Raw genomic sequence first — 55,829 nt, 5'->3', positions numbered from 1 at the left:
CCAGCCACCCCGAACTGCTGCGCACATTCTGGGATACCTACCTGCAGCCCCGTCGCGAACTCACGCACGCGGCCCTGCGCCGCGCGATCGAACTCGGTGGCCTGCCGCCCGGCACCGACCCCGAACTACTGCTGGACACCGTGGTCGGCACGGCCCTGTTCCCGAGCCTGCTGTACCCCGACCCGCCGAGCGAGGAATCCGTTCGCGAGCGCGTGTACGCGGTACTCCGCCAACTCGGCATCGAGCCTCCGGCGTGAGTACCCGGAGTGCCGGAGGCCGATCGCTCCCGGTCGGGGAATCGGCTGCCTGATCAGAGAGGCGTCAGTCCGAGTCGGCTCCGGGCTTCGGCGTAGAGATCCGTCGGCAACGGTCCGCGAGCGGCGATCGCGATGTTGTCGCGCAGGTGCTCGAGATTGCCGGTTCCGACGATCGTGCTGGCCACGTCGGGATGACTGATGGTGAAGCGCAGGACGAATTCGTGGCGGCTCATACCGTCGAGCAGCTCATCGAAATGGGCGGTCGCCCAACGATCCTGGGCCGAGGCGCCGGACGAGCTCAACGGTTCCACCGTGAAGTTCCGCTCCGCCGACGCCGTACCGCGCGCGGTGCCGCCGCGGATGATCACACCGGCCTCCGCCTGCGCCGCGCGTGTGATCAACGCGTCGTGGTCGGGTTGCAGCGCCGAATAGGGGATCTGGAACTCGTCGAACACGTCCATCTCGATGTGCTCGGGCAGGTGGGGCAGTGTGCCGGACATGCCGATGAAGCGCACCTTGCCCTCGTCCCGCAGCGACTGCAGGGTCTCGATGGTCTCCGCGGCCGCCATCTCGCTGCGCGAGGGCGACAGATGCACCTGAAGCGGAAACGCGATGCGTCGCGTGACGGGGTCATCCTGGAGACGACGTTGGATGTGCTGGCCGAAACCGGTTACGAGCGAATGACCACCGATATGGTGGCCGCCCGCGCCGGCGCCAGTAAAGCGACGATCTACCGGCGGTGGCCGTCGAAGGCCGACCTCGTCGTCGATGCGGTGGAGAGCCTGCGTGCCGAACCGGCCACCGTCGCGGCCGACACCGGAACTCTCGCCGGGGATCTGGACTCACTCCTGGACGCGTCCGGCAATCCTTCCGCAGCGAGAAAGTCCAAGGTCATGATGGGTCTGCTGTCGCTGATGTCACACGACGCAGACCTGTCGGGCGCCGTCCGACGCCGCATCGTGGGTCCCCGCACCGAAGCGATCCGAACCGCCGTCGAACGAGAACAGGCGCGCGGCGGAATCCGCCCGGACCGCGACGCCGGCCTGCTCGCCTCGGTGGTCGCGGCCATGCTCGCCTACCGCTCGATCGTCACCGGCGAGCCTGTCGACCGCCAGTTCCTGACAACCCTCGTGGACGGCGTGCTCACCGACCGGTAACCAGTAGTTACCAACACCTGCTCACACCTGGCGGGCGAGGCCGACGGCTATCTGGACGCGGGATTGCAGATCGAGTTTGTTCAGGATGCTGGACACGTGCGTCTGCACGGTCCGCCTGGACAGGAACATCCGAGTGGCGATTTCGGAGTTGGATCCGCCCTGGGCAACCAGTTCGGCGACCTTCTGCTCGGTGGGGGTGAGTGCTTGCCAGCCGGTCTTCGGCCGTTTGCGGGGGCCGCGCGATCCACGACGGACACCATGTTCGCGCAGTCGCGACTCGGCTCGCGAGATATCCCATTGGGCGTCCATGCCCGCGTACGAACGCACCGCCGCGTCCAGAGCCGACCGAGCGTCCGCGGTTCGGCCGTGGCGCGCGAGGATCACGGCGAGTTCCTCGCGGGCCTGTCCCTCGTAGAGCGGGCGTCCGGCGCGGTGGAAAGCCTGCGCCGATTGCTCGAGCAGTTCGGGCTGGTCCAGGGACAATCCGCGGCACAGCAACACCGTGCCGCGCCTGCTGAGCGTCGAATAGCGGGCATCGAGCGTCTCGGCCGCGGTCGATATCTCGTCGAGCACCTGTCGGTTGTCCGATGCCACCGCCAAGCGCGCGACATCGGGATAGGCGTAATACACGGTCGAACCGGCCAGCCCCGACGCCAGCTTCCGACATGCCTCGGAGAGGATGTCCAGGGCCTCGGCCGGCTTGCCCCGAGATTCCAGCAACAACGCGTCGACCCAGGAATCGAAGTGCAGATACGTCTGGCTGCCGACCCGGTCGTCCGGTCCCGCCCAGTTGAGACCCGCGTCGAAAGTGCCTCGGTGCACCGCGATCAGCGCGGTCATGCTGTTGGTCACCACACCGTGGCCGAAGATGTCCGGCAAGCCTTGGCGCGCAAGGATTTCGGCGAGCGCATCGTCCCAGCGGCCGCTCAGGAAATACAGCCGCGCTCGCGACACCAGATGCAGTCCACGGTTCTGCAAACCATCGACCACGGCGTGGCCCAGAATCTCCTCGGCTTCGGCAGCCCGGTCGAGTTCGATCAAGGAATGCGCTCGAAGCACGTACGGATCGAGCTGATCCAGGCGATTCCCGGAGCGCTGACATGTTTCGTACGCGGCGGCGACCCGCTCACCGAGTGCGAGAGCCTGGTCCAGGTAGCCCTGGGTGTACCGCAGTCCACCGAGGGTGGTGCAGCCCATGCCGACGGTCAGCGGGTCGTCGAGATCGTCTCCGATCGAAATGGCTCGCGTCGCGGCTTGTTCGCCGACATCGAATTTTTCGGCGAAGAAGTAGAACAGGGCCAGGAACGCGTTGTAGAGGCCCTCTTCCCACTGGGTCAGGCCCGGCTGGGCCAGTACGAGGTTCGCCGTGGCGGCCGCGTCGTCGAGCCGGCCCTGAGCGTAGTAGGCGCGCACCAGCAGCCACTGCAGTGCTTTGTCGTTCGCCGAGCCCGGCGCGGTGGGGGTTCGGCTCGCGAGGATGGCCTTGGCCGTGGTCTCCGCTTCGGCCGCGCGGCCGTTCCACAGCAGAGCCCGGACATGCTGAACCCGAAAGTGCTCGTGGGCCGTTCGGTCCGATCCGGAACCGGCCACCACCCCGGCGAGCAGATTGATGGCCAGTTCGGGGGCCCGAACGGTGAGCGTGTCCGCGGTTTCGGCCAGCCATCGCAGGCTCTGGTCGTCCAGGGGAGCGTCGCCGGCCAACAGATAGTTGGCGATACGTTCGGCCGGGGCGCCCGCTGTGATCAGCACGCGGCCCGCGCGAAGTTGCAGCGAGGTACGGGCCGACGTGGGCAGTTGATCGGCGAATACCTGACGGAGCAGATCATGCCGAAAGACCAGCTCGTCGCCGGATTTGACCAGCATGCCCGCCTCGGTGGCGATGCTGATGGCCTCCCAGATCTCCATGACCGCCAAGTCCAGGACCGTCGACAGCTCCATCGCCTCGACGCTGGTGCCGAGAGCCGCGGCCATCGTCAGTACCTGCTGCGCCGTGCGAGGTAGGAAATCCAGTCTGCGCTCGACGGTTTCGGTCAGCGACTCGGGCAGCGGGAACCGCTCCGGCTGCCCCGCGGGAGCTGTCACCAGCTCGGTGATCTCTCGGCCGACGGTCAGTGCCTCTGCCTGCTGTAGGCCTGCCACCAGCTCGACAACATAGAAAGGGTTACCGCCCGCGCCTGCGACCGCAGCGGTCAATGCCGGGCCGGGCGCGGCGCCGAGCCGGTCTTCGATCAGAGCCGCGACCTCGGGTTCGGTCAGCGGTTTGAGCTGCAGCTCCGTGGCGCCCCAGGCGTAGAACTGCTTCAGCAGGGCGGCCAGGCTTTCCCCGCGCGGCAAGGGCCGCATCGCCAGGACGATCATCAACGGGAGTTCGGTGACCGTCTCGCCGAGTCTCTCCAGTGCGGCCAGGCTGGACGGGTCGGCCCAGTTGGCATCGTCCAGTATCAATATCACCGGACTCGTGGTGCACCATTGATCCACCAGGGCCAGCAGCGCCTCGACGACGGCGAAGTGTCGGCTGAACGCACCGTCACCGGGCAGATCGACGCCGCGCAGCAACGAATGAAGTTGTGTCGCAGAAGGATCGAGCGTGCTCTGGCCGATACCCAGGCACCAGCCGAGCGCGGCGTAGGGCACCTCCTGCTCGATTTCCGCGGCTGTGCCCCGGAGCAGCCGTGCCCCGTGCGAGGACGCCGATCGGCTCACCGCATTCAGCAGCGAGGTCTTGCCGATTCCCGGCTCGCCGCTGATGATCACGATCCCGCCGTGCCCCGCCGCGGCTTGCTCGGCAATTGCGGAGATCCGGGCGAAATCGTCCTGCCTTCCTACCAATCGGTTGCTTCCCGTTCGATCGCGGCCGAGTCCGGCGTCGGGTGCTGCCGGGTGATCGGCGCCTCGCACGACAGGAGAATCGGACGACTCGGACGAAAAGGAACTGCTTGCCACGCCTGCGATCCTGCCACGCGCCCAATCGAAACTCTCTGCAATACGGAAACAGTCGAACCCGCCACGCCGGGCGCCCGGCGCGGCGCTCACCGCGCCGCGTTCCGTCGACGAGATCGGGCCGCCGCGGGATCTCGATCGGGCTGCGGGTCCGTGGCCTGTTCGGTGGCAACTCCGACTGTGGCAGAACAACTTTCGCCGAGTAAGTGCGGCACCCGACGGCCGGGCGCTGTGTGCTCGATGGATCGGCGCGGTAGTCGGCGTCTTCGGTTCGGCGGCGTATGTCCCGCTCGGGCCGCCCCCCCCCGCGCCGCGCCGCAGGCCCCGCTGTCGTGGAAGTCGAGGTATGTCACGGGAATTGCTCGACACGCGGGCGATCGCGGCCGGGGTCACCGGCACATGGGGTTGCAATTTCAACTCGGACCGGCGCAATTCCGGTCACGCGGTGACGGCCTGGTGATAAAATTCAGGTCTCCGATAGGTGACCCGGGATGCGTAGCGTCGGCGAATCCGGTTCGCTGCCTGCGGATCTCGTGGCGCCACTGTGGTGGACGCAGCCGAGACCCCGATATGGAACCGAAACACGTTCGCTACCAGTTCATTCAGGCGACCTCGGGACGAGCGGATTGTCGGACCACCCGAGTAACTTGGCGGTTATCAGCGCCCGATCGAAAGTCTCTGGGGCAACGTACTGAAGGGGGCGGAGGGCCGTGTCGAACATCGACGAGCGTATCCGGATGGCTGTGGAATGGCTGCGCGGCAGCCAGATACCCCATCTCAGCGGGGGTGCGGGCTGGGGCTGGATTCCCGATGTGCCACCCAATCCGCAGAACACCGCCGAGGTGGTCTGCGTTCTGCATCGCGCCGGGTGCGAAATCCCGCGTGCCGCAAAGGTCGCCATGTTGGTCCGGGCAACGGTCGTGCAACGGCCGAACGGCGACGAATGGTACTTCCGTACCCCGATCGACGTCGCGTGGCGCATCCGCGCGCTGCGCTGCCTCGAGGTCGAGGAGTCCGATCCCGATCTGGCCGGAGCCGTGCGATCCCTACTGGACCAACAGGATTCCGAAACCGGCGGATGGCGGATATCGGGCTTCCTCGGCCCGGTATCGATCACCGCGACCGCCGCCGCGGTCGAGGCGCTCATCGGTGACGGCGGCGTCGACGGTGAACGGCACCAAGCCATCTCGCGCGGCATCGGCTATCTGGTCTCGGCGATGTATCAGGACCCGCGTTCGCTGCCGATCTACGCGGCGGCGCACATCGCCGCCGTGCTCGCTCGCCCCGAGATCGTCCGGATCGGTGACAAGCGTGCCGAGCGGGCGTGCGCGCTGGCGGTGAAACGGCTGCTGACCGGGCTGCGCCGAGACGAATGCGAGATCGAGACCGAGATCTTTCGCCGTGACGATCTCGTCGACACCTGGCGTCATCTGACCCTGCATCTGGCGGTCGGTGCGGTGATAGCCGCCGACAGCCGCACCATTTTCGATCCCGCGGTGCGTGCGGCGATCGTCGCCCTGCTCGATTTGCAGGAGATGGACGCGCTGGCCATCTATCGGGGCGGCTTCCGCATCTCCGACGAGGGCCCGGTGACCTCCTACGCCACCACGCAGGCGCTGGAAGCCCTGCTGCAGGTGCGCCCGGCGATCAACGAACGAGTGAACCCGGCGAAGGTGTACGACGAGATCTGCCGGGCCGACGGCGCCCATCGCACCGATCCGCAGGCGATCGCCTCGGTGCGCGGCCACCGCATGTTGATGAATTCCACTGCCGGAGAAGCGTTGTTGGTACTCGGCGCGGCGGCCGGTATCACGGTGTTCGCGTTGGCGGTGGGCTTCGACACCGTATACGGCACGATCGTCAGCCGGGCCCTGGTGGTGTGGGGCACGGCGCTGATCGCCTTCGGCACCTACTGCGGGCTGGCCACGCATTTTCCGCGATTACCGAAAAGACGGGTGGCGAGTGCGGTGTTCGCCGCGTTCACCGCCCTCGTACTGCCCGTGGTCACCTATCTGCTGACCTAGCCTATGGCCGGTCCGATCGCTCTGATGATCGCGGTGACCTGCCTGTGGGGTACCTCCAGCGCACTGCTGGCGGCACTGGGGGCCCCGACCACGGCGGGTCTGGTCGCCCTCGGCGGGGCGGTGCCGCTGCTGGTGTCGGCGCGGTTGCGCGGACAGCACCCGTGGGCGACGCTCACCGCCCACCCAGGGTTGTACGTCAAGTTGGGTTTGCTGGAGGCCGCGAATCTGGCGCTGTACGTCTCGGCGCTGCGCATCGGCCCGCTCCCGGTGGTGGTCGCCCTGCACCTGACGGCGCCGGTTCTGATCATCGCCGCGTCGCTGCTTCGCGGACGCCGCGCGCCGACGCTTCCGGTGCTGCTCGAACTGCTCCTGGTCGCGGGCGCGATCTGGCTGGTCACCGGACGTCACTCGGGCAGTACCTCGGCGGGGTCGGCCGTGGCCGGATGTGCGCTGGCGCTCGGCAGCGCGGCGTGCGTGGCGATGCTGGTCAGCGTGATCGCGCGACAGCCGGGGCCGAACCACACGATCACCGCCGCGGCACTGCAACTGCTGCTCGGTGGGATCGCGAGCAGCCCACTGCTCGCGCTCGACCCGCCGTCGCTGCCGGTTGCGGCCGAGCTGGCCGCGGTGGGCGCCACACTCCTCGGACCCGGATTCGCCCTCTACTGGCAGGCACTGCGGTGGCTGGACGCCGCGACGGCCAGCGTCATCGGGCTCAACGAGGCGGTGGTGGCCACACTGGTGGGGGCGGTGTGCACCCGAAGTCTGCCCACCTCCGCAACCGCCGCGGCGGGCGTGCTCATTCTGCTCGCAGTCGGGCTGGAGCAGCGTTCAGCGCCGCGACGGCGTGTGCCGCCCTGACGAAGTCGCTGCAATTCGCGGGATCCTTGTCGCCGCGCGAGTCGTCGACGCCGGAGTTGACATCGACCCAGGACGGTCCCACCGCATCGATGGCCGCGGTGAGGTTGCGCGGGTTGAGGCCCCCGGCCAGCATGACCGGGAATTCCGATTCGGCGAGCAGGTCGACGATGCGTGCGCTGATCGACCAGTCGTGCGTGCGCCCGGTCCCGCCGAGCCGGTCCGCGGACCGCGAATCGAGCACCAGCCCATCGCAATTCGGCGCCGCGCGCACCGCTGCGCCGACCGCTTCGGGCCCGGTGACGTGGACCGCGCGGATCACCCGCCGCCCGGCCGCGTCCCGCTGGACCGCGCGCACGGTGTCGAGCGAGATCAGCCCGTGCAACTGGATGCAGTCCACGTCGATCCGGTCGGCGAGGCGCAGGACGTCGCCCGCATCGGTGAGATGGGTGACCAGTACGCGTTCCATCGACGCGGGCACCAGCCGCGACAATCGCCGCGCCCGCTCGACGTCGAGTTCGTCCTCACTGAAGTGTGTTGTGCCCGAAATGAACCCGGCCGCATCGGCATCGGCCGCGACAACGGCCCGGAGATCGGATTCGCTCCGGATGCCGCAGATTTTCGCTCGGACGTTGATCATCGGCACACGATACTGCCCAGACTGTGCCTATCCGGCGGGCCACGTCGTTATTGGTGCACCCTCAGTATGAACGCTCTCCCCGCGTTGGGAAGACCGCTCGTGAGAAACCCTGATCCGTTGTGAAATCACGCCCCTGAACAACGCTCGACGGGGACACCGTCGAGCAGCGGCGGGCGGACCCGCTAGTCCTTCTATAGCTGGAGTGTGGGTGCGTCGGCAGCTTTGCCGACGGTCTGTGCGTCGAAGGCCAGGATCGACACAACAGGTGGCCGTTGTGTGCGCCACCGCGCAGGTCCGTGACGTGGTCGTCCGGCTGGCAGACACTGGCTACACCGGTGCCACACGGTTGAATCACGAGCAGAGAGGTAGGCTTGGATCGCGAGAGGTTTGTTGGTGGATAGCGCCGACTCTCGACTGTCTGGCCTGGCTAGATCAACTAGGGTGGGGTACCAGCTAGGGCGGGGATGGGATGCAGGCATGTACACCGTTCGCCAGTCGGGTGGTCACGGGACGACACAATGGATGACACGTCAGTTGGTGGCGGGGACACGACCTCAGCGGAGGCGTTCGGGCGCTATCGGCTGTTGTCGCTGCTGGGTCAGGGTGGCATGGGCCAGGTGTGGCGGGCGCATGATTCGCTGACCAACCGGGTGGTGGCGCTGAAGGTGTTGCCTGAGCGCTTCGCCGATGACGAGCAGCTGCGCGAGCGGTTCCGCCGGGAGTGCCGGGCGGTGGCTCAGTTGACCGAGCCGCATGTGATCCCCATCCACGACTTCGGCGACATCGACGGTCGGCTCTATCTGAATATGCGCTTGATCGAGGGCACCGACCTGCGCGCGGTGATCAGCCAGGAAGGTGCCTTGTCGCCGCGGCGGGCAGTGGCGATCATCACACAGGTGGCCGGCGCGCTCCAGGCGGCCCACGACGTCGGGCTGGTCCACCGCGATGTCAAACCCACCAACATCCTGCTGGGGGCCGATGAGTTCGCCTCCCTGATCGACTTCGGGATCGCCCACGCCGCCGACGACCGTACGCTGACCACGATCGGCGAGACCATCGGCACCGTCGCCTACATGGCGCCGGAGGAGATCAGCGCGGCGGTCAAGGCCGATGCCCGAGTGGACGTCTACGCGTTGACGTGCGTGCTGTACGAGTGCCTGACCGGCCGAGCACCGTTTGCGAGCGCAGCGGGGGTGCAGGGTGTGATCGCCCAACACCTGCACACCCCGCCGCCGCATCCCAGCACCACCACACCCGATGTACCGACTGCGTTCGATGCGGTCATCGCCAAGGGAATGGCCAAGAACCCCGACGATCGTTACCAGACCGTGCGCGAGCTGGCCGCGGCGGCCGACGCCGCGGTGGGCGATTCCGCGGTCAGCACCACCGGGGGCGCGGCTGCGCGCCGTGGGCGGCGAATCAGATTGTCGCCCAAGACCGCCGGGCTGGTCGCCGCCGCGGTCGCGGTTACGGTGGTGGCCGCCGTCGCTGTCGTCATCGGTGTCCAACGGGAATCGGGCGGCGGTGGCAGCTCGCCCCGACCTGTCACCTCGGGCTACTCGGCACAGACTCCACTGCCGTTCAGCGGCGTCAGCTTGCCCACCGATGTGGCTGTCGACGCGGCGGGCAACGTATACGTCACCGACATGGGTAACGATCGGGTGGTGAAGTTGGCGGCGGGTGCGTCGGCGTCGACCCTGCTGCCGTTCACCGGGCTGAATAATCCCCAAGGTGTGGCGGTCGACGCGGCGGGCAACATCTACGTCACCGACACGAGCAACAATCGGGTGGTGAAATTGGGGGCGGGTGCGTCGACGGCGACCCCGCTGCCGTTCACCGGGCTCAAGGATCCCCAGGGTGTGGCGGTCGACACGGCGGGAGACGTGTACGTCGGCGACCGGGGTAATGATCGGGTGGTGAGGTTGGCGGCGGGCGCGTCGGCGTCGACGACGCTGCCGTTCACGGGGCTCCAAGATCCTCAGGGTGTGGCGGTCGACGCTGCGGGCAACGTATACGTCACCGAATTGAGTACCGAGCGGGTCGTGAGGTTGGCGGCGGGTGCGTCGGCGTCGACCACGTTGCCGGTCACCGGGCTCAAGGATCCCCAGGGTGTGGCGGTCGACAAGGCGGGAGACTTGTACGTCGTCGACTGGGGTAATCAATGGGTGGTGAGGTTGGCGGCGGGTGCGTCGACGCCGACCCCGCTGCCGTTCACCGGCCTGAAGAATCCCCAGGGTGTGGCGGTCGACACGGCGGGCAACATTTACATCACCGACCAGGGCCCCGATCCGGTGGTGAAACTCCCGGTCGGCTGAGCCCCCCTGTCGATCGATGATCTTGATCAAAAGCCCGGCGGTTCGGTCGGAGATCGTGGGCGCCTAGGCCATCGCGAGTACGTCGTGGACCAGTTGGCTCGCGTAGTCGCGGTCTGCGGACAGGCCGAAGACCACGTGGTGATACATCGGTGCGATCACGTGATCGAGGACCTGCTGCTCGGTCGGCGCCCGCTCCCCGCGTGCCCTTGCCCGGTCCAGCATCACCTTGGCCTGCGTGCGGCGCTGCTCCCAGCACGGGCAGGTGCCCACCTCGTCCCGGGCCGAGATCATGGCGCGCAGGTACCGGGTTCGGCGCGGTTGGGTGATGTCGTCGACCACGATCCGAGCCCACGCCGACAGGTCACCGCGCAGTGACCCGGTGTCCGGCGGTTCGTCGCCGTCCTTGGTGAGCGCGGCGACAGCGACCTCCTCCAGCAGCGTGTCCAGGTCGCCCCAGCGGCGATAGATGCTGGTCGGGTTGACCCCTGCCCGGCCGGCCAGCAGTGGGATGGTGATGCGGTCCGCCTTGCCCTCGCCCATGAGCTGGCCGACGGCGGTGTAGATGGCGTCCCGGACCTTCGCGCTGCGCCCGCCCGGCCGCCGGGCTGGTGTGCTGGCCGACATGCGGTCATTATTGCAGAGGTCTTTGTTTTAAGCTCCGCCCCATGTACCGTCGGTTAAAGCAATCATATTCGCTTTAACCGATTTTGGGGTACTCCATGCTGATCGCTCCGGCCACCCGGCGCATGTCCTCCGGGCTGGCCACCGTCCTGCCCGCGGCGACCATGCTGACGTTCCTCGCCGCGTCCAGCGCACCGACCCCGCTCTACCGCGTCTACCAGGCGCGCTGGGCGTTCTCCTCGGGCATGCTGACGGTGATCTTCGGCGTCTACGCGGTGTGCCTGTTGCTGGCGCTGCTGACCGTCGGGTCGCTGTCCGACCACGTGGGACGCCGTCCGGTGATCCTCGGCGCCATCGCGCTCGACGCGGCGGCCATGCTGGTGTTCAGCACCGCGGACGGCGTTGCGTTGCTGATCGCGGCGCGCATGGTGCAGGGCATCGCGACCGGCGCGGCAACCGGTGCGCTGGCCGCCGCGATCCTGGACGCGGAGCGACCACACGGGCCGATCGTGAACAGCGTCGCTCCGGTGGCGGGTCTGGCCATCGGCGGACTCGGTTCCGCGGCGCTCGTCGAGTTCCTGCCGTGGCCGCGCCAGACCGTGTACCTGGTGCTGATCGTGTTGTTCGCGGTCGAGGCGATCGGCACGATCGTGGTGACCGAGACCTCGCCGATGATGCCCGGCGCGCGGCGGGCGCTGCGGCCGACTGTCGGCGTCCCGGCCGCGGCACGGGCCGCGTTCGCCGCCACCGCGCTACTGGACATCGCGGCGTGGGCGTTGAGCGGCTTCTACCTCTCGCTCGGCCCGAGCCTGGTCCGTGTGGTCACCGGCTCGAACTCGATCCTGCTCGGCGGGTTGCTGGTGTTCACGCTGGCCGGGGTGGGTGCGGCGGCGATCTGGCTGCTGCGCACGGTCGCGGCCGGCCGGGTGATGCGCTTGGCCGCCGCCGCGCTCGCGATCGGGATCGCGGTGACCATCGCGGCCGCCCAGGCCGGGTCGTCGGCGCTGCTGTTCGCGGGCACGGTGATCGCCGGGATCGGCTTCGGTGCGAGCTTTCAGGGCATCACCCGCACCGTCTTCCCACTCGCACCGGCCACCGAACGCGGCAAACTCGTCGCCGCGTTCTACGTGCTCAGCTACCTCGCGTTCTGCATCCCGGCCGTCGCGGCGGGCGTCATCGCGACCCACGTCGGCCTGCTGACCACCGCGACCGGCTACGGCGTCGTACTGATCGCGCTCGCGGTCACGACGCTGATTCCCCGGCGGTCGCGGTCATGCAGCCGAGGGCCTGCGGCCAGGACACCGCGTACGCGCGGGCGTTCACGTCTATGCTCCGCCGGGCGGGCCGCGCCGAAACGGTGCTGCGCGCCGGATAGACATGCACGATGATGGAGCCGCAGAGCTACACGCCCCAGACGTGCCTCGGCCGACGAGTGACGGTGGAAAGCCTCGACCGCCAAGCCCAGCGGAACAGCGTGGTGTCCCCTCGCGACGCCGTGCCGGTGGAGCGGTCCGGCTGCTCGAATTCGCAATTGTCTCGAGTCAAGATCATGGCAGGATCCGGCCGGTGACGTGCCGACGACGCTCGCCGCAGGCGCATAATGTTCGGGCCGGGCCACGTGAGTCCCGACCACGTCGAGCTGGGTCGCATCGCTACCACAACCGCGCGATGTTGAGACCCGCGTACCGCAGAAGGGGCGCAATGTTGTCAGACCAGTTGGCCCGATGACGTGGTCGCACCGGCGCCCGCATGTGGTCGTCGCGCTGGCGTTGCCGGGAGTTGTGGCATTCGATCTCTCGACCGCCGCTCAGATTTTCGGATTCCGCGATGAAGCCGAGCATTACTCGTTCACTGTGTGCGGGCTGCGACCGGGCCCTGTCCCTACCTCGACAGGATTCACCATCGACGCAGGAGCAGGCCTCGATGCGGTGTCAACGGCCGATACGGTGATCGTGCCCGGTTTCTACCCAACCGTCGAACCGGACGCGGCCGTGCGCGCCGCGCTGCGGTCGGCGTACGACCGTGGCGCACGCCTGGTTTCGGTGTGTCTGGGTACGTTCGCGCTCGCCGCTGCCGGTCTGCTCGACGGCCGCAGAGCAACCACACACTGGCGCGAAGCCGACGAGTTCCGCCGACGTTACCCGAGCGTGTGGCTCGACCCGCACGTACTGTTCGTCGACGGTGGGAGCATCCTGACCGGCGCGGGCCAATCCGCGAGCATCGACTTCTACATCCACCTCGTCCGCTCGGACTTCGGGGCAGACCTCGCCGACTCGGTGGCCCGCCGCATGGTCGTGGCCACCCACCGGTCCGGCGATCATGCCCAAGCCCCCCGCCGGGATACGCGCGAGGACACCGACCACCTTGCCCGAACGCTCGAATGGGCGATCCAGCGGATGCACCAGCCACTGTCGCTGACCCACCTGGCCCGGCACGCGGGCATGCCCACACGCACGTTCTCGCGCCGATTCCGCGAACGAACCCGCATGACACCGATGCGCTGGCTGTCCTGGCAACGAGTGCTGCAAGCGCAACGGCTCCTCGAGACAACCGACCTACCGGTCGACCACATCGCCGAGCGTTGCGGGCTGGGTACCGCAGGCAACCTGCGCTTGCACATGGCACGCACGCTGGGTACGACACCCACCGAATACCGCCGAACCCATCGCCGTATCCCGGACCGCACACCGGCCTGAGCGTGCTGGTGGCGTAACTCTGACGACAGCTGGCCGGATCCGCACGATCACGACCCCACTGAACTGCGAGATTGAGTTTGTGACCAACTTCGACGAGCTACTCGAGAACAACAAGCGTTTCGCGGCAACCGATTTCAGGAACCGCCTGCCGGAGATCCCGTTCCTCCCCAACAAGCAGGTCTACATCTTGACCTGCATCGATCCTCGTGTCGACCCCGCCGCCATCCTCGGTCTGCGACTCGGCGACGCGATCGTGGCGCGCACCGTCGGCGGCCGGGCAAACCAGTCGTTCCTCGACGATCTCGCCTGGATCAGCTACCTGCACGAGACCGTGACGCCCGGCGCCGATTGGTTCGAAATGGCCGTCATCCACCACACCGACTGCGGCTCAGCCCTGATGGCTGACGACAAGCTGAGCCGCGGCTTCATCCAGCGCGGCTTCCAGGAGACGCCCCTGCGGGCCACCGCGGTCACCGATCCGGCCACCACAGTTCCCATCGACGTCGACAAGATCCTGCATTCGCCGACCGCCTCGGGCCGTATTCGAGTCTCGGGCTACAGCTACAACATCGCCAGCGGTCGCCTCACCCTGATCACGCCACCAAGAGCCAGGGACCGATAACCCGGAACCGCGGTCAAGGCCATTCGAGGCAATCCCGCGTGCCGATCGGTCACCGTGGCCGCGATCCGCTTGCGGGACACCGACGACACTCTCGACACCATCGCCCGCGAGGAAGGTGCGCAGGCTGAACGCCTTTGTCCGAATACCGCCGAACAACCGCTGTAGCCGCTGTACGGCGGTGCCTCAGGGCCAGGCTCAGCAGGTGCCGTTCTGCACCGGATAGTGGATGACGATCGCACCACCGGTGGCGTAGTTGGCGACATCGGCAGCCACCTGCCGGCCCTGCGGAGACTCCCTCGCCGCGGTCATTGCCGCAGCGTCAGCGAACTCGGCCTCGAAGACCGCGAAGTACGGCGTCTGTCCCTGCGTCGCTGCCACCTCGAAGCTGTAGCGCCACGCGAGCAGGCCGGGCATGCGCGTGACCAGCGGGAGGTGGTTGCTCACGTAGTAGTCGCGGAAGTGGTCGGGATCGGCGGGCTCGGGATACAGGACCATCAGCTTGTGCATAACAACCTCCGTTCAGCGGCGAGCGACCACAACACCCCGGAGTGCGCGATCAACGCGAGGTGGACAGTAGATCGGACTCCACGCCAAGATCAAGTGCATTGCGGATGAGCCGATCATCGGACCGGTGACCCAGCCCGGCCGACATCCGCTCATGCCGCTTACCGAGCGGTTTTCCGCTGTTCACAGCCGGTAAAGGCTGCGCTGGGCACTCGGTCGTCGATCCTCTGGTGTGGCCTGATCGTGTTGTAGATGATCCTGAATCGGTGAACCTCCATGTCCAGACCGTCGCCGTCGGCGGTCGCGCCACGGAACAGGTGCTCGTATTTCAGGGTGCCGAAGAACCGCTCGATCACCCCATTCGTCTGAGGTGGCCGGACCCGGGTGCGGACATGTCGCAGTAACGGGTCCGGTCCGGCGAATGCGGTCTCGAGCACCTCGCCGCGGAAGCAGGGGCCGTTGTCCGACACCACCGCGATCGGCGCGGGTGCCATGTCGAGCGCCTCTCCGCCCGGCCCGAGGACCTCGGCCAACCAGCTGACGGCGACGCTGACCACGGTCGGGCTGTCGCTGGCCGCACCGCATGCTCGAGTGCATCAGAGGCCATCTGCGCCAACGCATCCCGTGTCACCGCGCACGCCCGCGTGAGATGCCCGAGGGCCTGTTGGACGTGATGCAACGACATCTCATCGACAACGCCCGAACCTGCGAATACCTTCACGTAGTCGACTGAATACTGCGCGAGGTCAACAGCATTGGCGTACATCGCCCGACTCGGGCATTGGCCGAGATGGTCCGCTCGGTGCACGACCGGGACCTCCGGTATGCACCGCAGAGCCATCACCCGACGTGCGACATCGTCGGAATCGGCCGTGGCTCGGAGCGAATTGGCCCGTTCTGGGTGTGCCATCGTGATATTTCTGTTTTCGGCCGATCCCGGGCGAGAGTGACAAGGCGAAACAGCGGTGATGACAGTCGGGTGATGGTCGTTGCGCGGAGCATTTCGAGTCGGTCGGGCTGTCACAGATCCAGCACGACGTCGCTGTCCGGTCGGGCGCAGCAGATCAGTACCTGACCGTTGTCGGGGGCCTCCAGTGGGTCCGGTAGGTAGCTGGTGGCTCCGGCCAGGAGCGGGGTGATGCAGGTGTGGCACACGCCGGTGCGGCATGACCACCGGGTGGGCACGTCACAGGCCTCGGCGAGTTCGAGCAGTGATCCCGTATCGATCTGCCAGCGCGTGGACAAACCACTACGACCGAACGTGATCATGGGACCGGTGCCAGGCGTACCTGGTGGCTGGTGAGGTGGGGTGCTCGACAGGGCGGTCACCCCCGGATTGATCGGCGTCCGTGTTCCGAACAGTTCGGTGTGGATGCGCGGGATCCCCAGTGCCGTAAGCGCTTCGCCGATGTCGGTCATGAAGCGTTGCGGTCCGCACAGGTAAGCCGTGGCCTCCGAAGGCAGACCGAGCGTCGCGAGCGATTCGGCGGTCAGTCGGTCGGACCGAATCCCGGCGGCTGGAGCGGTGTGGAATACGTGCTCATGGGTGGTGGGTAGTGATCGCAGCAATTGGTGTGCCTCGTCGGCGAACGCCTGCTCGTCGCTGTTGTGTGCGGTATGCAGCCACCACACATCACGGTCGCTGCGCTGGGCGGCAAGGTGGTGCAGCATCGCGAGTACCGGCGTCACGCCGACGCCCGCGGATACCAGCAACACAGGTTCGGTGCCCGCCGTGAGCACGAAGTCACCGCGCGGTGCGGCGACCGCAACGATGGCGTCGGTGCGCAGTCGGGTGTGCACATAACTGCTGACGAGTCCCTCACGTTTGACACTGATGCGGTAGGTGTCGCTGCCGGGTGCCGAAGACAACGAATAGCTGCGGACGGGCGCGGGGTCACCGGCACCGGGGAAGCGGAGTGTGAGGTACTGGCCGGGCAGTGCGGCGGGCAGGCGGGCCCCGTCAGCTGCGGCGAGGTACACAGAACTGATGGTCGAGCTTTCGCGGACGATATCGACAACCCTCATCGCGCGGAAGCCGCTCCAGCTCGGTTCGACACCGAGGGGCGGCGCGTCGGGGCGCTCGCTGGTCAGCAACTCCCGGAACGATTGCCGCCAGCCCGGGCTCAGTGCCGGAATATCGAGTGCCGCCTCCAGGTCGTTCGGATCGCGGTCGGGAAGATAGAGCAGCCCGTCGATCGCGGCGACACTCATCCGGTGCGCGCCACGTCGAGTGCGGGTGATCCGGTCGCCTGCCTGAACCCGCCCCTCGGTGATAACCCGGAAATAGAAGCCTGGCCGGTGGTGGGCGACCAGCAGTGCCGCCAATGTCGGGACGCCGAGCCGCATGCCGACGCGAAAGCAGGTGACCCGGGGTTGGGTCACCTCGAACTCGGCCTCACCGATCCGGTACCGGTCGCCGATGCACACATCCTGGTCACTGAGCCCCGCCACCGTGAAGTTCTCGCCGAACTGGCCGAACTCGAAACCCGTGTGCCCGAAGTAGCGCTGCCAATACCGGATCGAGTCGAGCTGGTACACGAGCACGGCGCGCTGCTCGCCACCGTGGCCGTTGAGGTCGCCCTGGCCATCACCATCGATGTTCAGTTTGCGCACCATCACCGAACCATTGACCGACGACTTGAATATCCCGGTGTGGACCGTTCGCCCTTGCCAGGCGACATCTTTGGGCATACCAACGTTGACCGAGAGCAAAGAAGCCATGGGTTTCGTCTCCGCGGTTGTTGTTGTATTCAAGCTACTCCGGCGCACCGTCATGTCCGAGGCTGTCGCGGATGCCCGGCCTCGACGACGATCGGCCAGATTACGCTGGTAGCCGCACCGGCAGGGTGAAAGGTGCGACGAGTCGAGCGGGTCGCTCGCGGACCTCACTGCGACCATCAAGGCGTCGGAAACGGTTGAGCGACCGACTGCTCGGCCCCATCGGAAGTACTTCGAGCGCGTCCGAGTGGAGGGAGTCGAGTCATGGGACTGTCATGGCAGCAGGGACCACTTTCACCGAGATCGGTCGGCCGGTTCCTGACCGAGCAGCCGCTACCCGAGCGGCTGTTGTTCGCCGAGCCACTGCGTCGGCGCATGCGCGTGCGGTTCGGTGACGAATGGATCGCCGAGGCCGACGATGTGGTTCTGCTCCACGAGCCGGGGCACTATCCGGTGGCCTACTTCCCACTCGATGGTGTCGAAGATGGCGTCTTGCGGCATACGGATCGCCGAACACAGCACCACGATCTCGGCACGACGGCGTGGTTCACCGTGACGGCGGGAGACCACAGTGCCGAGCGGGCCGCCTGGCAGCACATCGAGTTGCCCGACCACGCGAGCGAGTTGCGCGATCGCGTGGCCTTCGCCTGGCGCGCAATGGACGCCTTCTACGAAGAGGACGAACGGATCGTCGGACATGCCGCCGACCCGTATCACCGCAACGACATCCGCACCACATCACGACATCTGGTCGTGCGGGACGGAGACCGCACCGTCGCCGAAACCCACCGGCCGGTGGTGCTGTACGAGTCGGGATTCGCGCCCCGCTGGTATGTGCCACGAGAGGACACCGACGAAACCGAACTCACACCCGTGGACGGTCGAACCTTCTGCCCTTACAAGGGCCTGGCCAGCTACTACGACATCGGCGAGCACAAGCGCGCCGCGTGGTCGTACCTGGATGCCTGGCCGGAGGTGGATCGCGTACGCGGGTTGGTGTCGTTCGAGCCCGACAGGATCGAGGTCTACCTCGACGGGAACCGGCTCGAGCTCGCGCCCGGCCAAGCGGTCGTGGCGCACGGCATGGACCGCGGCCTCGACCCCGACGAGATCCTCGCGCAGCGATAAGGCCATTGATCCTGCCACCGCCTTCATGGTGAACGAAGAACTCGTTGAGGTCGGGGACCCGCCGCACCCATCCGATGCGGACGAAGCCGGGTGGCGGTCCGGACCTGATGGTGGCCACCGGCGAGTGGAAGTCCTTGTGTGCGAGGGTCGTTCGTCGTCGTTCTGCGAAGCGACCCCATGCACCCGTTTCAACTGTGTTGACGGCAGTTCGGTGCGCCATGGACGCAGGGCGGTGCTGTTCCGAATCGGTCGCGAATCTCGGTGCAAGCCAGCATTATTCGTTCTATGTGGTGATCGCTGAGTGCGGCGTGCGGTGAACACCTGATCGGCCGGGGTGACTGCCGACCCGACGACCGATCGCCGCACTTCGAAGGAAAGTGGCTGGACAAGGCGATGTTTCAGTGTCGTCGGCGGGCGCGCAGGCTCTGGATCGCATAGGCGAATGCGCTGAGGGCGAACATGGTCGCGGACAGGAGAAGCCAGCGCACGAGGAACGGTTGCTGAGTGCCTCCGGTGGCCGCGTGGAAGGTGGCCGCACCCTGTCGGATGATGCCGGGGAAGAACAGCAGAAACGACAGCCCGATTCCGAGAAGAGGTACTCGGATGTAGTTCAACGGTGACACCCGGAGCCGGGTCCGGGCGGACGCCGCGGCCAGGACGCGATCGAGCAGGGCGTATGCAGGGAACAGTATGAAGTCGTGGGCGATGATGGCCGCCGCGAACCACACCGCGATCGCCTGCCACCACACCCGGCGGTTCCACAGCGCATCGAATCCGAGCACCCATACGCTGTAGCCGGCGAGCGCGAATGCTGCCAGCAGCACCGGTAGGTGCAGCCGGTGTGCTCCGTAGGCGCGTTTCCATCGGTGGATCAGCCTGTTGGTGGCCATCTCATGCCTTCCGGAATTCGATTGTGGAGACCCACTTCGTGTTGTGGACACCCGGCATGGCCGGGACGATGATCCGCGCGGGGTAACCGTGGTCGAGGGACAGGTCCGCGCCGTTCACGCGCAACGCCAGCAATGCGTCGGGGTCGTGTATCTGATTCGCCTGCAAGAGTGCGCGATTGAACGCCCCGGCCTGTTCGAGCGAGGTCACTGCCGCGGAAATCGGTTGCTCGACACCGGCTCGGCGAGCCAGATCCGACAGCCGCACCCCGGTCCAGGTTTGGACGGTGGACCATCCTTCGACACAGGCGATCGGTAGCCGCGCGGCGTGTTGGGGCATGGCCAGCAACGTCGCTCGATCCACGCGTACCGGAACGGGCCCGCCGATCAAGTCCAGGGTCCAGGAATCGTCGACGTCGGCGGTGGTGATTCCTGCCGCGGTGGCTGTGCGGTTGATCTGAAAGTCGTTGGCGCTGCGGCCTTCGCTGCGTCCGCGTGGTAGCAGCAGTGCGGTCCGGCGGGTGAATCCGCCGATGGCCTGGCCTGCGGTGAGGACGACGACGAACGCCACGCCACCGCCCACCAGCGCCAAGGCTCCGCGGCGGCTGATGGTCGGCTCGGCGGGATCGGTGGCGACCAAACCGTCGGCATCGGGCGGTTCGGGCTCGGTATCGGCGCGGGAAGTGCGCAACACCTCCCGCAGCGATCGCGAGCGCAGCGCGGAGATCATGCGCGGCAGCTTGACGGCCACATGCGCCACGAACCCGGCGATGAACACCCACGCCCCGAAGTAGTGAGCGGTGTAGAAGGAGAATCCGAAAATGTAGTCGTACTGGATATTGAGTATCCCCGTAGCCATCTCGAACAACACGCCGCCCACCAGCATCACCAACGACACCCGCTCGATCGCTGCCGCGACCGACCGGACCGGAGGCCAGGCGAACAATCGCGGGATCACCGACCACAGTTTTGCCGCCACCACCGGCACCAGTGCGAGTCCCAACCCGACATGCAAGCCTTGGGTGAGCCGGTACAGCCACGATGGGCGGGTGGGCCACTCGAAGGTCGGCAATGCGAGCCCGCCGACGTGCGCCGGGATCGCCTGCCCGAACCGCGGCCCGTAGGCGATGTAGGACAGCAATCCGGTGAGGATCACTATCGGCAGGCAGACCAGCAGTATCGAACCGAACACCGAGGTCAGCCACGGGCCCCGTAGCGGACTGCGCCACCGCGGAAGTGGCAACGACCGATTGCGCTCCTGCATCATCTCTCCCGTCGCGCTCGAACGCCGTGAGTTCGCCGGCACTCGTGGGTTCGGCGTTCTATATCGGCGGTGCCGCATTCCACGTGCGTGTGCGAGTCGGCTGATTGCACAATTGCTAGAGGTGAAGATACGTCGCAGCCTGCGGTGTTTCCGGTGGACACGAGCGCTCGAACCTCGTTTCGCACCCGCGTTGTGTCGTCCTGCCAGGGCGGATGACGAAACAATGACGGACAATCCCGTGTGGGATATCCAGGACTGGCACTGTGGCAGCCGGAGCGGTGGCCGTCGGCGGCTGTGGCGGAAGTTCCACGGACGGTCATGTCCGTAGCGTCAGCGCGATCACGAAGGTTTTCGGCGATGGTCAGAAACTCATCGCGGTAGCCGTCGAGTACGACCGCGAAATCGCCGATTCCAGCCTCTCGCCGACGACGTTCACGATCGCCGACCGGACCGTCACGAAGGTCTACGCGAACCGGGCAGCTCAACTCGTCGGGCGAGGTACCGACGGACACTTCGTGATCGTCGAACTTTCTCCCGACGACGCGGCCGCGGCGCTGTGGGTGACCCAGCAGGGTTCCGATACCGGGGCGAACCCCTCCACCAGCGTGTCGGCTCCGTCCACCACCACGTCGAGTGGCGGTGTCGGTGCGGGTGGGCCGAAGGTCGGCGACAGCACCCCGGGCGGAACGATCGTCGCGGCGAAAGCGTCTCTGGTGCAGAAAGGCGCCGTCACCACGACGGACGGCACCCGCTACGCGCCTACGAGCAGGACTCTGACCACCAGCGCGGTCGTGAATCTGATCGTCGACGACTTCAAGCAGTTCACCTACGACGACGCCGCAACCGGTCGAACCCTGCGATACAACCTCTTCATCCCCAGGAACTACGACTCCCGCCGGCGCTACCCGCTGGTGCTTTTCATGCACGACGCGAACGTCGTCGATGTCGCCACGCAAGGGCCGCTGGTCCAGGGGCTGGGAGCTGTGTGCTGGGCTGGTCCCGAGGACCAGGCGAAGCACGAGTGCTTCGTCCTTGCCCCCGAGTACGGCTCGGTGGTCGTCGACGACAACTACCAGCCGTCGACGTTGTTCGGCACCACGGCTGATCTCGTCCGGTCGCTCACCACGCAGTACAGCATCGACGAGAACCGGCGCTATACGACTGGGCAGTCCATGGGGGCGATGATGTCGCTCGGGCTGAACATCAAGCACCCGGACCTGTTCGCGGCGGCGTTCATCGTCGCTGGGCAGTGGCCCTCCGAACAGGCCGCCCCGCTCGCCGACAAGAAAATGTGGATCGTCGTCTCCCAGGACGACGACAAGTCCTACTCCGGTGAAAACGCCATCACCCAGGTTATCGAGGGTCAGGGCGCCGAGGTCGCGACCGCGGTGTGGGACGGCCGATCCACTGCCGCACAGTTCGCCGCCGCCGTCAGCAGTCTGGAGGCTCAGCAGGCCCCGGTGAACTTCGCCTCCTTCGGGCCCGGCACGACGGTGACAGCTGGCTCCGGCACCAGCGCGCACATGGGCACCTGGCACATCGCCTACACCATCCCCGGTATCCGGGACTGGATCATGCAGCAGTCCAAGTAGCCAGGTACCCATCGAGTGGGCGATGATCCGGTTGTTCTCGTCTTGTCACGAATGCGGATGCCACCCGCTGCGTAGCCGCATCCCCTCATTCGATGCGGCTACGCAGGGGCCGTGGAACTCGCCCGCCGGTGCGAATCGATACCGGACTATTCGGGGCCGGGAAGCTCGCTGCTCGAGACCTGGGTCAATGCGGAGGCGCCGCCGTCGGCCACGTGGATGCTGCCGGTCATCCAGGACGACGCGTCCGAGGCGAGCAGGAATGCGAGGCCGGCGATATCGCTGGGTCGGCCCCACCGCCGCATCGGGATGGAGTCCTCCCACGCGGCCGTGCTGGACTCGGATCGAGGTGCCGTGCCGCCGATATTCGTGACCACAGGCCCCGGGGCCAGGGCATTGACCCGCACCCCGAACCGCGCGAGCTCCAGCGCGGCCTGGCGCACCAGTCCGACCACGGCGGCCTTCGATGCGACATACGGATAGCTCACCCGAGGCTCGGCGCGAAGCCCCGCGGTGGACGCGGTCACGACGATGCTGCCCGCCCGCTGCGTCTTCATCACCCGCGCGGTCTGCTGGAGGCAGTGGAACAGGCCGTCCAGGTTGACGCTCAGAACTCGTTGCCATGCGGCGAAAGACAGTTCGTCGATGGCGCCGCCGGGTTGCAGCGGTGAGGGCACACCGTTGATGCCCGCGTTCAGGAACGCTACGTCCAGGCGCCCGGACGATTCGACGATGCCGTCGACCAGGGCGCGGACCGCGTCCGGGTCGGTCACGTCGCACACGTGGGAGATGGCGGTCAGCTGCCGTGCCGCGTCGTGTACCGCATCCGATATGTCCGCGAGGTGGACAGTGGCTCCTTCGGCCGCGCAGGTCCGGGCGATTTCCCAGCCGATTCCGCTCGCCGCGCCGGTCACCAGCACCACTCGCCGGTCGATTCGTAGAGTGTCCATCCGATCAGTTCTCCCGTCGTATCGAAACCGTGCCGGCCGTCCCGTCGACCTCGACGAGATCACCGGTGCGGATGGCGTCGAACGCCTCCTGGCCGGCCACCGCCGGAACATCGAGCACGACCAGACCCAAGGCAAGTTTGCTGTTCATCCGGGTGAACACGATGGCGCACGGCGCGGTGCCCTGCAGCTTGGCCAGATGGAACTGCCCGGACCAGCCGGAGGAGCCCTTGGCGCCCGGCAGTACCAGCACTCCGCCGGCGAAGCTCTGCCCGTGCTGGGGATGACGGCTCTCCACGATCGTGCCGGTCCTCGGGTCGATGCCGCCCCAGCCGGACACCGGGGCGGTGCACACCAGTGCTCGCCCGCTCGCCCGTCCGCCGATCACACCACGCGCGGATATCAGCTCAGGCATCGGACCACCGCCCGTTCAGTGCGGCGGTGACACACGTCTCGACACTGCCGAACCAGCCTTGCACGCCGGTGATCGCGGGCAGGTAGTGCGCCTGTTTCGCCGAATCCGTCGCGAACACGCGGGTCCGCGGCGGCAGGAACTGCCCGATGGCCGGGCAGGTATCGGACAGCACCCGTGCGCCCGCACGCTCGATGATCGCCACATAACCGCTGCGCTCGGCGACCGTGCGCAGTGCTCTCGGGGTGAAGACCCACAGTGCGGTGGAGTCCGCGACGTGGCGGCCGTCGAGCAGCCGGGCCACCTCGCGCACCTGTTCCAGGGATGCGTGCGGACAGCCGATCATCACGAAGTCCAGGTCGCGGTCGCTCGCCGTGCGGCACAGCGACGCGACCGTTGCCGCGCGGGCCCGCGCATCGAAGACCGATGTGGCTGCCGGTGGCCGTCCGCCCAGGGCCTGTTCGACCGTGTGCGCCTCCGGGGTGATCCCGGGCAGGTGATACATCTCGACGTCGCCGGAGGAGGCCGCCGCCGCGCCGAATTGCTTGAGCTGCACCGGATTCGGGCGAAGATCGTTTCCGGTGAGCACCGGAACGGCCTCCTGGACCTGTTCGCCCACCCAGTATCCGAGGATGTTCCAGTCCTCGGTCGTGACGACCGGATGACGCACTTCGATCAGATGCGTGGCCCTGCGGTGCTCGTCGAGGTGGTACCCGCAGTAGGGGGTCCGGCCGGTGAGCATCGACGCGGCCGAGGACTCGCGGCCCTCGGTGTTCGTGCGGGCGCCGAGCACGGAATTGATGTAGACGACCGCCGAGGATTCCATCCACGCGCAGTGCTCGCCGAACCGGGGAACGTTGCCCACTTGGTAGGGCGTGCACGTCGAGAGCAGATCCACGCCTTTCTCGGCGAGGTACTTCTCGCTGTCGTCCATCGCGGCCGCGTCCGCGGCCGTGACGCCCTGCAGATCCCACTGCTGGGAGTCCCGCGGGCCGATCAGCTGGCAGCTGTGCGCGCGGAACGGCGGCACCTCGACCGTCTCGTCCAGGTCGAGAGAGAACCGGGAGAACAGTGCGGCAGGGTCGGTGGTGCCCAGGACTCGGGCGTGCCGCGGCCCGAAAATGTTTGCGCCGCAGACATTGTCGGTGTCGACGAGCCGCTGCGCGCCCATCAGTTCGCCGTAGCGGACCAGCAGTTCGAGGGCGGCCTGAACCGCCGGGCCCTGCTCGCCGGTGAGCATTCGCTCGTCCGCCGGGCTCAGAGCAAGCTCAGACATGCGCCCTCACTCTCCAAGTGCACGCGCAGGAGCGCGGTGTCGACCTCCGCGACGACGCCGTGCTTCTCGAGCGCCAGGTGCGCGGCGGTCCCGGCGGCCTGCCCCATCGCGAAACACGGCCCCGCGACGCGCGCGGCGGACTGCCCGCCGTGGGTCATCGACGCACAACGCCCGGCTACCAGCAGGTTCGCGGGCCCGCTCTCGGGTACGAGCATCCGGTACGGCAGCTCGTTGTAGCCCAGCGGGTCCTCGCCGTAGGGCCAGCGGATGTCGAGGTCACCGTCCACATGCGCCTCGACGGGCCAGCCGTTGAGACCGATCGAATCCTCGAAACGCGCGCAGGACCGGACGTCCTCCTCGGTCAGCACGTACTTCCCGAGCAGCCGCCGGGTCTCCCGGATCCCGATCTCGGGTCCGATGTCGACGATGTAGGCGCGCTCGAACCCGGGGACGTTCTCGCGGATGAACCCGAACACCTCCTGCGCCTGCGTGCGACCCTGGACCTCGCCGTGGGTCAACTGCCACACGTCGGTGCCGTCGACCGCGCTGCCGTCGGCATTGCGCAGCTGTGTCGCGTTGGCCCGCCACTCGAGGTCGTCACGTTGCGGGCGCACGATCGCGCCGCGTCGGGGGAATCGGGGGCGTCCGGCGGCGACGGCCTCGTCCATCATGCGCGGCAAGGTTTTCCACGCCGGCCCGGCCCGCTCACCGTCCACCGCGTTGATACGGAACATCGTGGAGGGGAACAGCATCTCGCCGTGCGGATCGGCCTTGTGGTGGCTGGTTCCGGTCCAGGCCAGCAGATCGCCGTCGCCGGAGCAGTCGATGAACACCTGCCCGCGCAGGATTCCCCGGCCGGACTTGGATTCCACCACGACGCCGTCCACCGTGGATCCCTCGACGACAGCGCCGACCGCGAACGCGTGGTACAGCAGCTGTGCGCCGGCGGCCAGCACCTGGTCGTCCGCGGCGCTGCGGTAGGCGGGAATGTCGTACGCCTGCGCCTGAATCCGATCGCTGAAGGACAGATGCGGCGCTCGCAGTCCGCCGAGCCGATCGATGCGCTCCAGCAGTTCGGTGGCATGCCCCCGGACGGTCAGCACATGTTCGCCGTGCACGTTGGAGTACATGCCGCAGAATGTGGACAGCCCACCGCCGGTTCCGGCGCCGCCGAGATATCCGGACTTCTCCACCAGCAGTGTGCTGCGTCCGGCGCGGGCGGCGGCGGTCGCGGCGGCCAGCCCGGACGGGCCGCCGCCGAGCACGACGACCTCCCACTCGCCGAGCACGGGCGTGTGCCGGGCGGGTTCGGTGACGTAGGCGTTCACGATGCGTCCTTTCCGTTGACGGCGGCCCAGTGTTCGAGCAGCAGGTCGTGCAGTTCGTCCGGAATCTCCTGGGTCAGCAGGTGTCCCGCGCCGGGCAGCGCGATGTGGCGGGCGCCGGGCACCCCGGCGGCGATCAGGTCCGCGTGGTGTGCCGGGACGACCGCGTCGGCCAGGCCGTTCACCGCGAGCACCGGACAGCGGATGTCGGCCAGCCGGTCCCGCAGATCGGTTCCGGCGATGGCTTCGCAGCAGGCCGCGTAGCCCTGCGGATCGAGCCGGTCGACGCCGGAAACGGTGCGCGCGATCAGGATCGATGGCGCGGCCGCGTCCGCCGGTGAGTACCAGCGGCCCAGTAAACCCGCGGTCGCGATACCCATTCCCTCGGCGCGCACCGCGGCCGCCCGGCGACGCCAGAACTCCGGATCATCGGCGAAGACGGGGGCGTTGACGGTGACGAGGCTGCGGACCCGGTCCGGATGTTCGACGGCCAGCGCGAGCCCGACGGTGCCGCCGAGACTCACCCCGACGACGTCGACCTCCTCGATCTGCAGCGAGTCCAGCAGGGCGACCGCGTCCGCGGTGAGATCGTCCAGGCGGTATGGGCCCGGTGGCACCGGGGAATCGCCGTGCCCACGATGGTCGTAGCTGATCACCCGGCGGTGCTCGCGCAACCGTTCTCGTTGCGGCGCCCACATCGCGGCCGTGGTGCCCAGTGAAGCGGAAAGCAGTACCGGTGGGCCGGATCCCTCATCGATGAACGCGGTCATGCGGCGGCCCCGGATGTGCGGCGCCCGGCCTTCGCGTCCTGGATGCCGCGATGTACGCGGGCGCGCAACTCGGCGAACTCGGGCGTCGAACGGCTGGCGACCTGATCTCGTTCTACCGGCAACTCGATGGTGACGTTGTCGAGAATGCGGGTGGGGGAGGCGGACAGCACCAGCACCCGCTCGCCGAGATAGACCGCTTCGTCGATGTCGTGCGTGACGAACAGGGTCGTGATGTCCAGGTTCCGCCACAGCGTGCGCACGAGATCTTCCAGCTCTGCGCGCGTCTGCGCGTCGACGGCGGCGAAGGGTTCGTCCATCAGGAGAACCTGCGGCTCGTAGGCGACCGCGCGCGCGATCGCCACCCGCTGTTGCATACCACCGGAGAGCTGCCACGGATAGGCGTGGCCCGAATCGGCCAGCCCGACCGAGGTGAGCGCGTCCTCGACGAGCCGGTTCCGTTCCGCGCGCGGTAAACCCTTCTGCCGCAACGGAAGATCGATGTTCTGCTGTACCGTCTTCCACGGGAACAGGCTGCGGCCGTATTCCTGGAACACCACGGCCATCCCGGGCGGCGGGCCGGTCACCCGGGCGCCGTCCAGCACGACTTCGCCCGCCGTGGGGGTGAGCAACCCGGCCAGGCATTTGAGCAGCGTCGTCTTGCCCGCGCCCGAAGGGCCCACGATGCAGGCGAATTCGCCGCGTTCGACGGAAAACGTGATGTCGCCGATCGCCTCCACGCGGCGGCCGGAGGACTCGTACACCTTGTTGAGGTTGCGCACCTCGACCATGGCTGTCATCAGCCGTTCCTCTTCTGTGATTCGCGCAGGCCCAGGTACCAGCTCAGGGCCCGCTTCTCGACAACGGTGAACAGCGCGGACAGCAGGAATCCGATGATGCCGAGCAGGATGATGCCGCTCCACATCTGAGGAATCGCGAAGCTGCGCTGGAACTGCACGATGCTGAATCCCAGGCCGTTGGTGGCGGCGAACATTTCGCCGATGACCATCAGGATCAGCCCGATCGACAGCGATTGTTTGAGCCCGGCGGCGATCTGCGGGCTCGCTGCGGGAAGAACCATGTGCCACAGCCGCGCGGTGCGGGTGATGCCGAAGCTGCGGCAGGTATCGACCATGACCTCGTCGGCGGCTCGCACGCCTTCGATGGTGTTGAGCAGCACCGGCCACACGCAGCCGGACACGATGACGACGATCTTCGAGCCGTCCCCGATACCGGCGAGGATCGAGATCACCGGCACCAGCACGGTCGGCGGGATCGCGCGCAGGAACTCCAGGACCGGCTCGGCGCCACGGCGCAGCGCGTCGGTCAGGCCCAGCGTGATGCCCAGCGCCACTCCGACGATCGCGGAGATGACGAATCCGGCGAACAGGCGCAGCACGCTGGGCACCACGTCCTGGCCGAAACGCGCGGAGAACCACAGCTTGCCGAACCAGTGCAGGATCGTCGACAGCGGCGGAAAATAGTAGCTTGTGCTGTTCGCGCTGGTGAACCACCACAGTGCGACGAGCACGACCGGCAGGCCGAGCGCGAGCAGGATGCGACGCAGAATCCTCATCGGGCACCTCGCGAGCGACGAACCGACGGGTGCCAGCTCAGCGCGGTCCGTTCCGCGAGCCGGAATCCGACGTTGACCAGCACTCCCAGCACTCCGCTGAGCACCACCAGCGCGAACATCTCGGTCGTCGCCCCGCTGCTCTGGGCGACCGAGATCAGCTGGCCCAGCCCGGGTGTGCCGATGACCAGCTCACCGGTGATCGCCAGCACCAGCGCGACCGAGGCCGCGAGCCGCACTCCGGTGAACACGAACGGCAACATGGTCGGCCAGACCACATGACGAATCTTGGCCCACGCGCTGAAGCGGTACGAGCTAGCGGTGTCCCGCGCGACCGGATCGATGTCCTGGATGCCATAGAGGACCTGCACGAACACCTGCCAGAAACCGGCGTACACGATGAGTACGACACCGGACTGGAAGCCCGTGCCGAAGATGAGGATGACCGCGGGAATCAGGGCCACCGAGGGGATCGGGCGCAGGAATTCCACCGTGGAGGCGGTGAGTGCGCGCAGCACCGGCACCAGCCCGATGATCACTCCGGCGACCACCCCGGCCGCGACCGCGGCCACCAGTCCGATCGCCGTCGTACGAACCGTGCGGCCCAACGCCTCCCACAGCGCGCTGTCGCCGCTCTCGCGGGCGAGTTCGGCCAGTATCGAGCTGAGCGGGGGGAGCGCGCCTTCGGATACCAGGCCGGTGCGCGGGAAGATCTCGGCCACCGCCGCGGCGATCACGATGCCGACCACGGGTGCGATCCGCGGCCGGGCCCGGCGGGCGCGTGCGGCCGTTGCGGCAGGCGCGCTCGCGTGCGGCGCGTCGAGGACCGTCATCGGGCACCTCCGGGGATTGTGCGGCAACGGTTTTCGCAGTTCCGCTGTCCCAGTACCGCACCGCAGGCCAGGGGGCCGACGGCATTGTCGTAGGTGGCCAGCCAGCCCGGTGTGCGGACGGTTTCCGCGGCGGCGACCTCGCGGCCGGCCAGTTCGTCCGGATCGACCTCGAGGTCGACGGTGCGGGTGGTGAGATCGATGCTGATCAGATCGCCGTCGCGGACCCGGCCGAGCGGTCCGCCCGTGACCGCCTCGGGGTTGACCTCGCCGACCACGATCCCCTTGTTCACCAACCCGGAAAGCTGGCCGTCGGTGACCACCGCGACCTTCTCACCGAGGCCGGCGCCGTCCAGGGCGAAGACGAAGGCAGAGGCCATCGCCATCCCCGGCCCGCCGTGCAAACCCATACCGCGCAGCACGACCACCTCACCGGCCTGCACCTCACCGGCGGCCAGACCCGCGATGGCGGTCTCCCGCGAGGAATAGCAGCGGGCCGGGCCACGGAACGTCGTGGGCCGTTCCTCGTCGACGGGCAGTTTGACGATCGACCCCTCGGCGGCCAGCGAACCGCGCAGGATCACGATCGAGGGACGCCGCGAGAACGGATTCTCCGGCGAGCGGATGAATTCGGGGTCGGCGGCCGGGGCCTGCGCGAGCAATTCGCCGAGGGGGCGGCCGGTCACCCCGACCGTATCGAGGTCCAGCAGCGGCGCCAGCGCGGCGAGCACGCCCCGGGTACCGCCCGCGTCGTCGAGCTGTTCGATCAGATGCGGGCCGTTGGGCCGGACCGCGGTGAGCACCGGAACTCGATCGGCCAGCTCTTCGTACAGCCGCCACACGTCGACGTCCAGTTCCGCTTCCACCGCGATCGCCTGCAGGTGTTTGACGGAGTTGATCGAGCCGCCGACCGCGAGCATCAGGGTGACCGCATTGCGTATCGCGGCGGGGGTGAGCACCGACCGAGCCGAACGCCCGCTGTGCACCATCTCGACGATCTGCCGCCCGGCCGAACGCACTGCCGCCCACATGGTTTCGCCGTTGGCGCGGGTGGGGGTGGTGCCCGGCATGGTGAAACCGAGTGCCTCGGCGGCCATGTGCATCGTATTGGCGGTGCCCATTCCCGCACATACCCCGGGGCCCCGGATGGCGCTTTCGGACATCGCGAGCAGGTCCTCGGCCGAGGTACGGCCCAGCGCGGTGTGCCCGGCGTGCAGGAAAACCTCCTCGATATCCGCACCGCCGTCCTCGTGCAGGGCGCTGCGCTGATATCCGCACGCGACGAGCACCGTCGGCACGTCGAGCCGGCCGGCCGCCATCATGTGGGCGGGCGCGGTCTTGTCGCACGAGCTCAGGCACACCATCCCGTCGAGCAACGCGCCCTCGACCACGACCTCGATGTCGTTGACGATCAGGTCGCGGGTCGGCAGCACGTAGCGGCCGCCGGCGCCGGCGCTGGTGATGAAGTCGGCGGGGGCCGCGGTGCGGATCTCGAAGGGCAGCCCGCCCGCCTCGCGGATGGCCTCCTTGAGCACCGGCACGATGTCGTCGAGATGGGCGAAACAGGCGGCCAGGTCGGAGGAGGAATTGACGATCGCGATCTTGGGCCGGGCCATCTCCTCATCGGTGATGCCCAGTGACCGCCATTCGGCCCGGCGCACGGCCCAGCGAGAGGTGCCGGCCGGTAGATCGCTACGAAGTTTCGAGGTCATATTATTTCGCCACTCCCGACCAGACCAGGTCGTTGTAGGACACGTTTTCGGTGATCAGATGGAACTGCTCGGCTGCGGAGACGAACGCTTCGACCGAAGCCCGTGAGATCTGCGGCGCGAAGGAAGGCAGGGTGACCTTCGCCGCGACGGCCGGGTCGATCTTCATGAACGAGGACAGCTGCGCTCGCGTCTCGTCGGGATGGCTACCGGCGTAGGTCAGTGACTCGTCGATGGCGGCCCCGAGCGCGGTGAACAGCTTGGGGTTCTGCTTCAACTGCTGCTCGGAGGTGAAGTACACCGAGCTGGTCAGACCGCTTTTCGACATGTCCAGATAGGGCGAGGCGATCGTCCGGGTATTCGCGTTCGCGGCGATGGTGTCGAACGGCTCCGCGGTCACCATCGCGTCGATGCGGCCGTTGCCCAGTGCCGTCACCGCGTCCGGGAAGGGCAGTTCGACGAACTTGACCGAGTCCGGGTCGGCATGTGCGGCGGCGACCGACACCTGGCCCAGCATCTGCAGCAGGTTGTTGAGCGTGTTGACGCTGACCTTCTTGCCCACGAGATCGGCGGCCGACCTGATAGGGCTGTTCTGCGGGACCCGGATCATCGACACGTCCTTGCCCGCGACGCCGGTCGAACTCGAGCCCGCGGCGATCACCTTCAGCGGAAGGCCCTGGCTGCGGGCGGTGAGCACCGAGACGATGTTGCTGAACGCGAACTGATACTGGCCGGTGATCACCGGCGGCACCAGTGCGGCGCCGCCCTGCGATGTGTTGATCTTCAGCTTGATGCCGCGGTTGGCGAAGAAACCCTGCTTATCACCCAGGTAGAGCGCTGCGACATCGATGACCGGGATGAATCCGGCCTGCACGGTCACGGGTTTCTGCGGTGTGGGATCCAGTCCGCTCGGGATGTGACCGCCGCAGGCGGTGAGCGTCAACGTCAGTGCGGCTGCGGCGGCGAGAACTGTTCTTCGGCGCAGGGCAGGGAACTCCATCGTTCCTCCACTTGATCGAGGCCCGGAAAGTCCGAGGCCGAGTGGGTGTTCTCCGAGACCATACATTTCTGTACAGCTGTGCGCTAGTCGCACGCACAAGTGTTCGCTGTGCGTACACTTATCAGTGCATCCGGCTGGCGGACGAGTCCGCCGGATGTGCGAAAGTGGTCGCCGCAACCGCACTGGGACGGGAGACAGGGAATGGAGCAGCTCGAGGACGCGCCGGGTGACGCGGATTTCGTCCAGGCGCTGGCGCGCGGGCTGGAAGTGATCAAGGCATTCGACGCGGATTACCCGACCCGCTCGCTCAGCGATGTCGCCAGAGTGACCGGGTGGTCGCGCGCCGCGGTGCGGCGCTCGCTGCTGACGCTGCTGAAGCTCGGCTATGTGCGCAGTGAGGGGACACTCTTCGCGCTCACGCCGAAGGTGCTCGAACTCGGCCACGCCTACCTGCGAGGTCTGTCCACGCCGCAGATCGCCGGGCCGCACCTCGAGCAACTGATGCGCGACGTGCACGAAACCACGGCCCTGTCGGTTCTGGACGGTGACCACGTGGTGCACGTCGCGCGCGTGCCGACCAACGGCGTGATCACCGTGTCCATCAACGTGGGTTCGAGATTCCCGGCCTATGCGACGGCGATGGGGCGCGTCCTGCTGGCCGGACTGGACGAACGGGCATTCGAGGAGTACCTCGGCCGCGTCGACCTCCAGCCGCTGACCGACCGCACGGTCCGTAACGCGGCCGAGCTCCGCGCCATTGTCGAGGTGGTTCGGGCGAGTGGTTTCTGTCTCGCGGACCAGGAGCTGAACAGCAGTCTGCGAGCAGTCGCCGTACCGGTGCGCGACCAGGCGGGCGCGGTCATCGCCGCGGCCAATATCGCTGTGAGTGCCGGAATGCGCAGCCTCGAACAACTACGCGACATGGTGCCACGGCTGCAGGAATGCGCTGCCGCAATCGAGGCGGACCTGCACCTGGTCGAGGGCCCGTGATCCGCACGTCGGGGCGCCCGCAGCGCGTCCGTCGCGGGGGCGAGTCCCCGGCCATGTCTGCGACGAAGCGGACAACTTCGTCGTCGCAAGGAACAGTGCGTCAATGAGAACCCGGTGCATTACCGGCGGGCGTGTACGGAATCTTGTGTGAGTTGATCTCGTGGACTGGCAAGGTGGCAAGGCGAAATGCCTTGCCACCCAGGAAGGAGACGGTGCTGCGAAGCTATGAGTTCCATCGCGAGGTCGGCACTGGCCCGCTGGTGAATCCGTTTCCGTTGTCCCGCAAGCGCAGTCGCGCAGGTCGTGCGCATGCGCATCACAATCCGATGCAGCCGTGTACGCGGGGAGCGGTCCGGGCAGTATCGGCCGCGGCTGGTGTCGAGGATGCCTCGCAGTATTCCGGATTCGTGATTCGACGACCTGTTCGCTCGGCTGGGTTCGCATCGGGACCGGGCGCTGGTGGCGTTCTGGGGCTCGACCGGTGCTCGCGCATCGGAGCTGCTCGTTGTCGCTATCGGATCGCTGTTGCCGCACCCATGGTCGTTGCCGGTGCGGATGTTGTCGCATCGGGGTTGTTGTACTGGCCGTCATTGCGGCAGTCACCGTTGCCACAGGCCGATGGCGCCCAGAGCTGCAGGGGTGCTGAGGCGCTGTACTGCTCGACCTGTCCCCACAGTCGGTCGGCGTGCACCATGCCCGGGCTCGGCGTGGCCATGGGCGCAAGGATCGCGATCACCGGAATTGCTGTCGCTATCCCTGCCAGCGTGATCGCGGTGAACCGCCTACCTGCGGTAGGTCTGTGAGTTTGCTCGGTCATCTCTTTGCCTTTCCGGAACTCGGTGAACGACTAATTGTTTCGGGCCATGAAACTTCGGGCGTCGCCGTCTTCGGGATCGACGAACACGATGTCGTCGGGTCGCCGCCGTGGCACATCGATGGACAACACGACAAAGGGGTGTGTGATGATCTGCGGGAATCCGTGGATCTGGGTACGGGCGAAGCGCAGGAACATTCCAGGACGCGCCTGGGTTTCGGTACCGTCGAGATGGAATACTCCTTCGCCCTCGACCACGTACAGGTGCTCGTCACAGTCTTTGTGGTAATGCAACGGAAGGGTGCGGTAGATCCGGAAGATCCGGCTGCTGACCTCGGGAAAGTCGCTGAAATATACGTCGGTCAGCATCGACTCGGACGTCTCGGGCAGCTTGCCGATCTCGGCGAATACATCGAAGACCTGCCGAGAATTGTTCGTCTGAGGTACGAAATCATCGTTCATTGCACACGGTTTTCCGAGCTGAGCATCCATGCCTGCTTTTCGAGCGCGTCGATGAGTTGGTGCAGCAGGTCGGCGGTCGAGGGGTCTTCGGCGTCGACGTCGTCGTGGACCTCGCGTGCGGTTGCGGCCGCCCCGCGCAGTTGTGTGGTGAGCGCGTCGACGGTGTCGAACGTGCTCTGTTCACCGGGCGGCAGCAGCGGCAGTGTGGTTGTTTCGGCCACGGTGGTCGGGCGGCCATCGGGTACTGCGTCCAGGGCGCGCATGCGTTCGGCGATGGTATCGCCGTATTCGCGTGCCAGGTCGACGATTTCGTCGAGTTGCAGGTGCAGGTCCCGGAAGTTGTGCCCCACCACGTTCCAGTGCGCTTGTTTGCCGTTGAGGTGCAACGCGATCAGATCGACCAGGACGCGCTGCAGGTGCCCGGAGAGTTCGGTCGAGGCGCGGAAACGGACGGGGGATTGCACGGTTGTCATGATGTGCTCCTAGATCTATCAGAAATTGTTGTCGGCCAATATGTTTCGATTCAGTTGTGGTCGAGGACGGTGCCGTCGACGTGTCGGGCGGTCGGTATTCGAGGCGGGATGTCCGTGCGAGAAGCGGTGGTGATCGGTTCGCGGCACGGGAAGTCGGCGTCAATGCTTCGGTCATCATGTGTCCTGCTCAGGGCGTTTCCGAATCCGTGGTTTCGTGACGGGGTTGCCGGTCGGGTCGTGGGTGGATGCCGTCGAGGACGATGTCGACGACGCCGTCGATGAAGATGTGGTCGAGTGGTGCGTGACCGTGCATCAGCCGGTGGTAGACCGGGCCGTACAGCATGTCCAGGACGGTTTCGATGCGTGTGCGGGCGGGGATCTCGCCGCGGGCGATGGCTTGCTGCAGGATCATCCGTCCGTGATCGCGGCGTTGGTCCAGGAAGCGGGCGCGGTAGGTGAGTGCGAAATCCGGGTCGGTGACCACTTGCCCGAGTAGTCCGGCGATGACGCGGCCGTAGGGGCGCCGGGCGATCAGTTCTGTCCACGGCCACAACAGGTTTCGCAGATCATCACGTAGTGATCCGGTGTCGGGTGCGATGGGAGCGGATTCCCATGTCCGATACAGGGCGTCCATGGCGAGTGTTTCCTTGCTCGGCCACCAGCGATAGATGGTGGCCTTGCTGACCCCGGCCGCCGCGGCCACGGCGTCCATGTTCATGGCGGCGACGCCGTGGGCGAGCAACGACTCCATCGCCACGTCCAGGATCGCCTCGCGAGCTTGCTCGTTGCGCGGCCGCCCGCGGCGCACGGTCGTGGATGCCTCGGTCACGGCCGGCTCCGGACAGGGCCGTCGGTGGCGGGTATCCGGCCGTGCAGGGCGGCGTACAGTCCTGCCAGGTCGCGGTCGGCATATCCGTGATCCACGGCCATGTCCACGGCGTCGGAGACGGCGGTGGCGGTGGCCATCTGCATGCCGAGACCAGCTGCGGTCTCGCGGGCGAGGCCGAGGTCCTTGCGCATGGCGCGCATATCGAACCACGCACGCTGGGGTAGGTGCAGGGCCATCGGCGCGCGAGTCTGCAGCGCGGGTGATCCGATGACGCTGTCGGTCATCACGGCCGCGGCCTGTGCGGGGTCTATACCGGCTTTCTCGGCCAGCATCAGCGCTTCGCTGAAGGCCAGGACCTGGTTGGCCAGGGCGACGTTCATCGCCAATTTCAGTGTCAGGGCCTGGGTTCGGGTTCCGACGTAGGCGACCTGGCGGCCCAGGCGGTACAGCAGGGGTTCGATTGTGGTGACCGCGTCGAACGGTCCGCCCGCGAGGATGACCAGGCTGCCCTCGGCGGCGGCGGGCACACTGCCGGACACCGGCGCGCTGACCATCTGAGCGCCCCGGGATTCGACCCGGTCGGCGAGTTCGGCCACGGTCTCGGGGCCGACCGTGCTCATATCGACGACGATCTGTCCGTGGCGCAGTCCGGCCAGGATGCCGTCGGGGCCTTCGTGGACCGCTCGCAAGGCCGTGTCGTCGGACACCATGGTGAAAATGATGTCCACCGGACGGGTGACATGCCGTGGTGTGTCCCGCCAGATCATGCCGCGTGCGACGAGCCCGGCGGCTTTCTCGGGTGTGCGGTTGGTACCGCACACCGTGTTGCCGACGAGCAGACGGCGCACGAACCGACTCCCCATAGCCCCCAGGCCAACGAAACCTATTGTCGCCATACGTATTTCCTTTCCATCCGGGGTGCCGGTGCGATCTTGTGCGTACTGGGTGATCGCGGTTGTGTCGGCGGCTCCGACCGGGTGATCGCGGTTACTCGGATTGCCCCGGGCTTCTGCGCTCCGGTTCAGCACCTCTGCCAATTACGATACTCAGAGTTTTATATAGCGCCAGGAGTGATACGGGAACGTAACGTGGCCGCCGCCGCCGTAACCGCGCTGCAACTGCAAACATAGCTTGCTCTGAGCTCGAGAAGGGTAGATCCGCCTACCGTCTACATATACGAGCCTGTCAGTTTTGGAAAGGTGTGATCTCATGTCCGATGCGACGAACGTAGACACGATCGGCGCCGACATCCCCGCCGCGGACCCGGTGCTCGACACCGCCCGCAGACTCGCCGTCGAGGCGATCGGCACGTTCTTCCTGGTCTTCGCCGTCGGTGCCAGCGCGCACAGCGGAACTGTTCTGGCGCCGCTGGCCGCTGGAGTCGTGCTGATGGTGATGGTGTATGCGGGCGAGCGTATTTCCGGCGGCCATTACAATCCCGCGGTCACCTTCGCGGTGCTCATCGGCGGCAGGATCCGGCCCGGCGCTGCCTGCGCCTACTGGCTCACGCAGGTGATGGCCGGACTGGTCGCCGCACTGGCGGTCTCGGCGGTCGTCGGCTCGCGCTCACCGGATCACATCGACCCCACCGGCCGGGTGCTGGCCGACTGTCTTGCGGTGGAATTCCTGTTCACCTTCGCGCTGGCCTACGTGGTGCTCAACGTCACCGCCGGTGGATCGCGATCTCCGTTCCAGGGCCTGGCGATCGGATCCACCGTCGCGGCGGGAGCGATCATCGTCGGCGGTCTATCCGGTGGCGCCTTCAATCCGGCCGTGGTTCTGGGTGCGATCACGATGAACCTGTTCGCGCCCGCCACACTGCTCTACCTGCCCGCCCAACTCGCCGGTGCGGGAGCAGCCGGGCTGGTGTTCCGATGGCTCCGTCCCCGCGGCACCTGACCCGCCGGGTCGCCGAAACTCACACGGGGAGAACAGAACTCGAAGACGACCAGCGACGCCGCTCGCCGTTGCGCGTACGCTCTGCCCGGTTCTGCTCCGATGCGGCCGCGGTCCTGGGCCTCAGTGGCGCCTGGTCGTAATGATGATCGGTTTGACCTCGGTGGGAATTCCCGCCAGCGTCGAGACGGGAACGCCGAGCACCGTGGCGGTGATTTCCCGTGGGATCGAATTCACCGCGCCGAGCAGGCCGATGTCGTCGCTCATCTCGGGCGCACTGGTGTTGAACACGATCAGCAACTCCAGCGGGGCGTCGGTACGGGCGTTCTCGAAGTAGTGGAAGAACCCTTGCGGGGCGAAGACCAGATCTCCGGCATGGGCTTCGAACACGTCGGTGTGATAGCTCCCGTCCGGATGGGTGCCCAGCAGAGTCCATTTCGCGGTGCCGGCGATGTGGTAGTTGAGTTCCCATGCGGTGGGATGCCAGTGCGGTTCGCGGACGCCGCCGGGCTCGAGTCGCACGAAGTAGGCCGCGCCGTTCTGCCCGGCCAGGACCGGGAAGTTCTGTTCGTGCGCGCCCTGCAGAGTGCCGCCGTCGTAACGGTTCATATCAGCGGCGGTGAGGTGGAACAGATGCGGGGAGGTGTTGAGATTGGCGTCGAGGTCGCTCGCGCTCGGCAGCGCGGTGTGCGTGGTGTCCGCACACGCCGCGGCCGCGGTCAGCCCCGCCCCCAGCGCGGCCCCGCCAAGCGCCGCAGCACCCGTGCCGAGAGCGGTTCGCCGATTCACTGCCGACGGTTCCTGAGAATGGTCATCCGACATGTCGCTCCGTTCTGCCGCAGAAGACTTTCCGACAATGCATCGGCGAGCAGGTGTTCGACCGGCAAAGCCTATCGTGCGGCAGCACGGGCATTTCCCGTCCGTCGCGTCACGGGCCGTCACCCGTCAAATATGGTCGACCAACCCCTTGGCGCCTTCGGACAACGCGCAGTGCGCGCAGCAGAAGAAGCGCCCGCCTGCCTCCACACCGTGGCCGATGATCCGGCACTGACAGTGCTCGCAGATAGGCGCCAGCCTGTGAATAGCGCATTCGAAGCAGTCGAATACGTGCCGGGCCCCCTGCGCCTCGACCGTGAATGCCATCGTGTACTCGTTGCCGCAAACCTCACATTGGGCCATTCGGCAATGGTATGCCCCAGCTACCTTTCGGCGATCGAAAATGACGCGAGCCTCATGTGCGAACTCGCTTCTCGATCGGAGCCGCCCGCGGAACGCTGCGGCCTACGCCATCGGCATTCCACCGAGCCCGCGGCGGCGTGGCACCGGTCTCGGCGTGGATAGCTATTGGCGTCGCGGCCGAACGCACTGTAATCGGCTGCTCGAGACTGGTGAGGGGGCTTGATCCCGGCCAGGATCGGTCCCAGGTACCCCGGTGGGAGGCTCTCTAATCGGCTGCCGACCAGCGTCGTCGGTGTGGCTCGCCTCGACCCCGACGCGACTAGGACACTCGGACGGCATGAAGTCGATGGCGCAGGGGCACTACATCCACCAGGGCGTCCGCCGCATGGTGGCAATGGACAACCCTGGTGCCACAGAACTGCTGAGCCCGTTCAAAGTGGCACCAAAATGGCACTCTGCGGCCTGGTTCCGTAGTTCGCAACCAATTGACCAGCCAGAACGGCTAGCCCTTCTTCATCATTTCGTAGACGCGCTTGCAGTCCGGGCAGACCGGGGAGCCGGGCTTGGCCGAGCGGGTGACGGGGAACACCTCGCCGCAGAGGGCCACGACATGGGTGCCCATGACGGCGCTCTCGGCGATCTTGTCCTTCTTCACGTAGTGGAAGAACTTGGGGGTGTCGCTGTCGGTCGTCTCGTCGGTGGTCGAATCCGGGCGAACGAGGGTATCGGTGTTCACCCTTCCATGATGCCGCATCCTGTGATCGGAGCGCGGCTCGGTGGTCGCGATCACCACGTGTGCATCCGATCTTCGGGAGTGGAAGACTCGGAGGTATGCAGCGTGACGGCGAAACTCCCGATGCCGAAGTCCCCGGCCGACCGGTCGATGGTGGTGACACCCGCGCCCAGGCGGGGCGCACGGGCGAAGCGGGCGACGCCGCACAGCACGATCCCGAAGTGCAGATCCCTCCGGCCGGTACCGTCCCGCCTCCGCCGCCCCGCGCCGAGAGCGGATTCTTCCGCGGACCCAAACCGGACGCTCCGGTCCTGATCACCGAGGCCGCGCCGTCGCTGGAACAGCAGCATCGGGCCCGGGTTCGCCGCTACATGCTGTTGATGGGGTTCCGCATCCCCTGCCTGATCCTGGCCGCGGGCGCGTACGGGCTGTGGCACAACGCGCTCATCTCGCTGGCCATCATCGGGGTGTCGGTTCCGCTGCCGTGGATCGCGGTGCTCGTCGCCAACGACCGGCCGCCGCGCCGCAAGGACGAGCCGAGCCGCTGGGACGGTCGTCGCGCCGAACACAAGGCTCTGGAGTCGCACCACCATCATTCGATCGATGGCTGAGCAGGCGCGCCGAGCGCCGCATTCCTCGAACGGATGAATCCGGACATCACCATCGCGATCGCGCACAGCGCGCCCGCGATGTACCAGGCCAGGTCGTAGCTGCCGCGCATATCGCGGATGATGCCCGCACCGGTGGCGGCCAGGGCCGCGCCGATCTGATGTGAGGCGAACACCCAGCCGAACGCGACCGGGCCGTCGTCGCCGAAATACCTGCGGCACAAGGCAACCGTGGGCGGTACTGTCGCGATCCAGTCCAGGCCGTAGAAGACGATGAACACCCACATGCTCGGCTTGGTTTCCGGTGCGAGCAGCGAGGGCAGGATCACCAGCGACAGCCCGCGCAGCCCGTAGTAGGTCATCAGCAGATAGCGGGATTCGATCCGATCGGTGAGCCACCCCGAGGCGATGGTCCCGGCGACATCGAAGATGCCGACCGTGGCGAGCAGTCCGGCCGCGGTGGTGGGCGGCATACCGTGATCGTGCGCCGCGCTGACGAAGTAGGTGCCGACCAGACCGTTGGTCGACGCGCCGCACACCGCGAAACCACCTGCCAGCAACCAGAATTGGGGTGTGCGCGCGACTCGGGACAACACCGTCACCGCCCGCGCCGCGCCGCCGCGCAGGACGGTCCGCACCCCGGTCCGGCTGCCGGGTTCGGCCCCGTAGGCGGTGACGCCGACATCGCTGGGGAAATCCCGGATCAACAGCAGGACCAGTGGCACCACGGCCAGTGCGGCGCCCGCGACCACCAGCGACGGCGTGCGCCAGCCGTGCGCTTGGGCGAGCGCGGAGATCAGCGGCAGGAATACCAGCTGCCCGGTGGCTCCGGCCGCGGTGAGCACACCGGTGACCAGCCCGCGATGCCGGACGAACCATCGTCCGGTGATGGTCGCCACGAACGGCATCGACATCGAGCCGACACCCACTCCGACCAGCAGCCCCCAGGTCGCCATCAGCTGCCACGGCCGGGTCATGAACACCGTCAGCCCGCTGCCCGCCGCCACCAGCACCAGCGCTCCGGCCACCACCCGCCGGATGCCGAACCGATCCATCAGCGCCGCCGCGAACGGGGAGATCACTCCGTAGAGCAGCACGTTCAGCGATACCGCGGCCCCGATCGTGCCGTGCGACCAGCCGAATTCCCGATGCAGCGGATCCATCAGCACGCTGGGCACCGACCGGAATCCGGCCGCTCCGATCAACGCCACGAATGCCGCGACGGCCACGAACCAGGCCGGATGAACCGGCATCCGGGCGAGCCGGGACGGTGGTGCGGCATCGCGCGGCCCAGGTTCCGGGATGTCCCGGCCGGGGCCGAATTCCGATGTGGGGTCCTGCAGTTCGGTCACTCGACGAGCGTGCCGGAGAAGCGGTTGCGGGACGAGTGGCCTGAATGCCACAATCCGTCAATATCTGGCCAATCTCGGGAGGATGCCGTGATCCGATGGAATTGGGCGTTCATCGATCGCCCGGCTGATCGCTTCGACGAGGCGGCGGCCTTCTGGGCGACCGTGACCGGCGCGCGCCTGTCCGAACGTCGCGGTGCGAACGGCGAGTTCGCGACTCTCATTGCCGCGCAAGGTGATCCCTGCCTGCGGATGCAGGCGGTCGGCGATTCGGGCGGCGCACATCTCGACCTCGACGTCGACGATCTGGTTGCCGCCACGCAACGTGCTCAGGCGCTCGGGGCGAGTGTCGTCGCCGATCACGGCAGCTGGGCGCTGATGCGCTCACCACAGGGACTGGCGTTCTGCCTGACCACCGAGAACGGCCGGCAGGTCCCCTCGCCCGTGCCGTCGGCGGGCGGATCGGTCAGCCGCCTGGACCAGATCTGCCTCGACATCGGCCCGAGCGGCTTCGACGAGGAGGTCCGCTTCTGGTCCGAGCTGACCGGATGGGGCCTGTCGGGGACCTCCGAGCCCGAGTTCACCCGGCTGGCCGTGCCGGATCGGCTGCCGATCCGCATCCTGCTCCAGCGCCTGACGCAGGACCGCGCGCCGTCGGCGCATCTCGATCTGGCCTGCTCGGACGTCGAGGACGTCGCGGCCTGGCATCAGGGGCTCGGCGCGCGCCGGATCGGCGAAGGCGCCACGTGGACGGTCATGCGCGATCCCGTGGGCGGGATCTACTGCCTGACCGACCGCGACCCGTACACCGGGCGGGCGAAGCAGTGATGCCGGACGGGAAACCCGTTGCGGCGCTTGCAGACAGCTGTGCCCGTGCGGCGGAATCCGTGCGCCGGTCCGATGATCTCGTGGTGGCCGTCGCAGCTCGCGGTGCTCGGCGGAGGCCACAGCGTGCGGGATGCCGCGAGCGAGTGCGTCACCACCCGCGCCGTGTGCACCGAGGTGGTCTCGGCCGCATACCGGAGTCGTGGTCGAAGCCACTGACGAAGCGGGAGAGGAGATCTCGGTGAGTCCGGTGCACACGGTGGCCGTGCTGGCGCTCGCTCCGGTGGTGGGGTTCGACATGACGATTCCACCGACCGTATTCCGTTCGGTGGACGGGCCGGACGGTTCGCCGCTGTACGACGTACAGGTATGCGGTCTGGATCCGGCAGGTGTGGTGTCCACGGCGGGCTACACGATCGTTCCGCAGGCCGGGCCGGAACTGCTCGCTACCGCGGACACCGTGATAGTCCCGGGAACGCAGCTCCCACAGGCCCGGCGGGACGGCACCCTGCCCGGCGAGGTGGCCGAGGCGCTGGCGAGCATCCGGGACGACGCCCGCATCGTGTCGATCTGCACCGGCGCGTTCGTCCTCGGGGCCGCGGGCCTGCTGGACGACCGCCGGGCCACCACGCACTGGGCCCACGCCGAGGACTTCCGCCGGCTGTTCCCGCGGGTCCGGCTGGACGAGAACCTGCTGTTCGTCGAGGACGGAAATATCTGCACCGCAGCGGGTTTGGCCGCCGGACTGGATCTGTGCCTGCATCTGATGCGCACCGATCACGGCAGTGAGATCGCCAATCGCGCCGCCCGCTACTGCGTCGTGCCGCCGTGGCGCGAGGGCGGGCAGTCACAGTTCATCGACCGGCACATTCCCGACGACGGCTCCGACGGCACCGCCCCCACGCGTGCCTGGATGCTGCGACATCTCGATCGCGATCTGGATCTGGCCGCCTTGGCCGCGCACGCGCGGATGAGTGTGCGCACCTTCACCCGGCGATTCAAATCCGAGACCGGGCAGGCGCCGGGCGCATGGCTGTTGCAGCAGCGCCTGCGGCACGCGCGGCATCTGCTCGAGACCACCGATCTGTCGATCGATGCGGTGGCCCGCGCCGCCGGGATGGGCACCGCCTCCTCGCTGCGACATCACATGCGCATCGAACTGGGTGTGCCGCCGTTGGCCTATCGCAGGACGTTTCGTGCGGTGCAGGGCGTCGAGACGCGCCGGACGAGTGAGATCGCACAGGTTCCCGCCATGGGATCGCGGCCTGTGGCAGGCTCATAGATGTGAGCCAACCTGCGAGCGAGCTTCCGGCACAGTAGGCTCGATGCAGGACGGAGCCGAGCACGGGCGAGGTGAGGTCGTGAGAGACGACGAAATCGATCTGTCGGTGACCCTCGAACAGTATCTGCAGGTGTTCCGTCAACCAGGACTCTGCCGCGAAGAATTGCAGTCTCTGCGCGAGAGCGTCGGCCATTTCCTCGATATCGCCACCCCTGGGGAGGGGCAGGAGCCGCTGCGTGGCGCGATCGCGCCGGATTCGCTGTCGCTGGCGTTGCAGCTCGAGCGTGCGCTCGATCACGCACTGGCCGAACGTGATGCGGCCGAGCGGGAGCATCAGCGCCGGGTGGACATCCGGGCCAGGATGATCGCGGCGATGGATACCCTGGACGGATTCATGCGCGATATGCCGGGTCTGGCGAAGAAGGAGATCGCCGTCGGCACACTGGTTCTGGACGAAGGGTTCGAGCTGCTCGAGGGTGGGCTCGTGCGCCTGAGCGAATCGCAGGAGGCCGCGGCGGATCCGGAATCCGGTGCGCTGGAGCAGCGTCGGGCGGAGTTGGAGGAGCGGATGAGCGCGGCGGTCGCCGCTCGCGCCGAACTGATGCTCTCCACCATCGCCGCCCTGCGCGAAGCCCTGGGCTATTCCGCCGACGGGACCGGAATGCCCTGGGTGATAGCCGAATTGGCAGCGGACGGACTCGATGTGGCCGAACCGTTCGCCGGTACGGCGGCGATCCTGCCCGAATGCCCGCTCAAGGATCTGCTGACCCAGATCATCGCCGATGCGGCACTGGCACGGGCGTTTCCGGATGCGCACGTCGTCGAGGGTGACTGACCCGGCATCGCGCCCGGCCCGGAATGCGTTGGCCCGGAGGATCTCCGTGTACGGACCGCGCCGCTCAGGGGGAGATCCGTAGCGGGCTCGTCCCGGGCGGACGTCGCGGTCCGGGTTCCGGGTCCGTCGTCGAGTCCCGTTCGGGCGGTTCGATGGTCGGGTCGATTGTGCGGTGCAGGCGGAACGAGAGCCAGCGGCGGATGATGTCGAAGCGGGTCCGGCGGGCGGGCCAGAACTCCTGCACGGTCGCATTGAATTCTGCGCCGATGATCACCGCGAACGCGAGGAAATAGGTGAACAGCAGGAACGCGATCGGAGTGGACAACGCCCCGTAGCTGATGCCGTTGCGAGCCACCCAGGACAGGTAGCGCCGCAGGACGATGCTCGCGGTCATGAAGAACGCGCCCGCGACCAGCGCGCCCCCGAACAGCCGGTGCCACGGCAGCGACCGGTGCAGCGCGAATTTGTACAGCGTGGTCAGCCCGATGATGATCAGCAACCCGGTGCCCGGATAGTAGAACGCGTCGAGCAGTCGCAGTCCGGGGTCGCGCCAGGGCTCCGGCAGCACTCGCCCGATCAGCACCGGACCCAGCGCCACCAGCGGCAGTACGAACACCGAGACGATCAGGAATCCCACGTACAGCAGTAGCGCGAAAATTCGCTGCCACACCGGGTTCCGGGCGTCCTGCTGATTGTGCGCTTCGACGATGGCGTCCACGAACGTCGCCATCGCCGAGGATCCGGCCCACAGCGACAGCACGAATCCGATCGACACCACCGCACCGCGTCCGCGTTGCAGGACATCGCCCACGGTGGGTTGGATGAGGTCGTCGACCACGGTGGGGCTGAACAGTTTCCGGCTGAAGGTGATGATCTTGCTCTCGACGATGTGCACCGTATCGGGCCCGAACCACCCGCCGACGTAGCCGAGACAGCCCAGCAACCCCAGTAGCAGCGGAGCCAGCGACAACATTTGCCAGAAGGCCGCCGCCGCCGATTTGGTGAATATCGAATCGTTCCAGGCCTTGACGACCACCCGAGCCACCAGAGCCCAGGCCCGCAGCAGTGCATGCACGATCCGCCCGATGACCAGAATCAGCCACCGCCCGACCGCACGCACCACAGACGCGACCCACTTCGGCCGGTCACGGTCCGTCCGCGGCACCCTCTGATCATTCATCTCGCCTACCAGCATCTCCTACCGCCGTCCGAAATGCGCGCCCACCACCCACCGACGCTCCCGGTGTCGTACGCCACACCGGCTCCGATGGCCAGAACTTTGCCCGCGGCGCAGGGACACAGCCGACCACGCGGCCGACCGCCGTCAGCTCCTCGACTCACCAGTTCACTCACCCCGGCAACGCCAACTCCGCACCTGCGACCCCACCCCAGCGAAGCAAAGGCAATCGAACACAGCACCGAAGCAGAACAGGCAAACCCGAGTCCCCCAGTTTCGCCCACCCCGAACAAGGTCGACTCCGAGGCAGCGGCCCGGTTCGATCCTGGTGTGTCGAAGAAGGCGGAGCGTAGCGACCGAGTCGCAGAAGCGCGTGCCCGAGGCCAACCCAGGCCCGTCCACCCCGGGTAACGCCAACCCCAAGGCCGCGGCCCGGTTCGATTTTGGTGTGATGAAGCAGCGGAGCGCCCTGACCGAGTCACAGAAACGTTTGCCCGACGCCAGCCCAGGCCCGTCCACCCCGGGAACGCCAACTCCAAAGGCCGCGGCCCGGGTCGATTCTGGACTGAGTGGAGCGGAGGAGCGAAGCGGGGGAGCGGAGAGAGGGAAGAATCGGCCCTTGGGGGGCCGCGGCCCCGCCGGAGCGCAGCGGAGGCCGAAGACACAGTGTCGGATTGGGTAGTTGTCGGTGGGGGTCGGTACTCTTCCTGGAGTGACTTCGGGTGGTGGCGGTTCTTTACGTGCGTGGCAGCGCAGGGCTCTGACCAGGTATTTGACTACCAAACCACGTGATTTTCTCGCGGTTGCGACGCCGGGAGCAGGCAAGACGACGTTCGCCCTGCGAGTGGCGTCCGAGCTGCTGGCCGATCGCACCGTCGATCAGGTGACGGTGGTCGCACCTACCGAACATCTGAAGCATCAGTGGGCGGCGTCGGCGGCGCGGGCCGGGCTGGCGTTGGATTCGAACTTCTCCAACTCCACCGGTGGCACCTCGGGCGACTATCACGGAGTGGTCGTCACGTACGCCCAGGTGGCTTCGCATCCGTTCAAACATCGCGTGCGCACCGAAAACCGCCGCACCCTGGTGATTCTCGACGAGATCCACCATGCGGGCGATGCCAAGAGCTGGGGTGAGGCCACCGCGGAGGCGTTCGGTGACGCGACGCGCCGTCTGGCCTTGACCGGTACTCCGTTCCGCAGCGACGACAGCCAGATCCCGTTCGTCACCTACGAGCCCGACGAGGCCGGCTTCCCGCGTTCGCGCGCCGATCACAGTTACGGATACTCCGAGGCCCTGGCCGATGGTGTCGTGCGGCCCGTGGTGTTCCTGGCCTATTCGGGTGAGGCGCATTGGCGCGACAGCGCGGGCGAGGAGTATTCGGCGCGTCTGGGTGAGCCGCTCAGCGCCGAGCAGACCGCGCGCGCGTGGCGTACCGCACTCGATCCCGCCGGTGACTGGATGTCGAAGGTGTTGATCGCCGCCGACACCCGGCTGCGGCAGCTGCGCGCCACGGGTATGGCGGACGCGGGCGGTCTGGTGATCGCCACCGATCAGGAGAAGGCGCGCGATTACGCCGATCTGCTGGAACACATTTCGGGCAGTAAGCCTGCGGTGGTGTTGTCCGATGATCCGGGTTCTTCGGATCGGATCGATACGTTCGCCCGCAGCACCGATCCGTGGATGGTGGCGGTGCGCATGGTGTCCGAGGGCGTGGACGTCCCGCGGCTGGCGGTCGGCGTCTATGCGACCAGCGCTTCCACGCCGCTGTATTTCGCGCAGGCGATCGGTCGTTTCGTGCGTGCCCGGCGTCCCGGGGAGACCGCGAGTGTGTTCCTGCCGTCGGTGCCGGTGCTGTTGGATCTGGCCGCGCAGCTCGAGGTGCAGCGCGATCACGTGATCGGCAAACCGCATCGTGAGAAGAACGCCCTGGACGACGAGCTGCTGATCGAGGCCAACAAGCAGGAGGACGAGCCCGGCGACGAGGAGAAGAAGTTCGTCGCGCTGGCCGCGGACGCCGAACTGGATCAGGTTATCTACGACGGTGATTCGTTCGGTACGGCGACGTTCTCCGGCAGTGACGAGGAGGCCGACTATCTCGGCATTCCGGGCCTGCTCGATGCCGATCAGATGCGCGCGCTGTTGCGCGATCGGCAGACTCGCCAGATTCAGGAGCGCAGTGCGGCGGCCACGATGACCGAGGAGGGGCCGAGTGTCTCGGCGGCTGCGGAACGTGTTGCGACAGCGGACAAGCTGGGAGAATTGCGCCGCGAGCTGAACAGCCTGGTCGCGATGCATCATCACCGCACCGGTAAACCGCACGGTGTGATTCACGGTGAGTTGCGCCGGGAATGCGGTGGGCCGCCCACGGCGCTGGCCACGGTCGATCAGCTCTCGGAGCGCATCACGGCGTTGCGGCGGATGTAGGCCCGTCGCACCCGTCCGGTCGCGTTCGCAACCGGACGGGTGCGAGCTGGATCAATCGTCTTCGGGGGTTTCGGTGAAGCGCTGAAGGTACAGCGGCTCACCGAGTTTCGCGAGCAGTTCGAGTTCGGTCTCGAGGTAGTCGACGTGCTCTTCCTCGTCCTCGAGGATCTTTTCGAAGATCCGGGCGGAGGTGACGTCACCGCGTGAACGCATCAGTTCGATGCCCGGTCGCAGCCGGTTCACCGCTTCCATCTCGACGGCGAGGTCGGCTTCGAGCTGTTCGGAGACCGTCTGGCCGATCCGCAGCACATTGAGCTTCTGATAGTTGGGGAGTCCCTCGAGGAACAGGATGCGGTCGGTGAGGATCTCCGCATGCTTCATCTCGTCGATGGACTCGTAACGGGTGTGCTTGGCGAGCTTGGTGAGACCCCAGTTCTCCTGCATCTTGGCGTGCAGGAAGTACTGGTTGATCGCCGTCAATTCGGCGGTGAGCTGCTCGTTGAGCAACGCGATAATATCCTTGTCGCCTTCCATGAAAGCGATAGTGACACATGGGAACCGGCGCCCTGAACACCGGGGCCCTGTATTGTAGCAGAATAAAGGTCAGCCACACCTCATTGTGGCTAGGCTCACCTCAGCAAATTTTCAGTTGTTTTTCGGCGTGCGGCGGACTGGGAAAGTCAGGCCGCCGAAGTGTCCGAGGAGGCGTTCGCCGAGGCTGCCATGGCTTGGCCGAAGACTTCGCTGAGGCGTCGGGTGCAGCTGCCGCAGCCGGGCTTCCAGCCGCAGGCGTTCTTGACCTGCCTGGTAGTGCATGCACCTGCCTGCACGCAGCTGTGCACGTCGGACTCTGACACGGCGTTACAGATGCAGATGTACACGGTCGGCCTCGCGGTGCGGTAGGGCGGTTCTCGGCGAGGTTAGCCTCGCCTGAGGAGGTTAGCCTCGCCTTATGTATAGCACGGATTCCCGCGCTGGAGAACCGTCTCGGACCGATCGATTCCCGCTCAGACCCGGATCAGCGGCCCGGCGAACGGCACCAGTGCCGGCACGCGCTGCCGGTAGCTGCGGTAATCGTCGCCGAACGTATCGATCAGCATGTGGTCCTCCACGCGTACCCGGCGCAACAGCCAGACGGTGACGAAGACGAGCAGCACGATCGAGGACCCGAATCCGGCCACCAGCGTCAGACCGATCATGAGCCCGAGCAGTCCGGTGTAGATCGGATGCCGCACCAATTGGTAGGGCCCGCCGGTGCGCAGTTGATGGTCCTGCTGGATCATCGGCCGCCCCGCCCACATCGTGCCCAGGGCCAGTCGCGCCCACACCATCAGCACCGCCGAGGCAATGATCAGGATCGAACCGGCTCCCTTCAGGATCGCAGCCTTCCAAGTGATCGGATCCCAGACATCTCGGGGCAGTAGGTGAATCACGACGCTGAGCGCGACGATCCCGGCGATCATCCACGGCTCGGGCAGTAACGTCCGCAAGAAATGCCAGATCTTCCCCCGCAGCCCGGTCGGCCGCGCCGCGGCGAACCACACCGCGGTCCCCAGCCACACCAGTCCGACGATATCGATACTCCAACCGGCCGCTGTGGCCAGCGCATCCACAATTGTCATGCTTCGAGAATGCGCGCGTCGGGGTGGGTCCGGACACCACCCGGCAGCCGATCTCACTCCACCCGCGGGTGGATTTTCGATTGGTGGCCCGAGCGTTGCGATATCCGGAGTGCAATGGCTTCGGCGGCGGTGCGAGGGCTACCAGCGCTCGTATTGCTCCTCGCGCTGACGTTGCACGGCGTTCTCGAACCAGGCGCCGAAGCGCGCGGACAGATCCTTCGCGACGGCAGGACGGATGCTGATGTGCTCGCCACGGACTTGCAGGTACCGGCCGTCGTCGAAATCGCACCACATGATCTCCTGCACCGGATCGGGGTAGGCGTGGATCGGACCCAGTAGAAGTGCGGCCGTACCGTTTCCGTCGACGGGCCGGGCGAGCAGCCGCCGGTAGCGCTCGGCGGGCGTGGTGCCGGTCGCGGACTGGTGATTGTCGCGAATATCTCTCGGGTGCACGGTGATCGGCTGTGCGCGGCCCGGTTCGCGGGCCGGGATCGTGGCGACCAGACGAGCGCCGAGCTGTTCGGGGCGGCACGAGTGCGCGCGGATTCGGCCGTCCACCTCACCCTCGGTGATCTGATACAGCACGGTCCCGTGGTGCAGGTTGCGTGCGCCGATGATTCGGTAGGTTCGCGCCGCGCCGGTGCTGCCCGGGTATTTCGTTGTGCTGCCAAGGATTTCGATCCGCATGTCGGAGGTCGTGACGGTGTGCAACGCCAGGTCGATCTGTTCGAGCTCATCGGCGTCGTACCGCCCGCGCACGGCCGGCCGATGCAGTTCGAACTCATCGTTGTAGGCGAATCGGCTGGTGAACCGCAGCAGACCCGGAATCCTGTCGTTGGCGTCGCTGAACCACAGCGCCGCGAAATCGTCCGGCTCCCAAGCCCACTGCGTCATACGCGTTCCCATCGATCATCCCGGCGTTGCCGCCGCCACACCAAACCTGTTGTCCCCATACGGGTTCGATCCGCTACGCCGGAGGCGGCTGCGGAGTCCTGTTGCTGTCGAAATCGCCGCCGATGACTCCGCCGGGAATCGTGCGGGTGAGTTCGCCGATGAGTTCCTCGGCATTCTCCGCGTTGATCAGATAATCGGGCGTGGTGTGCGTGCGATCCTCGTCCTGCTCGCCCTTGCCCTTGCCGGCGCCGCCCATTCCACCGAGACCGGATGTCGAGGTGCCCGCGCGGGTACTCGCGGCGGCAGCAGCGGTCTGGCTCGCGTTCGGGCTACTCGTACCCGGCACGCTGCGGCCCGCACCACCCCCGGACGTACCGTCGGTGTCACCGCCGGTCCCGCTGTAACCGCCTGTGCCACTGGAGTTGTAGGAACTGGGCGACACACTGCTGGGAGTCGTGGCGCTGCTGTCGGTCGAGGACGGGCTCGTCGACGTCGAGTCGTTCTTGTCCTTCGACTGGGACGAACCATCGGTATTGCTGTTCGGATTCGTCGACTGATTCTGATCGTTCGACTGGTCCGACTGGTCGGTGGAATCCTTGCTGTTCTTGTCGTTCGAATTCTTGTCGTTCGAATCCGCGCTGTCGGGCCCGGAGCTCGTCGTCGGGGCAGTGGTCCCCGGACCGGTGACCTTCGGCGCGCTGTCGTCCTTCTTGGTCGGATTCAAACTCGCCGGAAGCACCGGGACGGAGCTGTCCGTCCTACGGAATTCGGTGACGTAGTGCTGCAGCATCGCATCGCGCGTATCGGCCTCGTTCTGCGTGCGAGTGTGCTCCTCACTACGAGCCTGTGCACGTCCGAAGTACGGGATATTCGTCGTCCACGAGTGCTGCGCCGCGGGTTTGATCCCGTTCTTCGTCTGGACCACGGCATTCGCGGCGGCACTGATGTCCTTGCCGATCCCGGACAGCAGATCGGTGAGATTCGCTGCGTCGGTGGTGTATTCGGTGATCGCCTTCTTGGCAGCCTCCGCGGACGCGCCCTCCCAGGCCTCGGAGATGGATGCGCCGACCGAGCGTTTGAAGGTCTCCAGGCCCTGATCCCACTCACTGGCGGCGGTCGCGTACTTCAGTGCCTGATTCTGAGCATCAGTGGTGTCTAGGTGCTCGAAGGCATCTTGAATATCCTGGCGGCTCCAGGCGAGGACATTCTCGCCGCCGTTCGGGATTCGGGAAGGCTCACTCTGAGCTGTCATATCAACTCACTTCACATTTTGGAAGAGTTGAGGGATCGCGCCCGGAAGCGCCTGGGTGATCGTAGCCAAGCGCTCCGGCGCGGGAGCCTGTTGCGGCAGGCTCGCTTCGAGTTGTTTGTATTTCGCTGCCTGTGCCTGATCATGGGCAGTTATCTGTTCTCGGATCGTACGGAAGAGGGTCTGGAAATCGTCAACTGTCTGCCAGTGGGAGTCGAGAATGGTATGAACACTGTTGCCGTCTTTTGCGCCCGCAGCTTTGGACCTCCAGCGTTCGACCATTGTTTTAGCGGACACGAGATCACGGCCACCGTTTGGTACATGGTCCTCGCCCACGCCCCAGTGTGATTGCCGTGACACATCCTGCATCGTTCGTTGAATCTGCTGAATCTGGTTCTTGAAGAATGTGCAGTCACGATCCAGATAGACGAACTTGTCAAGATCCATTCGAACGCTGAGATTCCCAGCCTTGGCTGCATTTATCAGACCCGTGAGCGGCCTCTGGTCTCCATCGTCAGCCATGCTTACCCCTCCCTACTTTTCCGTTTCATGCTAAATTGCGGCGGGTACGACCGACACAACCTTCTGTGCTAGACTGCGGGCCAGCTGACAAGTATCTTGTTTACCCGTTTTCGGTGCGTACGAAGGATTGGTCAGATTGAACTCGAGACTACCGCCTTTAACTTCGACATCAACGGTGCAAGCGGTGGGATCTGCGTTGTCGACCTGTCGGCTGGAGATCGCATTGCGCCCGTTTATGGTGAACGCTTGAGTCTCCGGGAAATGTTTATCGCGCACCATCTGAAGGGTGATATTGGTCATCTGAATCGTAGATGCGTACCCGTCGGCATCTGCCCAGGTGCAGCCTTGCCATAGAGTCTTGCCAGCATTCGACTGACTGTTGTCGACGTGCTTGTTCGTTTGGCCTTCCGACTCCAGGATGCTCTGCGGGATGTCATTGCAGGGGTCGAATCCTGTCGGCACCGTCACGGCCGTTGTTGTCGCGGAGCTACTGCTCGACGTAGACCCGCCCGACGGCGAGCATCCAGCGAGCACGAGAACGGCGGCCCCAGTGGCCAGCACGGCCGAGACAACACCTCGCCTGATCATGAAGGTCCTTTCGCCACCGATGGACGGACATCGCCCCGGGGCCGGACCGGCACCCTGCCCCCTCGTGAACTTGGCCTTACCGTACCTGTTTGGCTCTGCGGCGGGCAATCGGTGCTGCGGTGATTCGGCGGTTGACGACGCCACGTCCGTGTTCGGAGCGGACAAGGTGACTGTTCAGCGGAGCGTTGGTGTGCCTGTCACTGCAAGCAAGGCCATTCGGCAACGAGATGCTCGTGGTGCCTGTGCTCGGCGGCCCGGCTTGATGTTTCTTGCCTTCTCGGCCGTGCCAGCCGCGTTGATGCCGTGAGGTCGGACAAGTAGCTCGGTGAGATCGAATGCGGCAGTGGTCTTTTCGGGCATCGACGAATCTGCTGGCCTGCTGTCACACTTCCTGGCTCACGGACGTATGCACCGAACTGGGCGTTCACAGGTTCGAGACTGTGACTCGCTGGCTGCTTCGTCGTTGTACTCCCGCTCTTTTTCTAAACCGTGGCAGGAACGATTGATACAACCTTCTCTGCTAATTCTCGAGCGAGCTGGCATGTATTCGTTCTGCCAGTCTTCGGCGCCGATGCCGGATTGTCGAGGTTGAACTCGAGGCTTCCCCCTCTTGGCTCCGCGTTGATCGTGCACGCCTCGCTCGGATCCTGCTCCGACTGGTCGGTTGCAATGGCTTTACGCCCTGCGATGGTGTATTCGTGCGTTCCGGGAAAATGCTTGTCGCGGACGGCGTCGATGGTGAGGTTCGTCGTCTGGATCGTCGCTCCGTACCCGTCTGGATCGGACCAGACGCAACCGTGCCAGAGAGTCTTGCCAGCGTCGGCCTGGAAGTCGTTCACTTGTTTCCCTTGCAGCCCTTCGGGATCCAGGATGCTCTGGGGGATGTCCATGCACGGATCGAACCCGGTCGGAACCTCCGCTCGGTTTGCTGCGGCCGCGCTGCTGCTCGATACCGTCCCGCAGCCGGACGTCCCGCATCCCGAGAGGATTAGGACAACGGCCCCCGTCGCCAATGACGCTGGGATGACACCTCTCGTGGCCATGAAGATCCTTTCACCACCGGTGCGTAGACATTGCGCCGGGACCGGACCGGCATCCCCGCCCCTCGTGAAACCTTCGCTCACCGTTACGATTCCGGCTTTTGGCCGTGTAACCGGCTTTGTGGTCGTTCGAACTGCGGTGACATCAGATGGGGGTTTCCGAGCAGATCGGGCATTGTTCGGGGGTGTCCGAAGGGTGAGGGTGGCCGAGGTTGATCAGGGTGGTCCAGCAGGTGCGGATCATGGCGCAGGTTTCGAAGGTGCAGTGGGCGTGGATGCTGCTGGTGATGACGGTGTGCATCTGGTGGGCGGGCAGAGCGTGGCCGGGGTGGTCGTGGAATACAGGGTTGTCGGACATCAGAATCCCAGGTGGGGGACGTCGGCGGGGATGAGTCGGCCCGCTTCGATCAGGCGCTGTTTGGCCTGAGCCTTGACCCGGCAGATCGTGGCGGGGCATTCCAGATGTTTCTGCATGATGAGGTGGGCATAGTCGATCGTCATGATGGGCAATCGGCTGTGGTCGGTTACTGGAATGTCGTACATGGAATACTCCGAATTGGTTTTGGGCAGATTGGAATGCCTGGCGGCCAAGGCCGAATGAACTCGAGTGCAAGAGAATTCGAGTTGCGGAACATCCTGGCCGCCGGGTCGAGATCAGTAGTACGCTGCCGGAGAACGCGGCGGAAGCTCTCGGGGCGCGAATCCTGGAAAAGGCTGTGCCGCTTCCAAAATGACGCTTTGAACCCATTCCAAAATCTGAGTCCAAGGGGAGTGAGGCTAGGTAATGACCGGATCGGCCGTGCCACGGCGGATGTTGGGCCGTGAACTGAAGAAGCTGCGTGAGCAGTCCGGAGTATCGGCGGTGGTCGCCGCCGAGGCGATCGAGGTCTCGCCGCAGACCCTGTGGCGGATGGAGTCCGGGCAGCAGGGGCCGAAGTTGAAAGAGCTGTACATCAAGGTGCTATGTGAGATGTACAGTGCACCAGCAGATCTCACCGAGGCGCTCGTCGGCCTGATCGCTGAGACGAAGAAGCCGGGATGGTGGCACAGTTTCGCCGACGCTGTTCCTGCGGACACGGACATGTTCATCGGACTAGAGGAGGCTGCGAGCCGGTTGACGACGTTTCAGCTGGCGCTGATTCCGGGCCTGTTGCAGACCCCTGACTATCGGCGCGCGGTTCATTGGATCGAGTTCCCCAGCAGGCCGACGACTGAGATCGAGCCGCTGATCGAACTGCACAGCCGGCGCGTCGCGAGCCTCACGGACGGGTGGAGATCTGTTCAGCTTGAAGCATTGGTGTGTGAATCTGCATTGCGTAACCAGATCGGTGGCCCGGGGGTGATGGAGGAGCAGCTCATCCACCTCGCTGATGTCGTTGCGGCGCAGAATATCTCGATTCGCATCGTCCCTCAGCAGGTAACTGGCAATCTGGGGCTGATCACTGGTTCCTTTGTCCTGATGGAGTTTCCAGCGCGTTCGAATACGCGGCTTTCCGAACCTCCAGTGGTTTACGTGCAGGGGTACACAGGTGCGCTGTACCTGGATCAGGAGTCTGAGATCAAGCAGTATCGGCAGGCCATTGGGCAAATCAAGCGGGTAGCGTTGGATGAGAAGAGGAGTAGGAGTCTTCTCCTGGATGTGGCAAGGGAGTACCAAGCGTGATGATCGATCTCTCCGGCGCAGCGTGGTTCAAAAGCAGCAGGTCCAGTACTCGAGACACTTGTGTCGAGGTAGCCCACCTCACCGACGACATGGTCGGCGTCCGCGACTCCACGAACCCCACCGGCCCAGCGTTGGTCTTCACCCCCACAGCCTGGGACGCCTTCACAACCGCCCTCCACTCCGGCCACTTCGACCTACCCTGACGCCACAGACTTCCAATAACACAGCGCAGACTTCCAACACGTAGAACCCTCAGGGGCTCAACACGTTCCGTTCCGGTTGCCCGGTTGTCCCGATCGGGCATCGGGAATTCTC

General features: G+C 66.4%; 58 protein-coding genes and 1 pseudogene (1 of these 59 only partly in view). 19 read left to right on the top strand and 40 right to left on the bottom strand.

What is annotated here, in order from left to right:
• On the top strand, window positions 1–257 hold the final stretch of the coding sequence (locus ON40_RS17565) for a TetR/AcrR family transcriptional regulator (protein WP_040823706.1). Its footprint begins 382 nt before the window's first position; 257 of the gene's 639 nt are visible here — the last part of the coding sequence; its start codon lies beyond the left edge, outside the window; its stop codon occupies window positions 255–257.
• A 53-nt stretch (window positions 258–310) separates the two neighbouring features.
• Here ON40_RS17565 and ON40_RS17560 read toward each other — a convergent pair whose 3' ends face one another.
• On the bottom strand, window positions 311–853 hold the full coding sequence (locus ON40_RS17560) for an aldo/keto reductase (protein ID WP_245567846.1): 543 nt from the start codon (window positions 851–853) through the stop codon (window positions 311–313).
• On the opposite strand from ON40_RS17560, the gene ON40_RS17555 reads away from it, so the two are divergent.
• Window positions 848–1,414 (top strand): TetR/AcrR family transcriptional regulator, encoded by a 567-nt coding sequence (locus ON40_RS17555; RefSeq protein ID WP_040823704.1) that lies wholly within the window; start codon window positions 848–850, stop codon window positions 1,412–1,414. The two genes, ON40_RS17560 and ON40_RS17555, sit on opposite strands and share 6 nt — an antisense overlap.
• Window positions 1,415–1,435: 21 nt before the next feature.
• On the opposite strand, the gene ON40_RS17550 is transcribed toward ON40_RS17555, so the two are convergent.
• Window positions 1,436–4,243: a helix-turn-helix transcriptional regulator gene (locus ON40_RS17550; RefSeq protein WP_169541868.1), complete on the bottom strand. Its 2,808-nt coding sequence runs from the start codon at window positions 4,241–4,243 to the stop codon at window positions 1,436–1,438.
• A gap of 848 nt (window positions 4,244–5,091) precedes the next feature.
• On the opposite strand from ON40_RS17550, the gene ON40_RS17545 reads away from it, so the two are divergent.
• Both ON40_RS17545 and ON40_RS17540 read left to right on the top strand, forming a co-directional pair.
• On the top strand, window positions 5,092–6,378 hold the full coding sequence (locus ON40_RS17545) for a prenyltransferase/squalene oxidase repeat-containing protein (protein ID WP_157186320.1): 1,287 nt from the start codon (window positions 5,092–5,094) through the stop codon (window positions 6,376–6,378).
• 24 nt (window positions 6,379–6,402) lie between these two features.
• Window positions 6,403–7,239, top strand: a complete 837-nt coding sequence (locus ON40_RS17540; protein ID WP_169541867.1) for a DMT family transporter — start codon at window positions 6,403–6,405, stop codon at window positions 7,237–7,239.
• Here the strand turns inward: ON40_RS17540 and ON40_RS17535 are convergent.
• On the bottom strand, window positions 7,178–7,876 hold the full coding sequence (locus tag ON40_RS17535) for a phosphoribosylanthranilate isomerase (protein ID WP_040823692.1): 699 nt from the start codon (window positions 7,874–7,876) through the stop codon (window positions 7,178–7,180). The genes ON40_RS17540 and ON40_RS17535 overlap by 62 nt on opposite strands.
• A 518-nt stretch (window positions 7,877–8,394) precedes the next feature.
• Here ON40_RS17535 and ON40_RS17530 point away from each other — a divergent pair.
• On the top strand, window positions 8,395–10,191 hold the full coding sequence (locus ON40_RS17530; protein ID WP_040823689.1) for a serine/threonine-protein kinase PknD: 1,797 nt from the start codon (window positions 8,395–8,397) through the stop codon (window positions 10,189–10,191).
• Window positions 10,192–10,254: 63 nt separating this feature from the next.
• On the opposite strand, the gene ON40_RS17525 is transcribed toward ON40_RS17530, so the two are convergent.
• A complete protein-coding gene (locus ON40_RS17525) occupies window positions 10,255–10,815 on the bottom strand; it encodes a TetR/AcrR family transcriptional regulator (RefSeq protein WP_040823686.1) in 561 nt (186 codons plus the stop codon).
• A gap of 95 nt (window positions 10,816–10,910) precedes the next feature.
• On the opposite strand from ON40_RS17525, the gene ON40_RS17520 reads away from it, so the two are divergent.
• The 3 genes from ON40_RS17520 (at window position 10,911) to ON40_RS17510 (ending at window position 14,130) form a co-directional block, all read left to right on the top strand.
• Entirely contained in the window at window positions 10,911–12,200 is a 1,290-nt protein-coding gene (locus ON40_RS17520) for an MFS transporter (RefSeq protein WP_063713024.1), read from the top strand.
• 336 nt (window positions 12,201–12,536) lie between these two features.
• Window positions 12,537–13,508 (top strand): GlxA family transcriptional regulator, encoded by a 972-nt coding sequence (locus tag ON40_RS17515; RefSeq protein ID WP_040823683.1) that lies wholly within the window; start codon window positions 12,537–12,539, stop codon window positions 13,506–13,508.
• A 79-nt stretch (window positions 13,509–13,587) separates the two neighbouring features.
• Window positions 13,588–14,130, top strand: coding sequence for a carbonic anhydrase (locus ON40_RS17510; RefSeq protein ID WP_040823681.1), 543 nt, complete (start codon window positions 13,588–13,590; stop codon window positions 14,128–14,130).
• A gap of 195 nt (window positions 14,131–14,325) precedes the next feature.
• On the opposite strand, the gene ON40_RS17505 is transcribed toward ON40_RS17510, so the two are convergent.
• From ON40_RS17505 to ON40_RS17495, 3 genes are all read right to left on the bottom strand, one after another.
• Entirely contained in the window at window positions 14,326–14,637 is a 312-nt protein-coding gene (locus ON40_RS17505; RefSeq protein ID WP_040823678.1) for an EthD family reductase, read from the bottom strand.
• Between the two features lie 158 nt (window positions 14,638–14,795).
• On the bottom strand, window positions 14,796–15,191 hold the full coding sequence (locus tag ON40_RS48190) for an integrase core domain-containing protein (protein WP_051193201.1): 396 nt from the start codon (window positions 15,189–15,191) through the stop codon (window positions 14,796–14,798).
• Between the two features lie 463 nt (window positions 15,192–15,654).
• Complete coding sequence (locus ON40_RS17495) at window positions 15,655–17,355, bottom strand: MOSC and FAD-binding oxidoreductase domain-containing protein (protein WP_040823675.1); 1,701 nt, start codon at window positions 17,353–17,355, stop codon at window positions 15,655–15,657.
• 261 nt (window positions 17,356–17,616) lie between these two features.
• On the opposite strand from ON40_RS17495, the gene ON40_RS17490 reads away from it, so the two are divergent.
• Window positions 17,617–18,480: a DUF427 domain-containing protein gene (locus tag ON40_RS17490; RefSeq protein ID WP_040823671.1), complete on the top strand. Its 864-nt coding sequence runs from the start codon at window positions 17,617–17,619 to the stop codon at window positions 18,478–18,480.
• 1 nt (window position 18,481) lies between these two features.
• On the opposite strand, the pseudogene ON40_RS55775 reads toward ON40_RS17490, so the two are convergent.
• The 3 genes and pseudogenes from ON40_RS55775 to ON40_RS17480 all read right to left on the bottom strand — a co-directional run.
• Window positions 18,482–18,664 (bottom strand): annotated as a pseudogene (locus ON40_RS55775) (TIGR03085 family metal-binding protein); the annotation flags it as partial.
• Between the two features lie 214 nt (window positions 18,665–18,878).
• On the bottom strand, window positions 18,879–19,370 hold the full coding sequence (locus ON40_RS17485; RefSeq protein ID WP_040823668.1) for a hypothetical protein: 492 nt from the start codon (window positions 19,368–19,370) through the stop codon (window positions 18,879–18,881).
• 1 nt (window position 19,371) lies between these two features.
• Entirely contained in the window at window positions 19,372–20,631 is a 1,260-nt protein-coding gene (locus ON40_RS17480) for a molybdopterin-dependent oxidoreductase (protein ID WP_040824473.1), read from the bottom strand.
• A gap of 263 nt (window positions 20,632–20,894) precedes the next feature.
• On the opposite strand from ON40_RS17480, the gene ON40_RS17475 reads away from it, so the two are divergent.
• Window positions 20,895–22,223 carry an alpha/beta hydrolase-fold protein gene (locus ON40_RS17475; protein WP_051193200.1) on the top strand — a complete coding sequence of 443 codons (1,329 nt, stop codon included), beginning with the start codon at window positions 20,895–20,897 and terminating at the stop codon, window positions 22,221–22,223.
• Between the two features lie 146 nt (window positions 22,224–22,369).
• Here ON40_RS17475 and ON40_RS17470 read toward each other — a convergent pair whose 3' ends face one another.
• The 10 genes from ON40_RS17470 to ON40_RS17425 are packed head-to-tail and all read right to left on the bottom strand — an operon-like array spanning window position 22,370 to window position 32,059.
• On the bottom strand, window positions 22,370–23,170 hold the full coding sequence (locus ON40_RS17470; protein WP_040823664.1) for an SDR family NAD(P)-dependent oxidoreductase: 801 nt from the start codon (window positions 23,168–23,170) through the stop codon (window positions 22,370–22,372).
• A gap of 4 nt (window positions 23,171–23,174) precedes the next feature.
• Window positions 23,175–23,582 carry an aconitase X swivel domain-containing protein gene (locus tag ON40_RS17465; RefSeq protein WP_040823661.1) on the bottom strand — a complete coding sequence of 136 codons (408 nt, stop codon included), beginning with the start codon at window positions 23,580–23,582 and terminating at the stop codon, window positions 23,175–23,177.
• Entirely contained in the window at window positions 23,575–24,855 is a 1,281-nt protein-coding gene (locus ON40_RS17460; protein ID WP_040823658.1) for an aconitase X, read from the bottom strand. Before ON40_RS17460 ends, ON40_RS17465 begins: the two co-directional genes overlap by 8 nt.
• Window positions 24,837–26,183: an FAD-dependent oxidoreductase gene (locus ON40_RS17455; RefSeq protein ID WP_085997724.1), complete on the bottom strand. Its 1,347-nt coding sequence runs from the start codon at window positions 26,181–26,183 to the stop codon at window positions 24,837–24,839. Before ON40_RS17455 ends, ON40_RS17460 begins: the two co-directional genes overlap by 19 nt.
• Window positions 26,180–26,950 carry an alpha/beta fold hydrolase gene (locus tag ON40_RS53940; RefSeq protein ID WP_051193199.1) on the bottom strand — a complete coding sequence of 257 codons (771 nt, stop codon included), beginning with the start codon at window positions 26,948–26,950 and terminating at the stop codon, window positions 26,180–26,182. Before ON40_RS53940 ends, ON40_RS17455 begins: the two co-directional genes overlap by 4 nt.
• The gene (locus tag ON40_RS17445; protein WP_040823651.1) at window positions 26,947–27,747 is read right to left on the bottom strand and encodes an ABC transporter ATP-binding protein; all 801 of its coding nucleotides are present in this window, start codon (window positions 27,745–27,747) and stop codon (window positions 26,947–26,949) included. The genes ON40_RS53940 and ON40_RS17445 overlap by 4 nt, the downstream gene beginning before the upstream one ends.
• A complete protein-coding gene (locus ON40_RS17440; RefSeq protein ID WP_040823648.1) occupies window positions 27,747–28,523 on the bottom strand; it encodes an ABC transporter permease in 777 nt (258 codons plus the stop codon). Before ON40_RS17440 ends, ON40_RS17445 begins: the two co-directional genes overlap by 1 nt.
• Window positions 28,520–29,353: an ABC transporter permease gene (locus ON40_RS17435; protein ID WP_083895702.1), complete on the bottom strand. Its 834-nt coding sequence runs from the start codon at window positions 29,351–29,353 to the stop codon at window positions 28,520–28,522. The genes ON40_RS17440 and ON40_RS17435 overlap by 4 nt, the downstream gene beginning before the upstream one ends.
• A complete protein-coding gene (locus tag ON40_RS17430; RefSeq protein WP_040823645.1) occupies window positions 29,350–31,062 on the bottom strand; it encodes a dihydroxy-acid dehydratase domain-containing protein in 1,713 nt (570 codons plus the stop codon). Before ON40_RS17430 ends, ON40_RS17435 begins: the two co-directional genes overlap by 4 nt.
• A gap of 1 nt (window position 31,063) precedes the next feature.
• Window positions 31,064–32,059 (bottom strand): ABC transporter substrate-binding protein, encoded by a 996-nt coding sequence (locus ON40_RS17425; RefSeq protein ID WP_051193198.1) that lies wholly within the window; start codon window positions 32,057–32,059, stop codon window positions 31,064–31,066.
• Window positions 32,060–32,260: 201 nt separating this feature from the next.
• Between ON40_RS17425 and ON40_RS17420 the strand changes: the two genes are divergently transcribed.
• On the top strand, window positions 32,261–33,049 hold the full coding sequence (locus ON40_RS17420; protein ID WP_040823643.1) for an IclR family transcriptional regulator domain-containing protein: 789 nt from the start codon (window positions 32,261–32,263) through the stop codon (window positions 33,047–33,049).
• 511 nt (window positions 33,050–33,560) lie between these two features.
• Here ON40_RS17420 and ON40_RS51880 read toward each other — a convergent pair.
• The 5 genes from ON40_RS51880 to ON40_RS17400 all read right to left on the bottom strand — a co-directional run bounded on the left by ON40_RS51880 (window position 33,561) and on the right by ON40_RS17400 (window position 36,523).
• Window positions 33,561–33,866, bottom strand: coding sequence for a hypothetical protein (locus tag ON40_RS51880; protein WP_157186319.1), 306 nt, complete (start codon window positions 33,864–33,866; stop codon window positions 33,561–33,563).
• Between the two features lie 30 nt (window positions 33,867–33,896).
• Window positions 33,897–34,325: a cupin domain-containing protein gene (locus tag ON40_RS17415; RefSeq protein WP_040823640.1), complete on the bottom strand. Its 429-nt coding sequence runs from the start codon at window positions 34,323–34,325 to the stop codon at window positions 33,897–33,899.
• A complete protein-coding gene (locus ON40_RS17410) occupies window positions 34,322–34,798 on the bottom strand; it encodes a Dps family protein (protein ID WP_040823638.1) in 477 nt (158 codons plus the stop codon). The genes ON40_RS17415 and ON40_RS17410 overlap by 4 nt, the downstream gene beginning before the upstream one ends.
• Window positions 34,799–34,985: 187 nt before the next feature.
• Entirely contained in the window at window positions 34,986–35,627 is a 642-nt protein-coding gene (locus tag ON40_RS17405) for a TetR/AcrR family transcriptional regulator (protein WP_051193197.1), read from the bottom strand.
• Complete coding sequence (locus ON40_RS17400) at window positions 35,624–36,523, bottom strand: NAD(P)-dependent oxidoreductase (protein WP_157186318.1); 900 nt, start codon at window positions 36,521–36,523, stop codon at window positions 35,624–35,626. Before ON40_RS17400 ends, ON40_RS17405 begins: the two co-directional genes overlap by 4 nt.
• 313 nt (window positions 36,524–36,836) lie before the next feature.
• Between ON40_RS17400 and ON40_RS17395 the strand changes: the two genes are divergently transcribed.
• On the top strand, window positions 36,837–37,526 hold the full coding sequence (locus ON40_RS17395; RefSeq protein ID WP_083895699.1) for an aquaporin: 690 nt from the start codon (window positions 36,837–36,839) through the stop codon (window positions 37,524–37,526).
• 120 nt (window positions 37,527–37,646) lie between these two features.
• On the opposite strand, the gene ON40_RS17390 is transcribed toward ON40_RS17395, so the two are convergent.
• From ON40_RS17390 to ON40_RS17380, 3 genes are all read right to left on the bottom strand, one after another.
• On the bottom strand, window positions 37,647–38,312 hold the full coding sequence (locus tag ON40_RS17390; protein WP_245567844.1) for a cupin domain-containing protein: 666 nt from the start codon (window positions 38,310–38,312) through the stop codon (window positions 37,647–37,649).
• Between the two features lie 156 nt (window positions 38,313–38,468).
• Complete coding sequence (locus ON40_RS17385; RefSeq protein ID WP_040823632.1) at window positions 38,469–38,702, bottom strand: metallothionein; 234 nt, start codon at window positions 38,700–38,702, stop codon at window positions 38,469–38,471.
• 502 nt (window positions 38,703–39,204) lie between these two features.
• A complete protein-coding gene (locus ON40_RS17380) occupies window positions 39,205–39,438 on the bottom strand; it encodes a DUF3039 domain-containing protein (protein WP_040824460.1) in 234 nt (77 codons plus the stop codon).
• A gap of 308 nt (window positions 39,439–39,746) precedes the next feature.
• On the opposite strand from ON40_RS17380, the gene ON40_RS54610 reads away from it, so the two are divergent.
• The gene (locus ON40_RS54610; protein WP_051193267.1) at window positions 39,747–40,046 is read left to right on the top strand and encodes a DUF3099 domain-containing protein; all 300 of its coding nucleotides are present in this window, start codon (window positions 39,747–39,749) and stop codon (window positions 40,044–40,046) included.
• Here ON40_RS54610 and ON40_RS17370 read toward each other — a convergent pair.
• Entirely contained in the window at window positions 40,028–41,296 is a 1,269-nt protein-coding gene (locus ON40_RS17370; RefSeq protein ID WP_051193266.1) for an MFS transporter, read from the bottom strand. The genes ON40_RS54610 and ON40_RS17370 overlap by 19 nt on opposite strands.
• 186 nt (window positions 41,297–41,482) lie before the next feature.
• Here ON40_RS17370 and ON40_RS17365 point away from each other — a divergent pair, with 186 nt between their 5' ends.
• From ON40_RS17365 to ON40_RS17355, 3 genes are all read left to right on the top strand, one after another.
• Window positions 41,483–42,220, top strand: coding sequence for a VOC family protein (locus ON40_RS17365; protein WP_040823619.1), 738 nt, complete (start codon window positions 41,483–41,485; stop codon window positions 42,218–42,220).
• A gap of 247 nt (window positions 42,221–42,467) precedes the next feature.
• Entirely contained in the window at window positions 42,468–43,499 is a 1,032-nt protein-coding gene (locus tag ON40_RS17360; RefSeq protein WP_051193265.1) for a GlxA family transcriptional regulator, read from the top strand.
• Window positions 43,500–43,578: 79 nt separating this feature from the next.
• A complete protein-coding gene (locus ON40_RS17355) occupies window positions 43,579–44,334 on the top strand; it encodes a hypothetical protein (protein ID WP_157186317.1) in 756 nt (251 codons plus the stop codon).
• A gap of 64 nt (window positions 44,335–44,398) precedes the next feature.
• Here the strand turns inward: ON40_RS17355 and ON40_RS17350 are convergent, their stop codons facing one another.
• On the bottom strand, window positions 44,399–45,421 hold the full coding sequence (locus ON40_RS17350) for a YihY/virulence factor BrkB family protein (protein WP_245567866.1): 1,023 nt from the start codon (window positions 45,419–45,421) through the stop codon (window positions 44,399–44,401).
• A gap of 778 nt (window positions 45,422–46,199) precedes the next feature.
• On the opposite strand from ON40_RS17350, the gene ON40_RS17345 reads away from it, so the two are divergent.
• Window positions 46,200–47,936: a DEAD/DEAH box helicase gene (locus tag ON40_RS17345; RefSeq protein WP_051193195.1), complete on the top strand. Its 1,737-nt coding sequence runs from the start codon at window positions 46,200–46,202 to the stop codon at window positions 47,934–47,936.
• Between the two features lie 51 nt (window positions 47,937–47,987).
• On the opposite strand, the gene bfr is transcribed toward ON40_RS17345, so the two are convergent.
• From bfr to ON40_RS17300, 10 genes are all read right to left on the bottom strand, one after another.
• A complete protein-coding gene (gene bfr / locus ON40_RS17340; protein ID WP_040823614.1) occupies window positions 47,988–48,470 on the bottom strand; it encodes a bacterioferritin in 483 nt (160 codons plus the stop codon).
• A gap of 146 nt (window positions 48,471–48,616) precedes the next feature.
• Window positions 48,617–48,817: a (2Fe-2S)-binding protein gene (locus ON40_RS49890; RefSeq protein ID WP_083895695.1), complete on the bottom strand. Its 201-nt coding sequence runs from the start codon at window positions 48,815–48,817 to the stop codon at window positions 48,617–48,619.
• A 126-nt stretch (window positions 48,818–48,943) separates the two neighbouring features.
• Window positions 48,944–49,558, bottom strand: coding sequence for a methyltransferase family protein (locus ON40_RS17330; protein WP_040823608.1), 615 nt, complete (start codon window positions 49,556–49,558; stop codon window positions 48,944–48,946).
• A gap of 138 nt (window positions 49,559–49,696) precedes the next feature.
• The gene (locus ON40_RS17325; RefSeq protein WP_245567843.1) at window positions 49,697–50,464 is read right to left on the bottom strand and encodes an ESX secretion-associated protein EspG; all 768 of its coding nucleotides are present in this window, start codon (window positions 50,462–50,464) and stop codon (window positions 49,697–49,699) included.
• Between the two features lie 61 nt (window positions 50,465–50,525).
• Window positions 50,526–51,704 carry a WXG100 family type VII secretion target gene (locus ON40_RS17320; RefSeq protein WP_051193193.1) on the bottom strand — a complete coding sequence of 393 codons (1,179 nt, stop codon included), beginning with the start codon at window positions 51,702–51,704 and terminating at the stop codon, window positions 50,526–50,528.
• 6 nt (window positions 51,705–51,710) lie between these two features.
• The gene (locus ON40_RS17315; RefSeq protein ID WP_157186316.1) at window positions 51,711–52,223 is read right to left on the bottom strand and encodes a hypothetical protein; all 513 of its coding nucleotides are present in this window, start codon (window positions 52,221–52,223) and stop codon (window positions 51,711–51,713) included.
• Window positions 52,224–52,253: 30 nt separating this feature from the next.
• A complete protein-coding gene (locus ON40_RS49885) occupies window positions 52,254–52,811 on the bottom strand; it encodes a DUF3558 domain-containing protein (protein ID WP_083895694.1) in 558 nt (185 codons plus the stop codon).
• A gap of 482 nt (window positions 52,812–53,293) precedes the next feature.
• Window positions 53,294–53,854: a DUF3558 domain-containing protein gene (locus ON40_RS17310; protein ID WP_040823606.1), complete on the bottom strand. Its 561-nt coding sequence runs from the start codon at window positions 53,852–53,854 to the stop codon at window positions 53,294–53,296.
• Window positions 53,855–53,996: 142 nt separating this feature from the next.
• The gene (locus ON40_RS17305; RefSeq protein WP_040823603.1) at window positions 53,997–54,209 is read right to left on the bottom strand and encodes a hypothetical protein; all 213 of its coding nucleotides are present in this window, start codon (window positions 54,207–54,209) and stop codon (window positions 53,997–53,999) included.
• A complete protein-coding gene (locus ON40_RS17300; RefSeq protein ID WP_245567842.1) occupies window positions 54,209–54,352 on the bottom strand; it encodes a hypothetical protein in 144 nt (47 codons plus the stop codon). The genes ON40_RS17305 and ON40_RS17300 overlap by 1 nt, the downstream gene beginning before the upstream one ends.
• A 283-nt stretch (window positions 54,353–54,635) precedes the next feature.
• On the opposite strand from ON40_RS17300, the gene ON40_RS17295 reads away from it, so the two are divergent.
• Window positions 54,636–55,514 (top strand): helix-turn-helix domain-containing protein, encoded by an 879-nt coding sequence (locus ON40_RS17295; RefSeq protein WP_040823600.1) that lies wholly within the window; start codon window positions 54,636–54,638, stop codon window positions 55,512–55,514.
• Window positions 55,514–55,717 carry a DUF397 domain-containing protein gene (locus ON40_RS17290; protein ID WP_040824450.1) on the top strand — a complete coding sequence of 68 codons (204 nt, stop codon included), beginning with the start codon at window positions 55,514–55,516 and terminating at the stop codon, window positions 55,715–55,717. The genes ON40_RS17295 and ON40_RS17290 overlap by 1 nt, the downstream gene beginning before the upstream one ends.
• The last annotated feature ends 112 nt before the right edge of the window (window positions 55,718–55,829 follow it).

It is taken from the genome of Nocardia jiangxiensis NBRC 101359 (assembly GCF_000308615.1).
Taxonomy (GTDB): Bacteria; Actinomycetota; Actinomycetes; order Mycobacteriales; family Mycobacteriaceae; genus Nocardia; species Nocardia jiangxiensis.
This window is presented reverse-complemented; position numbering and strand designations above follow the sequence as displayed.

Bases quoted from the DNA above. Each gene is read 5' to 3' on its own strand.
- ON40_RS17555 (WP_040823704.1), top strand. From the start codon at position 848: ATGCACCTGAAGCGGAAACGCGATGCGTCGCGTGACGGGGTCATCCTG.
- ON40_RS17515 (WP_040823683.1), top strand. From the start codon at position 12,537: ATGACGTGGTCGCACCGGCGCCCGCATGTGGTCGTCGCGCTGGCGTTG.
- ON40_RS17395 (WP_083895699.1), top strand. From the start codon at position 36,837: ATGTCCGATGCGACGAACGTAGACACGATCGGCGCCGACATCCCCGCC.
- ON40_RS17535 (WP_040823692.1), bottom strand. From the start codon at position 7,876: ATGATCAACGTCCGAGCGAAAATCTGCGGCATCCGGAGCGAATCCGAT.
- ON40_RS17445 (WP_040823651.1), bottom strand. From the start codon at position 27,747: ATGACAGCCATGGTCGAGGTGCGCAACCTCAACAAGGTGTACGAGTCC.
- ON40_RS17320 (WP_051193193.1), bottom strand. From the start codon at position 51,704: ATGACAGCTCAGAGTGAGCCTTCCCGAATCCCGAACGGCGGCGAGAAT.
- ON40_RS17290 (WP_040824450.1), top strand. From the start codon at position 55,514: ATGATCGATCTCTCCGGCGCAGCGTGGTTCAAAAGCAGCAGGTCCAGT.
- ON40_RS17545 (WP_157186320.1), top strand. From the start codon at position 5,092: ATGGCTGTGGAATGGCTGCGCGGCAGCCAGATACCCCATCTCAGCGGG.
- ON40_RS17310 (WP_040823606.1), bottom strand. From the start codon at position 53,854: ATGGCCACGAGAGGTGTCATCCCAGCGTCATTGGCGACGGGGGCCGTT.
- ON40_RS53940 (WP_051193199.1), bottom strand. From the start codon at position 26,950: ATGACCGCGTTCATCGATGAGGGATCCGGCCCACCGGTACTGCTTTCC.
- bfr (WP_040823614.1), bottom strand. From the start codon at position 48,470: ATGGAAGGCGACAAGGATATTATCGCGTTGCTCAACGAGCAGCTCACC.
- ON40_RS49885 (WP_083895694.1), bottom strand. From the start codon at position 52,811: ATGATCAGGCGAGGTGTTGTCTCGGCCGTGCTGGCCACTGGGGCCGCC.
- ON40_RS17425 (WP_051193198.1), bottom strand. From the start codon at position 32,059: ATGGAGTTCCCTGCCCTGCGCCGAAGAACAGTTCTCGCCGCCGCAGCC.
- ON40_RS51880 (WP_157186319.1), bottom strand. From the start codon at position 33,866: ATGACCGAGCAAACTCACAGACCTACCGCAGGTAGGCGGTTCACCGCG.
- ON40_RS17430 (WP_040823645.1), bottom strand. From the start codon at position 31,062: ATGACCTCGAAACTTCGTAGCGATCTACCGGCCGGCACCTCTCGCTGG.
- ON40_RS17490 (WP_040823671.1), top strand. From the start codon at position 17,617: ATGGGACTGTCATGGCAGCAGGGACCACTTTCACCGAGATCGGTCGGC.
- ON40_RS17420 (WP_040823643.1), top strand. From the start codon at position 32,261: ATGGAGCAGCTCGAGGACGCGCCGGGTGACGCGGATTTCGTCCAGGCG.
- ON40_RS17415 (WP_040823640.1), bottom strand. From the start codon at position 34,325: ATGAACGATGATTTCGTACCTCAGACGAACAATTCTCGGCAGGTCTTC.
- ON40_RS17495 (WP_040823675.1), bottom strand. From the start codon at position 17,355: ATGGCTTCTTTGCTCTCGGTCAACGTTGGTATGCCCAAAGATGTCGCC.
- ON40_RS17540 (WP_169541867.1), top strand. From the start codon at position 6,403: ATGATCGCGGTGACCTGCCTGTGGGGTACCTCCAGCGCACTGCTGGCG.
- ON40_RS17485 (WP_040823668.1), bottom strand. From the start codon at position 19,370: ATGGCCACCAACAGGCTGATCCACCGATGGAAACGCGCCTACGGAGCA.
- ON40_RS17505 (WP_040823678.1), bottom strand. From the start codon at position 14,637: ATGCACAAGCTGATGGTCCTGTATCCCGAGCCCGCCGATCCCGACCAC.
- ON40_RS17295 (WP_040823600.1), top strand. From the start codon at position 54,636: ATGACCGGATCGGCCGTGCCACGGCGGATGTTGGGCCGTGAACTGAAG.
- ON40_RS17385 (WP_040823632.1), bottom strand. From the start codon at position 38,702: ATGGCCCAATGTGAGGTTTGCGGCAACGAGTACACGATGGCATTCACG.
- ON40_RS17435 (WP_083895702.1), bottom strand. From the start codon at position 29,353: ATGACGGTCCTCGACGCGCCGCACGCGAGCGCGCCTGCCGCAACGGCC.
- ON40_RS17460 (WP_040823658.1), bottom strand. From the start codon at position 24,855: ATGTCTGAGCTTGCTCTGAGCCCGGCGGACGAGCGAATGCTCACCGGC.
- ON40_RS17315 (WP_157186316.1), bottom strand. From the start codon at position 52,223: ATGGCTGACGATGGAGACCAGAGGCCGCTCACGGGTCTGATAAATGCA.
- ON40_RS17330 (WP_040823608.1), bottom strand. From the start codon at position 49,558: ATGACAATTGTGGATGCGCTGGCCACAGCGGCCGGTTGGAGTATCGAT.
- ON40_RS17530 (WP_040823689.1), top strand. From the start codon at position 8,395: ATGGATGACACGTCAGTTGGTGGCGGGGACACGACCTCAGCGGAGGCG.
- ON40_RS17470 (WP_040823664.1), bottom strand. From the start codon at position 23,170: ATGGACACTCTACGAATCGACCGGCGAGTGGTGCTGGTGACCGGCGCG.
- ON40_RS17525 (WP_040823686.1), bottom strand. From the start codon at position 10,815: ATGTCGGCCAGCACACCAGCCCGGCGGCCGGGCGGGCGCAGCGCGAAG.
- ON40_RS17410 (WP_040823638.1), bottom strand. From the start codon at position 34,798: ATGACAACCGTGCAATCCCCCGTCCGTTTCCGCGCCTCGACCGAACTC.
- ON40_RS17520 (WP_063713024.1), top strand. From the start codon at position 10,911: ATGCTGATCGCTCCGGCCACCCGGCGCATGTCCTCCGGGCTGGCCACC.
- ON40_RS17370 (WP_051193266.1), bottom strand. From the start codon at position 41,296: ATGCCGGTTCATCCGGCCTGGTTCGTGGCCGTCGCGGCATTCGTGGCG.
- ON40_RS17440 (WP_040823648.1), bottom strand. From the start codon at position 28,523: ATGAGGATTCTGCGTCGCATCCTGCTCGCGCTCGGCCTGCCGGTCGTG.
- ON40_RS17325 (WP_245567843.1), bottom strand. From the start codon at position 50,464: ATGGGAACGCGTATGACGCAGTGGGCTTGGGAGCCGGACGATTTCGCG.
- ON40_RS17300 (WP_245567842.1), bottom strand. From the start codon at position 54,352: ATGACGATCGACTATGCCCACCTCATCATGCAGAAACATCTGGAATGC.
- ON40_RS17465 (WP_040823661.1), bottom strand. From the start codon at position 23,582: ATGCCTGAGCTGATATCCGCGCGTGGTGTGATCGGCGGACGGGCGAGC.
- ON40_RS17305 (WP_040823603.1), bottom strand. From the start codon at position 54,209: ATGTCCGACAACCCTGTATTCCACGACCACCCCGGCCACGCTCTGCCC.
- ON40_RS17480 (WP_040824473.1), bottom strand. From the start codon at position 20,631: ATGCAGGAGCGCAATCGGTCGTTGCCACTTCCGCGGTGGCGCAGTCCG.
- ON40_RS17400 (WP_157186318.1), bottom strand. From the start codon at position 36,523: ATGGCGACAATAGGTTTCGTTGGCCTGGGGGCTATGGGGAGTCGGTTC.